This window comes from Mesorhizobium sp. M7A.F.Ca.US.008.03.1.1 (assembly GCF_003997495.1).
Classification (GTDB): domain Bacteria; phylum Pseudomonadota; class Alphaproteobacteria; order Rhizobiales; family Rhizobiaceae; genus Mesorhizobium.
Genome location: NZ_RZRU01000021.1, coordinates 1 through 54,401, shown reverse-complemented (window position 1 = coordinate 54,401; position 54,401 = coordinate 1). Strand labels below are relative to the sequence as shown.

The 54,401-nt window shown below is 63.0% G+C and carries 61 protein-coding genes, 1 tRNA gene and 2 pseudogenes (1 of these 64 running past the window's edge); 23 read left to right on the top strand and 41 right to left on the bottom strand.

Features of this window, described 5'->3' with window-relative positions; genetic code table 11:
• From EOA16_RS24900 to EOA16_RS24835, 14 genes and pseudogenes are all read right to left on the bottom strand, one after another.
• Positions 1-236, bottom strand: partial view of a methyltransferase gene (locus tag EOA16_RS24900; RefSeq protein ID WP_127260562.1) — the 5' end (the start) only. Its footprint begins 751 nt before the window's first position; 236 of the gene's 987 nt are visible here — the first part of the coding sequence; its start codon is at positions 234-236; its stop codon lies beyond the left edge, outside the window.
• A gap of 125 nt (positions 237-361) precedes the next feature.
• Positions 362-592 (bottom strand): hypothetical protein, encoded by a 231-nt coding sequence (locus EOA16_RS24895; protein WP_127260561.1) that lies wholly within the window; start codon positions 590-592, stop codon positions 362-364.
• Between the two features lie 55 nt (positions 593-647).
• Entirely contained in the window at positions 648-1,724 is a 1,077-nt protein-coding gene (locus EOA16_RS24890) for an ImmA/IrrE family metallo-endopeptidase (RefSeq protein WP_127260560.1), read from the bottom strand.
• Positions 1,724-2,383, bottom strand: a complete 660-nt coding sequence (locus EOA16_RS24885; protein WP_127260559.1) for a hypothetical protein — start codon at positions 2,381-2,383, stop codon at positions 1,724-1,726. Before EOA16_RS24885 ends, EOA16_RS24890 begins: the two co-directional genes overlap by 1 nt.
• 201 nt (positions 2,384-2,584) lie before the next feature.
• Positions 2,585-2,743, bottom strand: a pseudogene (locus EOA16_RS24880) (ketopantoate reductase C-terminal domain-containing protein); the annotation flags it as partial.
• 86 nt (positions 2,744-2,829) lie between these two features.
• Positions 2,830-3,063 (bottom strand): hypothetical protein, encoded by a 234-nt coding sequence (locus EOA16_RS24875; RefSeq protein WP_126067124.1) that lies wholly within the window; start codon positions 3,061-3,063, stop codon positions 2,830-2,832.
• 104 nt (positions 3,064-3,167) lie between these two features.
• Positions 3,168-3,551, bottom strand: a complete 384-nt coding sequence (locus EOA16_RS24870) for a VOC family protein (protein ID WP_127260558.1) — start codon at positions 3,549-3,551, stop codon at positions 3,168-3,170.
• Positions 3,552-3,645: 94 nt separating this feature from the next.
• A complete protein-coding gene (locus EOA16_RS24865) occupies positions 3,646-4,626 on the bottom strand; it encodes a 2-dehydropantoate 2-reductase (RefSeq protein WP_127260557.1) in 981 nt (326 codons plus the stop codon).
• A 68-nt stretch (positions 4,627-4,694) separates the two neighbouring features.
• The gene (locus EOA16_RS24860) at positions 4,695-6,221 is read right to left on the bottom strand and encodes an acyl--CoA ligase (RefSeq protein ID WP_127260556.1); all 1,527 of its coding nucleotides are present in this window, start codon (positions 6,219-6,221) and stop codon (positions 4,695-4,697) included.
• A gap of 90 nt (positions 6,222-6,311) precedes the next feature.
• The gene (gene ggt, locus EOA16_RS24855; RefSeq protein ID WP_127260555.1) at positions 6,312-7,898 is read right to left on the bottom strand and encodes a gamma-glutamyltransferase; all 1,587 of its coding nucleotides are present in this window, start codon (positions 7,896-7,898) and stop codon (positions 6,312-6,314) included.
• Positions 7,899-7,962: 64 nt separating this feature from the next.
• Positions 7,963-8,763, bottom strand: coding sequence for an ABC transporter permease (locus EOA16_RS24850; RefSeq protein WP_127260554.1), 801 nt, complete (start codon positions 8,761-8,763; stop codon positions 7,963-7,965).
• Entirely contained in the window at positions 8,760-9,686 is a 927-nt protein-coding gene (locus tag EOA16_RS24845; RefSeq protein ID WP_127260553.1) for an ABC transporter permease, read from the bottom strand. Before EOA16_RS24845 ends, EOA16_RS24850 begins: the two co-directional genes overlap by 4 nt.
• Entirely contained in the window at positions 9,686-10,768 is a 1,083-nt protein-coding gene (locus EOA16_RS24840) for an ABC transporter ATP-binding protein (protein ID WP_127260552.1), read from the bottom strand. Before EOA16_RS24840 ends, EOA16_RS24845 begins: the two co-directional genes overlap by 1 nt.
• Positions 10,769-10,845: 77 nt before the next feature.
• Positions 10,846-11,886 (bottom strand): ABC transporter substrate-binding protein, encoded by a 1,041-nt coding sequence (locus EOA16_RS24835; protein ID WP_127260551.1) that lies wholly within the window; start codon positions 11,884-11,886, stop codon positions 10,846-10,848.
• Between the two features lie 240 nt (positions 11,887-12,126).
• Here EOA16_RS24835 and EOA16_RS24830 point away from each other — a divergent pair, with 240 nt between their 5' ends.
• Positions 12,127-12,828, top strand: coding sequence for a GntR family transcriptional regulator (locus EOA16_RS24830; RefSeq protein ID WP_127260550.1), 702 nt, complete (start codon positions 12,127-12,129; stop codon positions 12,826-12,828).
• Positions 12,829-12,891: 63 nt separating this feature from the next.
• Here the strand turns inward: EOA16_RS24830 and EOA16_RS24825 are convergent, their stop codons facing one another.
• From EOA16_RS24825 to EOA16_RS24815, 3 genes are all read right to left on the bottom strand, one after another.
• On the bottom strand, positions 12,892-13,656 hold the full coding sequence (locus EOA16_RS24825) for an SDR family NAD(P)-dependent oxidoreductase (protein WP_245456016.1): 765 nt from the start codon (positions 13,654-13,656) through the stop codon (positions 12,892-12,894).
• Between the two features lie 83 nt (positions 13,657-13,739).
• A tRNA-Arg gene (locus EOA16_RS24820) sits at positions 13,740-13,816 on the bottom strand.
• Between the two features lie 255 nt (positions 13,817-14,071).
• A complete protein-coding gene (locus EOA16_RS24815) occupies positions 14,072-15,574 on the bottom strand; it encodes a HAMP domain-containing sensor histidine kinase (RefSeq protein ID WP_127260549.1) in 1,503 nt (500 codons plus the stop codon).
• A gap of 278 nt (positions 15,575-15,852) precedes the next feature.
• Here EOA16_RS24815 and rpmH point away from each other — a divergent pair, with 278 nt between their 5' ends.
• The 4 genes from rpmH to EOA16_RS24790 all read left to right on the top strand — a co-directional run bounded on the left by rpmH (position 15,853) and on the right by EOA16_RS24790 (position 18,923).
• Positions 15,853-15,987, top strand: a complete 135-nt coding sequence (gene rpmH / locus EOA16_RS24805; RefSeq protein ID WP_008833937.1) for a 50S ribosomal protein L34 — start codon at positions 15,853-15,855, stop codon at positions 15,985-15,987.
• Between the two features lie 16 nt (positions 15,988-16,003).
• Positions 16,004-16,357, top strand: a complete 354-nt coding sequence (rnpA, locus tag EOA16_RS24800; protein ID WP_027040126.1) for a ribonuclease P protein component — start codon at positions 16,004-16,006, stop codon at positions 16,355-16,357.
• Positions 16,358-16,371: 14 nt separating this feature from the next.
• On the top strand, positions 16,372-18,183 hold the full coding sequence (gene yidC, locus EOA16_RS24795; RefSeq protein WP_127260548.1) for a membrane protein insertase YidC: 1,812 nt from the start codon (positions 16,372-16,374) through the stop codon (positions 18,181-18,183).
• Between the two features lie 179 nt (positions 18,184-18,362).
• Complete coding sequence (locus EOA16_RS24790; protein WP_127260547.1) at positions 18,363-18,923, top strand: fasciclin domain-containing protein; 561 nt, start codon at positions 18,363-18,365, stop codon at positions 18,921-18,923.
• A 188-nt stretch (positions 18,924-19,111) separates the two neighbouring features.
• On the opposite strand, the gene EOA16_RS24785 is transcribed toward EOA16_RS24790, so the two are convergent.
• Genes EOA16_RS24785 through EOA16_RS24775 form a run of 3 tightly spaced genes read right to left on the bottom strand, consistent with a single transcriptional unit; the run spans position 19,112 to position 22,399 of the window.
• Positions 19,112-20,653, bottom strand: a complete 1,542-nt coding sequence (locus tag EOA16_RS24785; protein ID WP_127260546.1) for a DHA2 family efflux MFS transporter permease subunit — start codon at positions 20,651-20,653, stop codon at positions 19,112-19,114.
• Positions 20,650-21,942, bottom strand: coding sequence for an HlyD family secretion protein (locus tag EOA16_RS24780; protein WP_127260545.1), 1,293 nt, complete (start codon positions 21,940-21,942; stop codon positions 20,650-20,652). Before EOA16_RS24780 ends, EOA16_RS24785 begins: the two co-directional genes overlap by 4 nt.
• Complete coding sequence (locus EOA16_RS24775; RefSeq protein WP_127260544.1) at positions 21,935-22,399, bottom strand: MarR family winged helix-turn-helix transcriptional regulator; 465 nt, start codon at positions 22,397-22,399, stop codon at positions 21,935-21,937. Before EOA16_RS24775 ends, EOA16_RS24780 begins: the two co-directional genes overlap by 8 nt.
• A 118-nt stretch (positions 22,400-22,517) precedes the next feature.
• Here EOA16_RS24775 and EOA16_RS24770 point away from each other — a divergent pair, with 118 nt between their 5' ends.
• The 3 genes from EOA16_RS24770 to yihA all read left to right on the top strand — a co-directional run bounded on the left by EOA16_RS24770 (position 22,518) and on the right by yihA (position 24,311).
• Positions 22,518-22,892, top strand: a complete 375-nt coding sequence (locus EOA16_RS24770; protein ID WP_245456015.1) for a hypothetical protein — start codon at positions 22,518-22,520, stop codon at positions 22,890-22,892.
• Positions 22,893-23,016: 124 nt separating this feature from the next.
• Complete coding sequence (locus EOA16_RS24765; RefSeq protein WP_164754377.1) at positions 23,017-23,655, top strand: CatB-related O-acetyltransferase; 639 nt, start codon at positions 23,017-23,019, stop codon at positions 23,653-23,655.
• Positions 23,652-24,311: a ribosome biogenesis GTP-binding protein YihA/YsxC gene (yihA, locus tag EOA16_RS24760; protein ID WP_024502094.1), complete on the top strand. Its 660-nt coding sequence runs from the start codon at positions 23,652-23,654 to the stop codon at positions 24,309-24,311. The genes EOA16_RS24765 and yihA overlap by 4 nt, the downstream gene beginning before the upstream one ends.
• Before the next feature lie 45 nt (positions 24,312-24,356).
• Here the strand turns inward: yihA and EOA16_RS24755 are convergent, their stop codons facing one another.
• A complete protein-coding gene (locus EOA16_RS24755; protein ID WP_127260542.1) occupies positions 24,357-25,091 on the bottom strand; it encodes a TetR/AcrR family transcriptional regulator in 735 nt (244 codons plus the stop codon).
• Between the two features lie 132 nt (positions 25,092-25,223).
• On the opposite strand from EOA16_RS24755, the gene EOA16_RS24750 reads away from it, so the two are divergent.
• Both EOA16_RS24750 and EOA16_RS24745 read left to right on the top strand, forming a co-directional pair.
• On the top strand, positions 25,224-26,420 hold the full coding sequence (locus tag EOA16_RS24750) for an HlyD family secretion protein (protein WP_127260541.1): 1,197 nt from the start codon (positions 25,224-25,226) through the stop codon (positions 26,418-26,420).
• 21 nt (positions 26,421-26,441) lie between these two features.
• On the top strand, positions 26,442-28,034 hold the full coding sequence (locus tag EOA16_RS24745; RefSeq protein ID WP_127260540.1) for a DHA2 family efflux MFS transporter permease subunit: 1,593 nt from the start codon (positions 26,442-26,444) through the stop codon (positions 28,032-28,034).
• Between the two features lie 122 nt (positions 28,035-28,156).
• Here the strand turns inward: EOA16_RS24745 and msrB are convergent, their stop codons facing one another.
• The 4 genes from msrB to EOA16_RS24725 all read right to left on the bottom strand — a co-directional run bounded on the left by msrB (position 28,157) and on the right by EOA16_RS24725 (position 30,936).
• The gene (gene msrB, locus EOA16_RS24740; RefSeq protein WP_127260539.1) at positions 28,157-28,660 is read right to left on the bottom strand and encodes a peptide-methionine (R)-S-oxide reductase MsrB; all 504 of its coding nucleotides are present in this window, start codon (positions 28,658-28,660) and stop codon (positions 28,157-28,159) included.
• Positions 28,661-28,890: 230 nt separating this feature from the next.
• Positions 28,891-29,448 carry a fasciclin domain-containing protein gene (locus EOA16_RS24735; RefSeq protein ID WP_127260538.1) on the bottom strand — a complete coding sequence of 186 codons (558 nt, stop codon included), beginning with the start codon at positions 29,446-29,448 and terminating at the stop codon, positions 28,891-28,893.
• Between the two features lie 223 nt (positions 29,449-29,671).
• Complete coding sequence (locus tag EOA16_RS24730) at positions 29,672-30,400, bottom strand: anti-sigma factor (protein WP_127260537.1); 729 nt, start codon at positions 30,398-30,400, stop codon at positions 29,672-29,674.
• Positions 30,397-30,936: a sigma-70 family RNA polymerase sigma factor gene (locus EOA16_RS24725; RefSeq protein WP_013528490.1), complete on the bottom strand. Its 540-nt coding sequence runs from the start codon at positions 30,934-30,936 to the stop codon at positions 30,397-30,399. Before EOA16_RS24725 ends, EOA16_RS24730 begins: the two co-directional genes overlap by 4 nt.
• Positions 30,937-31,085: 149 nt before the next feature.
• On the opposite strand from EOA16_RS24725, the gene EOA16_RS24720 reads away from it, so the two are divergent.
• Positions 31,086-32,585 carry an amidase gene (locus EOA16_RS24720; protein ID WP_127260536.1) on the top strand — a complete coding sequence of 500 codons (1,500 nt, stop codon included), beginning with the start codon at positions 31,086-31,088 and terminating at the stop codon, positions 32,583-32,585.
• A gap of 103 nt (positions 32,586-32,688) precedes the next feature.
• Complete coding sequence (gene argB, locus EOA16_RS24715) at positions 32,689-33,582, top strand: acetylglutamate kinase (RefSeq protein ID WP_013528489.1); 894 nt, start codon at positions 32,689-32,691, stop codon at positions 33,580-33,582.
• Between the two features lie 232 nt (positions 33,583-33,814).
• Here the strand turns inward: argB and EOA16_RS24710 are convergent.
• Positions 33,815-34,480, bottom strand: a pseudogene (locus EOA16_RS24710) (magnesium-protoporphyrin IX monomethyl ester cyclase); the annotation flags it as partial.
• Between the two features lie 268 nt (positions 34,481-34,748).
• Positions 34,749-35,225 carry an Lrp/AsnC family transcriptional regulator gene (locus EOA16_RS24705; RefSeq protein WP_127260535.1) on the bottom strand — a complete coding sequence of 159 codons (477 nt, stop codon included), beginning with the start codon at positions 35,223-35,225 and terminating at the stop codon, positions 34,749-34,751.
• Positions 35,226-35,354: 129 nt separating this feature from the next.
• On the opposite strand from EOA16_RS24705, the gene phhA reads away from it, so the two are divergent.
• Positions 35,355-36,191: a phenylalanine 4-monooxygenase gene (phhA, locus tag EOA16_RS24700; protein WP_127260534.1), complete on the top strand. Its 837-nt coding sequence runs from the start codon at positions 35,355-35,357 to the stop codon at positions 36,189-36,191.
• Between the two features lie 22 nt (positions 36,192-36,213).
• Here the strand turns inward: phhA and EOA16_RS24695 are convergent, their stop codons facing one another.
• The 3 genes from EOA16_RS24695 to EOA16_RS24685 all read right to left on the bottom strand — a co-directional run bounded on the left by EOA16_RS24695 (position 36,214) and on the right by EOA16_RS24685 (position 38,781).
• Entirely contained in the window at positions 36,214-37,653 is a 1,440-nt protein-coding gene (locus EOA16_RS24695; RefSeq protein ID WP_127260533.1) for a GMC family oxidoreductase, read from the bottom strand.
• Positions 37,650-37,826: a hypothetical protein gene (locus EOA16_RS24690; protein ID WP_127260532.1), complete on the bottom strand. Its 177-nt coding sequence runs from the start codon at positions 37,824-37,826 to the stop codon at positions 37,650-37,652. The genes EOA16_RS24695 and EOA16_RS24690 overlap by 4 nt, the downstream gene beginning before the upstream one ends.
• A 193-nt stretch (positions 37,827-38,019) precedes the next feature.
• A complete protein-coding gene (locus EOA16_RS24685; protein WP_127260531.1) occupies positions 38,020-38,781 on the bottom strand; it encodes a GGDEF domain-containing protein in 762 nt (253 codons plus the stop codon).
• Between the two features lie 160 nt (positions 38,782-38,941).
• Between EOA16_RS24685 and EOA16_RS24680 the strand changes: the two genes are divergently transcribed.
• Positions 38,942-39,664 (top strand): pyrimidine 5'-nucleotidase, encoded by a 723-nt coding sequence (locus tag EOA16_RS24680; RefSeq protein ID WP_127260530.1) that lies wholly within the window; start codon positions 38,942-38,944, stop codon positions 39,662-39,664.
• Positions 39,665-39,763: 99 nt separating this feature from the next.
• Here the strand turns inward: EOA16_RS24680 and EOA16_RS24675 are convergent, their stop codons facing one another.
• Positions 39,764-40,609 (bottom strand): LOG family protein, encoded by an 846-nt coding sequence (locus EOA16_RS24675; protein WP_127260529.1) that lies wholly within the window; start codon positions 40,607-40,609, stop codon positions 39,764-39,766.
• A 227-nt stretch (positions 40,610-40,836) separates the two neighbouring features.
• On the opposite strand from EOA16_RS24675, the gene dapD reads away from it, so the two are divergent.
• The 4 genes from dapD to EOA16_RS24655 all read left to right on the top strand — a co-directional run bounded on the left by dapD (position 40,837) and on the right by EOA16_RS24655 (position 43,283).
• Entirely contained in the window at positions 40,837-41,691 is an 855-nt protein-coding gene (gene dapD, locus EOA16_RS24670; protein ID WP_127260528.1) for a 2,3,4,5-tetrahydropyridine-2,6-dicarboxylate N-succinyltransferase, read from the top strand.
• A 72-nt stretch (positions 41,692-41,763) separates the two neighbouring features.
• Entirely contained in the window at positions 41,764-42,126 is a 363-nt protein-coding gene (locus EOA16_RS24665) for a DUF805 domain-containing protein (RefSeq protein WP_013528479.1), read from the top strand.
• A complete protein-coding gene (locus tag EOA16_RS24660; protein ID WP_024502086.1) occupies positions 42,119-42,496 on the top strand; it encodes a DUF805 domain-containing protein in 378 nt (125 codons plus the stop codon). Before EOA16_RS24665 ends, EOA16_RS24660 begins: the two co-directional genes overlap by 8 nt.
• A gap of 13 nt (positions 42,497-42,509) precedes the next feature.
• Entirely contained in the window at positions 42,510-43,283 is a 774-nt protein-coding gene (locus EOA16_RS24655; protein WP_127260527.1) for a hypothetical protein, read from the top strand.
• On the opposite strand, the gene EOA16_RS24650 is transcribed toward EOA16_RS24655, so the two are convergent.
• Positions 43,186-44,226 (bottom strand): 2-dehydropantoate 2-reductase, encoded by a 1,041-nt coding sequence (locus tag EOA16_RS24650; RefSeq protein ID WP_127260526.1) that lies wholly within the window; start codon positions 44,224-44,226, stop codon positions 43,186-43,188. The two genes, EOA16_RS24655 and EOA16_RS24650, sit on opposite strands and share 98 nt — an antisense overlap.
• A gap of 127 nt (positions 44,227-44,353) precedes the next feature.
• Here EOA16_RS24650 and dapE point away from each other — a divergent pair, with 127 nt between their 5' ends.
• Together dapE and EOA16_RS24640 are read left to right on the top strand one after the other, a co-directional pair.
• Entirely contained in the window at positions 44,354-45,547 is a 1,194-nt protein-coding gene (gene dapE / locus EOA16_RS24645; protein ID WP_127260525.1) for a succinyl-diaminopimelate desuccinylase, read from the top strand.
• A gap of 5 nt (positions 45,548-45,552) precedes the next feature.
• Positions 45,553-46,188 carry a transporter gene (locus tag EOA16_RS24640; protein ID WP_127260524.1) on the top strand — a complete coding sequence of 212 codons (636 nt, stop codon included), beginning with the start codon at positions 45,553-45,555 and terminating at the stop codon, positions 46,186-46,188.
• Here EOA16_RS24640 and truA read toward each other — a convergent pair.
• From truA to EOA16_RS24615, 5 genes are all read right to left on the bottom strand, one after another.
• Entirely contained in the window at positions 46,155-46,925 is a 771-nt protein-coding gene (truA, locus tag EOA16_RS24635) for a tRNA pseudouridine(38-40) synthase TruA (protein ID WP_127260523.1), read from the bottom strand. The genes EOA16_RS24640 and truA overlap by 34 nt on opposite strands.
• A gap of 122 nt (positions 46,926-47,047) precedes the next feature.
• Positions 47,048-47,554, bottom strand: coding sequence for an N-acetyltransferase (locus EOA16_RS24630; protein WP_127260522.1), 507 nt, complete (start codon positions 47,552-47,554; stop codon positions 47,048-47,050).
• On the bottom strand, positions 47,551-48,504 hold the full coding sequence (gene fmt, locus EOA16_RS24625) for a methionyl-tRNA formyltransferase (RefSeq protein WP_127260521.1): 954 nt from the start codon (positions 48,502-48,504) through the stop codon (positions 47,551-47,553). The genes EOA16_RS24630 and fmt overlap by 4 nt, the downstream gene beginning before the upstream one ends.
• 42 nt (positions 48,505-48,546) lie before the next feature.
• Complete coding sequence (locus tag EOA16_RS24620) at positions 48,547-48,972, bottom strand: type II toxin-antitoxin system VapC family toxin (protein WP_127260520.1); 426 nt, start codon at positions 48,970-48,972, stop codon at positions 48,547-48,549.
• The gene (locus EOA16_RS24615) at positions 48,969-49,256 is read right to left on the bottom strand and encodes a plasmid stabilization protein (protein ID WP_164754375.1); all 288 of its coding nucleotides are present in this window, start codon (positions 49,254-49,256) and stop codon (positions 48,969-48,971) included. Before EOA16_RS24615 ends, EOA16_RS24620 begins: the two co-directional genes overlap by 4 nt.
• Positions 49,257-49,409: 153 nt before the next feature.
• On the opposite strand from EOA16_RS24615, the gene EOA16_RS24610 reads away from it, so the two are divergent.
• Positions 49,410-49,670 (top strand): hypothetical protein, encoded by a 261-nt coding sequence (locus tag EOA16_RS24610; protein WP_127260519.1) that lies wholly within the window; start codon positions 49,410-49,412, stop codon positions 49,668-49,670.
• Between the two features lie 3 nt (positions 49,671-49,673).
• On the opposite strand, the gene def is transcribed toward EOA16_RS24610, so the two are convergent.
• The gene (gene def / locus EOA16_RS24605) at positions 49,674-50,204 is read right to left on the bottom strand and encodes a peptide deformylase (protein ID WP_127260518.1); all 531 of its coding nucleotides are present in this window, start codon (positions 50,202-50,204) and stop codon (positions 49,674-49,676) included.
• A gap of 103 nt (positions 50,205-50,307) precedes the next feature.
• Between def and EOA16_RS24600 the strand changes: the two genes are divergently transcribed.
• A complete protein-coding gene (locus tag EOA16_RS24600; RefSeq protein ID WP_127260517.1) occupies positions 50,308-51,579 on the top strand; it encodes a DNA recombination protein RmuC in 1,272 nt (423 codons plus the stop codon).
• A gap of 6 nt (positions 51,580-51,585) precedes the next feature.
• Here EOA16_RS24600 and EOA16_RS24595 read toward each other — a convergent pair whose 3' ends face one another.
• From EOA16_RS24595 to EOA16_RS24585, 3 genes are all read right to left on the bottom strand, one after another.
• Positions 51,586-51,990 (bottom strand): GFA family protein, encoded by a 405-nt coding sequence (locus EOA16_RS24595; protein WP_127260516.1) that lies wholly within the window; start codon positions 51,988-51,990, stop codon positions 51,586-51,588.
• A gap of 61 nt (positions 51,991-52,051) precedes the next feature.
• Complete coding sequence (locus tag EOA16_RS24590) at positions 52,052-53,017, bottom strand: cation diffusion facilitator family transporter (protein ID WP_127260515.1); 966 nt, start codon at positions 53,015-53,017, stop codon at positions 52,052-52,054.
• A 126-nt stretch (positions 53,018-53,143) separates the two neighbouring features.
• Entirely contained in the window at positions 53,144-53,953 is an 810-nt protein-coding gene (locus EOA16_RS24585) for a transglutaminase family protein (protein ID WP_127260514.1), read from the bottom strand.
• 211 nt (positions 53,954-54,164) lie between these two features.
• Here EOA16_RS24585 and EOA16_RS33575 point away from each other — a divergent pair, with 211 nt between their 5' ends.
• Entirely contained in the window at positions 54,165-54,290 is a 126-nt protein-coding gene (locus EOA16_RS33575) for a hypothetical protein (protein WP_013528464.1), read from the top strand.
• Positions 54,291-54,401 lie beyond the last annotated feature (111 nt).

Sequence of the window (54,401 nt, the reverse complement as noted above, 5' to 3'; positions counted from 1 at the left end):
GCTTCGGCTCCGTTGCGAAATTGACCATCGTCGACTTCGAGGAGACCGATGCTGGCGAGCGCGTAGAGGAGCCGCGACAGACGATCGGGTTCGACTTTGAGCGTGGCCTCGAGGCTGTCGGCAGTCACAGCACTTTCACCGAGCCGGGTGAAGATGCCAAGGTCCAATCCGGCGCGAAGCGCCAAGGCGGGGGGCACCGCTGCGATCAGCTTGTCGATCCGGTCGAAATCCACCATGTCACATCCCCTCCGCGATCCAGGGCCGACTTTTGAAACAGCTCCCATACGATTAAAACCTGAGTGCGGCGCATGTCCCGACCGAGAACTGCCAACGGCGCGGTTGAGATCGCTCGCGCGCCGTTCTACTCCGAGAACCTCACGCTCACGCCGCGCTGCCGAAAATAAGCCTGCATCAACTTGCGGCCCGAGCGGTTGTTCTGCGCCAGTTTGGTCGGATCGAACACCGCCTGTTTCATCCCCTCTCGTGTCAGCGCCGCCCTAAGCGCCGCGATATGTGCGTCGATGTCGGCATTGTCCGCCCGGAGCGAGGCATAGATGCTCTCGGTCGCCTCGGCCACGGTCAGTTCGCTCATTGGTGTCGTGCTTTGGTTGGTTTGGGCGGCGGCAAGGTGGTCGTTGATGACTCAGTCAGCCTACCAACTTGAGGTTAGTGTGCGGAGGCGGAGTGGTCGGGGTTTTTGCGGCAAGCCCAAAGAGCAGATACTCAATTTCGTCCCAAGGCAAATTGAGTTCCTTCGCGATGTCGCGCTTGGTAATGCCCTTGGTCCACAACGTGGAGAGCACCTTCGCTAGCACAGTGGAGACTTCACGCTCTACGCCAAGAGGTTCGCCCGATCGATAGCCTTGGTTTCCCAGTTCGATAATGATCGACCTATAGTTCCATTCAGTCAGCATCCCTACTTGATGCAGCCGGTTTGCCAACGCCATTGCGGAGACCTTCCAGCGAACCTTCGCCCTGATGACCTGGGACGAGCTGTAGACATAGGTGATAACACTTTTGACATCCGCTTCCGGCATAAGGAAAGCGGATGCAAACCGGTTGGCTTCCCGTTCGGCGTCATCTTCCGGCGCGGACTCCGCCTGAGCGTGAAAGTGCAGAACAAGGTGGCCCAGTTCGTGAGCGGCATCGAAATTGGAGCGCTCGGCCGTCTTCTTTTGGTTCAAGAAAACATAAGGGTGGTCGTCATGCCAGAACGAATACGCATCAACATTTTTCGTGTTCTCCGAGAGAGACAGTATCCGAATGCCCTTCGATTCAAACAGCTTTAGGATATTGCCGACAGGTCGATCCCCAATTCCCCAGTGCTGGCGTAAGAGACGGGCTGCAACTTCAGGCCTCCCATGTTCCTTGCTCAAGTCTATTAGATCAGGTCCGGGCAGCTTAAATCGCTTGTCGAGCCACTGGTAGAAAGCTATCCCGTGAGAACCGGCGGCCAGCGAAGCATCTCGCTCGGCCGCCTTCATTTTCTTCAGGCTCCGAAACGATACTGCGCGGGTTTCAAGGACCTCGGGCTTGTCCATGAAAAAATAGTCCCGAGGGTACCCCAAGGCGGCCACAAGCTTGTTTATCGTAGTCTCGTCGGGTTGATGGCCATTTTCCGCTTTGGACACTGTGACATCTGTGAGACCTGCAGCAGCTGCCAACTCCTTCCCAGATAGCTTTTTTCGATGGCGGGCTACCTTTAATCGCTCAGCGGAGAACATCACGCGTTGTCTTTGAAGATTACAGGAACATCGAAATCCTCAACCGGACCCATCTCAGGGTCCATGATCTCGCCCCAGTCGTCACTTGGGTTGTCCACAAATATGCGCTCAACGAACTGGTCGTATTTCTTATTTGCGATAATGGGCCGTGACAGCTCCACGCTTCCATCCTCACCAACCATAACAAAGTAGGTAACGACCTGATCTCCCAGCGGGTCTTGGAGCTCATCGCTAGGCAAGCGATCAGCATCGGATTCCAATTCCACTCCGAAATGCTCGAAAAGCGGCAGCCTGCATAGACGCGCTGTCCCGTTGCCTCGCTCTGAGCGTGGCATTGGGGGGAAAACTACGTCACAGGCCCGGTCCACGTTCTGATAGCCGATGCGCAACCCCAGCCGATGGTTAATCACAGCCTCAACACCAAGTGTCCGGTCAATGACCCATTCGCCATCAAGAAGTTGGCCACGGAGTGCGCCTACGCCATGAATATATCCCAGCGTGCCAGGTGCGTTCAGAGGCATCAAGGGGCTTGCGTTGTCCGCTGCTGCTCGCGCCGAGTCTCTGACCGCAAGAAATTGTTCAGCAGCAAGCCCCCAATCTGCGAGCCTACGCTCGGCATCCTGTGGACTATCAATGATGGCAGTTCGGAAGGAGGGCATAGGGACCTCTGCTGAGAGCGAATCGCCTCCTCATTAGGCGGGAAAAATCTTAAACGCACAAGCCCTCCGATCCGCGAAAGGCAAGGACTCCAAAATCCGGCTGAACTCCCCTCAGATTGCTATGAATTTTCCCTGCTCGGACAGCCATGCAGCTGGATCCTAGAGGGATCAAGTAAAGGCCGCGATCAACCCTGCCACCCTTCACTCATAACACCCGCGCTCCACCGCCAGCCGCCGCACCACCGCCAGCACGGCATCGATGGTGGGGGTTGGCTTCTCCGTTAGCCGGCCAAATTCCTGCACCGCGCTCACCAGCGCATCGATTTCCATCGGCCGGCCGCGCTCTAGGTCCTGCAGCATCAACATGCGACGCAGTCCCGACGTCCAGATGGCGACGGACCAGCCGAAAAAACTCCCAACGGCGCGGTTGAGATCGTCCGCGCGGTTTACTGGTCCGAGAACCTCACGCTCACGCCGCGCTGCCGAAAATAAGCCTGCATCAACTTGCGGCCCGAGCGGTTGTTCTGCGCCAGTTTGGTCGGATCGAACACCGCCTGTTTTATCCCCTCTCGTGTCAGGGCCGCCTTAAGCGTCGCGATATGTGCGTCGATGTCGGCATTGTCCGCCCGGAGCGAGGCATAGATGCTCTCGGTCGCCTCGGCCACGGTCAGTTCGCTCATTGGTGTCGTCCTTTGGTTGGTTGGGCGGCGCTTAGCACAGATTCGCGGTCCGCCGATACCGAGACCGTCAGTACACAGCGCCCGTCGTGAAAGCGAACCGTTCCTTATGGGGCTTCGTAGAGTTCCAGCGGCAATCCATCCGGGTCTCTGAAAAAGGTAAACCGTTGGTCTGTGTATGGGTCGACCCGGATTGGCTCAACGGCAACGCCTGAGGCTTCCAGGCGCATAATTACGGGATCAAGATTAGCCACCGCAAAAGCCAGATGTCTCAGGCCTGTCGCCTCTGGATGGGACGGCCGCATCGCCGGTGCAGGGAAGGAGAACAACTCCAGTTGGACCGACCCGATCCGCAGATCCGCCTTCCATGACTGCCGCTCCTCCCGATAGACCTCCCGGATCAGATCGAGGCCGAGGAGTTCGACGTAGAACCGTCGCGACCGGTCGTAGTCGGTGCAGATCAGCGCGACGTGGTGAATGGCGTTCAGCATGCTGCTAACTCCAGTCAAGCTGGGATATGAGGTCAAGGTGCCTCAAGGCCTGGATCGTCGCGCGCTTATGCCACGGCTCTGATTTCGTTCCACCTCACCCATAACACCCGCGCTCCACCGCCAGCCGCCGCACCAGCGCCAGCACGGCATCGATGGTCGGGGTCGGCTTGTCCGTCAGGCGGCCGAGTTCCTGCACCGCGCTCACCAGCGCGTCGATCTCCATCGGCCGGCCGCGCTCGAGATCCTGCAGCATCGAGGTCTTGTGTTCGCCGACATCGCCGGCGCCCTTGATGCGCCTGTCGACCGCTATGGGAAAACGCACGCCTAGGCTTTCGCCGATCGCCTGCGCCTCCAGCATCATGGTGCGGGCGAGCGCGCGAGTGCCCTCGTCGGCGACGATCGCGGCCAGCGTGCTGCCGGTCAGCGCCGAGATTGGGTTGAAGGAGAGATTGCCCCACAGTTTTACCCAGATCTCGCTGCGGATGTCATCGCGCACCGGCGCCTGCAAGCCGGCCTTGACCATCTCCTCGGCCAGAAGCGTGACCCGTTCGCTGCGCTCGCCGGAGGGTTCGCCGAGCGAGAAGCGCTTGCCCTCGACATGGCGGATGAGGCCCGGCGCATCGACCTCGACGGCGGGATAGACGACCGAGCCGATGACGCGCTCCGGTCCGATCCGCTGCCAGATCGCGCCGCCGGGATCGACCGCGCTCAGCCTTGTGCCTTCGAGCGGCCCACTGAGGCCGTGGAAATACCACCAAGGCACGCCGTTCTGCATGGTGACGACGGCAGTCTGGTCCCCGAGCAGCGGCGCGATCTGGTCCAGGGCCGGGGTGAGGGAATGGGCCTTCAGCGCCAGCACCACATAATCCTGGATGCCAAGTTCCTCGGCTTTCGCGGCGGCCCGGACAGGGACGGACGTCTCCTGGCCATCCTCGATCAGGCGCAGGCCATCTGCCTTGATCGCTTCCAGATGGGCGCCGCGCGCGACGATCGAAAGATCAGTCCGCCCAGTGATCGCCAGCTTGGCCGCGAGATAGCCGCCGATCGCGCCGGCGCCGAAGATGGTGATCTTCATCGGTAGTCAGCCTTTGATTTTATGCATGTCGTTATCTCGGAACCGAGGACACTTCCAAGCGACATGCACTAGAGCCCGAGTTTGGTGGCAAGGCCGATGCGTTGCAGCTTGCCGGTCGCGCCCTTGGGGATCTCGTCCAGGATCAGGATCTTGCGCGGCACCTTGAAGTCGGCAAGCCGCGTCGCGGCATAGGTGCGGATGTCGCCCTCGGTGGCGCTGATGCCTTCACGCAGCACAACCGCCGCCGCCACCTCCTCGCCCAGCTTGTCATGCGGCATGGCGAAAGTGACGACCTGCGCCACCGCCGGATGATCCATCAGCACATCGTCGACCTCGAGCGGCGAGATCTTTTCGCCACCGCGATTGATGATCTCCTTGAGCCGTCCGGTGACCCTGAGATAGCCGTCCTCGTCCAGCACGCCCTGATCGCCGGTGTGGAACCAACCATGCGCGAAGGCGGTGGCATTGGCATCCGGGTTCTTCTCGTAACCCGCCGTGACGTTGGGTCCGCGGATGACGATCTCGCCGGTCTCGCCGGGCTCGAGCAGCCGCCCGTCGGGCGCCATGACAGCCACCTCCGGGCCGGCGGAGGCACCGACGCTGCCGGGCTTGCGCTGGCCCGGCGGCAGCCGGTTCGACGCCATCTGGTGGGCGGCCTCGGTCATCCCGTAGGATTCGATCACCGGGCAGCCGAAGGTCGCTTCCAGTTCGGCCATCACTTGCGCCGGCAGCGACGCCGAGGATGAACGGATGAAGCGCAGACGCGCTGCCGCCAGCGCCTCGGTGTTGCGCGCCGCCCTGGGCAGGATCGCCTGATGCATGGTCGGCACTGCCGTGTACCAGCTTGGTTGCGCCTCGCTCAGCCACTGGAAGAAGCGCAGCGCGTTGAAACCCGGCGTGCAATAGATGCTGCCGCCGGCAGCCAGTGACGACAGCACGGCCGCGATCAGGCCGTGAATGTGGAACAGCGGCATAATGTTGAGACAACGGTCATCGGCCGTTAGCTGAAGCGTCGCGCCGATATGGGCTGATGAGGCCGCGATGTTGGCATGACTGAGCGGCACCAGCTTTGGACGCGATGTCGTGCCGGAGGTGTGCAGCAACAGTGCGATGTCGCTGTCTTGCGCCATGTCGGGCGCTGCCTGCGGTCCGATCGCCGCACCCTCGATCGTGAAGCTGCCGGCCGGTGTGTCCGGCTGCACGACCAACCGCAGCACGCCGATGCCGAGCCGCTCGGCCACCGTCACCGCCGGTCCGCTCTCGCCCTCCGCGACAAGGATCGCCTTGGCACCGATGTCGGTCAGGTAGAAATCGAGCTCGTCGGCCCGGTAGGCGGGGTTGAGCAGCGCCGTCGAGGCGGCGGCCGCCACGGCGACGAAGGCGGTGGCCATCTCTGGCCCGTTCGGCAGCACGATCGCCACCCTGTCGCCCCGGCCGATGCCGCGCGCATGCAGCGCGGCCGCCGTGGTGGCGATCAGCGCGCGCAAGCCGCCATGGCTGAGCGTCGCCCTGTCGGGTGCCGAAATCGCCGGCGCATCATCGGCGCCGGCGGCGAGACGGCGGGAAAGGTCTGCGTGGGTTTCGGTTTGGGTCATGGTCACCGGCTGGATTTCGAACGACTATTGGCGGGAGCCCTGCTGACGGGCTTGCCTCGATATGGATACGCCATTGGACAATGGATCGCCTCAATATCCAAGCGCCAAACCATCCTTGCGCGGATCGGAGGCGCCGGTCAGCGTCCCTTTCTCCCAGTCGATCAGCACCACCTGCCCGCCGCCCAGCGGGTGATGCGGCTCGGCTATGCGGTGGCCGCGCCGGCGCAGGCCCTCGATCGCATCAGTGGGAACGCCACGCTCGGCCTCCACCGTGTCGTCATTGTAAAACACCCTCGGCGCATCCAGCGCCTGCTGCGGGTCCATGCCGAAGTCGATCATGTTGGTCAGCAGATGAACATGCCCGAACGGCTGGTAGCCGCCGCCCATGACGCCGAACGGCATCACGACGCGGCCATTCTTCGTCGCCATGCCGGGCATGATCGTGTGCATCGGCCGCTTGCCGGGCGCAATTGCGTTCGGGTGCGCAGGCTCAAGGCGAAAGCTCGAGCCGCGGTTCTGCAGCACGATACCGGTCTTCGGGCCGACGACGCCGCTGCCGAACGAATAGTACGTCGAGTTGATGAAGGAGACGGCGTTGCGGTCGCGGTCGACGATGGAGATGTAGACCGTGTCGCTGCCGGGCAGCTCCACGCGCGGCAGATGCGTCATGGCGCGGTCGCGGTCGATCTCGGCGCGCAGCCGGTCGGCATAGGCGCCGGACAGGAGCTGCTTGACCGGCACCAGGATCTGGTCCTGGTCGCCGACGTAACGGTCGCGGTCACGATAGGCCAGCCGTCCCGCCTCGATCTCCAGATGCAGGCGCTCGGCGCCATTGGGATCGAGCCCGCCAAGCTCGAAGCCCGACAGCAAATTGAGCATCAAAAGCGCCGTCAGCCCCTGATTGTTCGGTGGCATCTGATGGATCTCATGGCCGCCATAGGAGGTGCTGACCGGCGTAACGTAATCGCCTCTGGTCGCGGCGAAATCCTCGGCCGAATGAAGTCCGCCCAATTCGTTGAGCCGGCTCACCATATCGTTGGCGACCGCACCTTCGTAGAAACCGGCCCGGCCGTGTTTGGCGATGATGCGCAAGGTCGCCGCCAGTTCCGGCTGCCTGTGGACGTCACCCGCCTTTGGCGCCTTGCCGCCGGGCAGGAAGATGCGCGCGGCATGCTCGTCGGCCGACAGGTCGGTCTCCGGCTCGGCCCAGTCGAAGGCGACGCGGTCATGCACGACATAGCCGTTTTCGGCATAGTGGATGGCCGGCGCCAGCGCCTCGGCAAAGCCCTTGCGGCCATGGTCCTCCAGCAGGCGGCTCCAGGCGTCGACGGCGCCCGGCACGGTGACAGCATGCGGGCCCTGCAACGGGATGCGATCGAAGCCTTTTTCGCGGTACCAGTCGACCGTCGCCCCGGCAGGCGCGCGGCCGGAGCCGTTGAAGGCCAGCACATTGCCCTGGCCTCCGGGAGAATAGAGCACGAAGCAGTCGCCGCCGATGCCGGTCGATTGCGGCTCGACCACGCCCTGCACGGCGGCGGCGCAGACCGCGGCATCCATGGCGTTGCCGCCGGAGCGCAGCATCTCGATGGCCGCAAGCGTTGCGAGCGGATGCGAGGTTGCGGCAACCGCCTCGGTGGCACGAACCGGCGAGCGGCCGGGAAACTGGAAATCACGCATTCTGTCTGGATATCCCCTGGTCACTTCTGCAAATTGGTCACTTCTGCGAATTGGTCTGGTGAAATCAATGCCGCCGGCCGAAGATCTGCGCAACCGACAACAGCACGACCGAGAGCACGATCAGGCAGGTCGAGATGGCGGCGATCGTCGGGTCGATCTGGTCGCGCAGCGCGTTGAACATGCGGCGGGTCAATGTTGTCGTCTCGCCGCCCGAGATGAACAGCGAAACCACCACTTCGTCGAAGGAGGTGATGAAGGCGAACAGCGCGCCCGAGACGATCGAGAAGCGGATCTGCGGCATCGTCACCTGCCAGAAGGCAGCGACGCGGCCGGCGCCGAGGCTGCGTGCCACCCGCTCCTGGTTCATGTCGTAGGAGCGCAGGCCCGACAGCACGGTCAGCGCCACCAGCGGCAGCGCCTGCACCGTATGCGCGATGACCAGCCCGGTCAGCGTGTTGTTGAGCCCGATCCGCGCATAGAGGAAGAAGGTGCCGATGCCGATCAGGATCACCGGCACGATCAGCGACGCCGTCAGCAGTGCGTTGATGGTGCCGTTGAAGCGCAGCGTGCCCCGGTTGATGGCATAGGCTGCAGCGGTGCCGAGCGGCGTCGCCACCAGCACGGTCATGACAGCCACCTTGACCGAGACGATCGTCGCGTCGCGCCACTCCAGCGATCCGAAATAGGCCTGGTACCAGCGCAGCGACCATTGCTGCGGCGGGAATTGCAGCAGCGTCGAATCCGAAAACGACATGATGACGATGATGATCGACGGCGCGATCAGGAACAACAGCACGAGGCCGCCGAGGCAGTAGAGCCACAGACGTTGCCGGTGCGAGATCGGCAGGCCGAAATCCTCGCTCATCGTGAACTCCACACACCCGTGGCGCGCGCGCCGAGCAGCCACTGGAACAGGCCGAGAAGTGCCAGCGTGACCACCAGCAGCACCACGCCAAGTGCGGCACCCGCACCCCAGTTGGAATAGAGGCTGGTGGTCTGTTCCATGCGCATCGCCCACATGATCACCTTGCCGCCGCCCATCAGAGCCGGCGTGACGAAGAAGCCCAGGCACAGCACGAAGACGATGACCACGCCCGAGGCGAGGCCGGGAAGCGACAGCGGAAAGAAGATCTGCCGGAAGGTGGCGGCCGGACCGGCGCCGAGGTTCATGCCGGCGCGCAGGCAGTCGGTGTCGATGGTCTTCATCGAGGCGTAGAGCGGCAGCACCAGGAACGGCAGCAAGATATGCGTCATGCCGATGACGACGCCGGAAAAATTGTTGGCGAGCGACAGCGGCTGGCTGATGACGCCGAGGTCGATCAGCCAGCTGTTGATCAGGCCCTTGCGCTGCAGGATTACCAGCCAGGCATAGGTGCGCACCAGAACCGATGTCCAGAAGGGCAGGATGACGAAGATCAGGCAGATCGACGCCGCCCGGCGCGGCAGTTGCGACAGCATATAGGCCAGGGGATAGCCGAGCAGGACGCAGGCGCCGGTGACGATGAAGGCGACCTTGAAGGTGGTGATGAAGGTCTTGATGTAGGAGGCCTGCTCGAAGAAGCGCGCATAGTTGGCGGCGCTCAGCGCGCCGGCTTCGTCGAACAGCGACAGCCAGAACAGCCAGCCGATCGGCACGATGATGATGGCGAAGACCAGCAACAGGCTCGGCGACAGCAGCGCCAGCAGCCGCAACGACTCGCGCCGAGCGTCCATGTGCAGCGCCTGCGTGTTCAGATCCGGGCCCGGGCGGCCGGCTTTCTGCTGCATGAGGGCGGTCTGCGCGCTCATCAGTCTGCCGCCACCAGGATCGTGTCCTGCGCATCGAGACCGAACGAGACTGGCTGGCCGGGCGCCGGCATTTTGGCCAGCACATCGCTGCGGCAATAGTCGCGCAAAGTCAGCTGCCGGCCGTCGCGCAACGCCGCATAGCAGACGAAGCTGTCGCCCTGATAAATGATGTCGCTGACTTTCGCCTCGAGCACATTGACGCCGCTTGCCGGTTCGGCATTTGCCAGGAGCTGCAGCTTTTCCGGCCGCACCACCATCAGGTGCCGGCCTGCCGCCGGCGTCGGCGCCGCCGTATGGATTCTCCGGTCCTCGTACCAGACGGAGCCGTTGCGGCACTCGACCGGAATGAAATTCGATTCGCCGATGAAGCCGGCTACAAACCGCGTTTGCGGCCTGGCGTAGAGGGTTTCGGGCTTGTCGAGCTGTTCGATGCGGCCGGCGTTCATCACCGCGATGCGGTCCGACATGGTGATGGCTTCGCGCTGGTCGTGCGTGACATAGACGGTGGTCATGCCGAGCCGGCGATGCAGGGCGCGCAGCTCGATCTGCATATGCTCGCGCAGGCCCTTGTCGAGCGCCGACAAGGGTTCGTCCATCAGCACGATGCGCGGCTCGAAGACGATGGCGCGCGCCAGCGCCACGCGCTGGCGCTGGCCGCCGGAGAGCTGGTCGACCCGGCGTTCGCCCAGGCCCTGCAGCTTCACCAGATCGAGCGCCTTCTCGACACGTTCGGCCGTTTCGGCGGCGGCGACGCCGCGCTGCTTCAGTGGAAAGGCGATGTTGTGAAAGACGTTCATATGCGGAAACAGCGCGTAGTTCTGGAACACCATGCCGATGTTGCGCTTGTGCGGCGGCGTGGTGATGATCTCGTCGCCGCCGACCCTGATCGAGCCGGCATTGGCCCGCACGAAACCGGCCAGGATCATCAGCAGCGTTGTCTTGCCGGAACCGGAAGGCCCCAGCAGCGTCAGGAATTCACCAGCCTCGACATCGAGGTTGAGGTCGCGCAAGACCGCAACGCTGCCAAATCGTTTCTCGATCCCGCGCATGCCGATCGGCAACGCGGATGGCGCAATGGACAAGATTCTTCTCTCCCAGGGCTGAGGCGGCGAAAGCAGGGCGAAGCGTCGCCCTGCCGTGGTTGAGTTGCGGCCGCAGCCTATTGCTGGATCAGATTGTTGAACTTTTCCGTCGCCTCGACCAGATTGTCGCGCCAGAATTCTGCATCCTGCAACACCTGCTTCTTGACGTTTTCGGGCGCCGAATTGATGTCCTTGAGCCTGTCCTGCGGGATCTTGCCGGTTTCGAAAGCCTTCTCGTTGACCGGGCCATTGTCGACATAGAGCGGCAGATTGGCCTGCAATTGCGGGCTGACGAACATCGCCAGCGCCTTCATCGCCGCTTCCTTGTTCTTGGCGCCCTTCGGGATGACCATGCAGTCGGCGGTCAGCACGCCCTGGTCGAAGGAGAAGCTGACCGGCGCGCCTTCCTTCTTCAAGGTGCCGGCACGGCCGTTCCAGATGCTCGCCATGTCGACCTCGCCGTCCTTGACCAGCTGCATGGCCTGGGCGCCGGAGGTCCACCAGGCGTCGATATGGCCACGGATCTTGTCGACGGACTTCAACGCGCCGTCAATATCGACCGGATAGACCTTGTCGATCGGAATGCCCTCGGCCAGTGCCGCGACGCTCAGCGTTTCCGTCGCCTGGCTGCCGCTCAGCGCACGCCGTCCCGGAAATTTTTCCACGTTCCAGAAGTCGGCCCAGGTCTTCGGGCCTTTGTCGCCGAAAACGTCGGTGCGGTAGATGAGCACGACCGACGTGTAGGAAATGCCGACCCAGTCGTCATGGACAAGCTTCGGGTTGATGCCGCTCTTGTCGATGATGCCGTAGTCGAGCTTCTCGAACAGCCCTTCCTTCGAGCCGCGCGCGCATTCGTCGGCGCCAAGTTCTGTGATGTCCCATTTCACCGCATTGCCGGTCACCTGCAGCCGCACGTCGTCGAGGCCGTTGGTGGTGTCTTCCTTGATGGTGATGCCGAGCGCATCGGCGGTCGGCTTGAAGAACGCCTTGGTCTGCGCCTCCTGATAGGTGCCGCCCCATGAGGCGACGGTGATGGTGTCGCCCGCCATGGCGGGGGCCGCGAGCGAAGCCATGAGGCCCGCCATCGCAACGATACTAGCGCTTCTGGTTCTGTTCATTTTTCGGCTCTCCAACCGGTGTTCCCATTGTTTTTGATTTGGCATGCTATTTTGTATACAATTTTGAGTGTAGCCTAGCGATCGATGTTGTCAACACCGCCGGCGCGCTCGAAATTTACGCGCTTCGTGCCGGACCAGCTTGGTGAATGACGGCGCCGCCGGGGGCGTGGCAAATTATGCCGACTGCGGCTACAGCTATGCGTGTTCCGGCTGAAAAGCCGGAGAAGTGGGAAGGGAAGCTTGGCCAAGGAAACCAAAAATACGTTGCGCGACTCGGTCTACTCCGCGCTCAAGGCGATGATCGTGACCGGCCAGATTCAGCCGGGCTCACGCGTCACCGAAAACGACATCGCCGCGAAGCTGACTGTCAGCCGGACCCCGGTGCGCGAGGCCTTCAATCGCCTCGAGCGCGACGGACTGGTCACCGGCCGGCCGCGCCAAGGCTATGTCGTCACCGAGTTTGACATCACCATGTTCCGTGAAGCCTTCGAGATACGCGAACTGCTCGACGGCCATGCGACGGAACTTGCGGCAGCGGCCGCGACGGAACAGGACAAGGCGCGGCTGCGCGCCATGCTGGCCGAATGCGAGCGGCTGGCTGCCATTCCGGAACGCACCAATCGGGAAAAATTCCAGGAACTGGAAGTCGGCATCGACCTGCACCGCGTCATCGCAGAAATCAGCGGCAATGTCATGCTGCACAACATGCTGTGCGGCATCCTCGACAAGTGCCAGCACTATGTCTGGACCGAGCTGCTCTGGCTGGACGAATGGAAGATCGCCCGCGACGAGCACGCCGAGATCGTCGACGCCATCTGCGCCGGCGACGCTGCCAGAGCCGGCACCCTGGCGCGCGCCCATGTGCGGGGCTCACGCGACAACGTGCTGCGCCTGCTGCAGGCGAAGTCGGACTATCGCAATTTTCTGGCAAAGGCGTCTTGAGGGGCGAGGAGCTTGGGCGAGGTGTGCCCGCCGCCGACCCGGACGACAAGCACCTTTGAGCCTTCAGCCCTTGCGCTCCTGAAGGCTGTTGCCGCCGTCGACCACCAGCAGGGCGCCATTGATATAGCTGGGACCTTCCGAGGCCAGGAACACCACCGCGGCGGCCACCTCATCCGGCCGCCCGGCCCGCGCCGGCGGCGTGTGCAGGGCCGCTATCCGCTCCATCTCGCTCGACGATCCCGTTTCGATCCAGCCGGGGGCCACGGCATTGGCCGTGATACCGTGTCTCGCCACTTCCAGCGCCAGCGTACGCGTCAGGCCGACCATGCCGGCCTTGGCGGCGGAATAGGCTGATGTGCCCTCGAAAGACACCAGTGGTCCGGTGACCGACGCCACATTGACGATGCGCCCGTAGCCCGCTTCGATCATCGCCGGCAAGAACGCCTTCGTGACGAGGAATGCCGTCTTCAGGCTGACGTCGATCCCCTGATCCCAGTCGGCCTCGGTCATGGCGAGAAACGCCTTGTCGGCCGAGGGCGATGCCAGCGAGCTCATGCCGGCATTGTTGACCAGGATATCGACCGCGCCGACCTCGGCCCGCAGCCGCGCGACATCGTCAGCGATGGTGAGATCGGCGACCACGGCTTTGGCATCGATGTCTTCGGCGCACAACTCGGCGGCGCGATCGAGCACACGCGCACTGGCACCGGTGAGGAAAACGGCATGACCGGCATGGCCCAGCTGCCGGGCAATGGCAAAGCCGATGCCGTCGGCCGCTCCCGCGCCGGTGATGAGGGCGCGCTTGATGCTGGTAGAGGACAGGGTCAAGTCAGGCTCCGCTGGTTTCCGCCTCGTCTGCGCCGTCGAGCAGCAGCGGTCTCAATCAACGAACCATAGTTCATGGATGGTTTTGGCGCGCCCGAAGAGATTCGAACTCCTGACCCCCAGATTCGTAGTCTGGTGCTCTATCCAGCTGAGCTACGGGCGCGCAACAGGCCATGCTTTCCATGACCCCGCGATCCGATCGTGAACGACCGGCCGCGACGAGACGTGTTCCCTAGCGACTGAATTTCGGAAAAGCAAGCCGATCCGGCAAAAGTTTTGTCACAAGGGCCTCGGCTCGCGATGACGGCCCGGATTCCGGCGCTTGGAAACGGTCCGAAGCCGAGGCCCGTTTCCTCCTCGGCAGGAAGAAGCACCTGCCCAGAGAGGCACGAGCGTCGGGCAGACAGTGCTTAAAGGATCAGGCCGGGCGGCGCAGGCCGTTGCGGGCCTGGTCGAGCCGGACCGGCTGGTCGGGGATGGTGACGGCGAATGTGGTGCGCCCGCCAATGCTCTCGACCAGCTCCACCGTGCCGCCATGCGCACGGATCAGTTCGTGCGCGATCGCCAGGCCAAGGCCGGTGCCGCCGCTGCGGGCCGAGCCACGAAACGCCGCGAACAGGTTTTCGCGCGCCTTGGGCGGCAGGCCGGGGCCGGTGTCGCTGACGGCAATGCGGCTGACGCTGCCCAGGCGCACGGCCGACACTGCCAGGCGGCGCACCAGGGCGCTTTCGCTGTCGGCCGCCATCGCCTGCACCGAGTTGCGGCACAGATTGGTGAGCACGCGGAACAGCTGATCGGAATCGGCGTCGACCTCGAAGGCCGGCTCGACGGAGTTGACGAACTCGATGCCTTGCTCGATGTCGAGCAGGCCGTGCACGTCCTCGACCAGCTGGCGCAGCCTCAAGCGTCGGCGCGCCGGCGGCGGCTCCTGGGTGCGGCCGTAATGAAGCACGCCTTCGGAATAGGACACGGCGCGGTCGAGCGCGCGCAGCAGTTTCGGCGCGAAGGCCTGCACCGTCGGATCCTTGACCTGGCGCAGGCGGTCCGACATCAGCTGCGCCGAGGCCAGGATGTTGCGCATGTCATGGTTGATCTTGGAGACCGCGAGGCCGAGGTCGGCAAGGTGCTTCTGCTCGGAGAGCATTTTTTGCAACCGCTCCTGCATCTGCGACAACTCGCGCTCGGCAACGCCGATCTCGTCGGCGCGGGCAGCCGGATGGATGATCCGTCCGGGATCGTCGGGCGCCTCGGAGAAGGACAGCATCGAGCGCGTCATCGTCCGGATCGGCCCGATCATGATCAGGTCGATGGCGGCATAGACCAGCATGGCGGTGAACAGCGAGATCAGTAGCGAGACGAAGGCGACATTGCGCGAATAGCGCAGCATCGCATTGCGCAGGCTGTTGTCCGGCATGATCAGTTCGAACTCCTTATCCGAGTCGCCGACCGGGCCGAAGACGCGCAGCATCCGGTCGCCGCCGAAAAACAGCGTGTCGAGCGCACCGGTCATGCCCTTGATCATGCCGATCGATGCGATATCGATGTGCTCGTCGACCTTCGGCGGCATTTCGGCCACCACCAGCAGCCGCGAGACGCCGCCGTCGCGCACCGCGATCGCCTTGGCGCCGATCGCCATCAGAACGTCGTTCTGGGCCGTGCGCGACAGCGAGGTGGATTCGCCTTGCACCAGCACGATCGACACCGCCGCCGCCGTGCTCAGCCGTTCCTTCAGCCAGTTCAGCCGGTAGCTCGCGATCCAGGGCAGGAAGATCAGCACTTCGGCCAACAGCACGAAGACGATGGTCAGCAGCAGCAGCTTGGTCGACAGGCCGCGCGACAGCGGAACCGTGCGCACGGTGGCTGGCGCCTCGGTGGACCCCGCCGTGCCGATCCCTTCCTGTGCCTGTATGGTTTCGCTCATGCGGCTAATGTCTTCACGATCACTTGATCAACGCAGATTAGGCGATTACGGCTTTTTTGCCAATTTCATCCTTGGTCGCAAACATAAACCGGCCTGAACGGAGCCGGATTGCGCCCGACGACTCCGGATTGACTTCCAAAAGCCTTCTTTCTATAAGCCCGCACACGCTCGGGCCATTCGTCCCGGCGCGGTTTCGATCGCGCCAAAGCCGGCCCGGCAAAGCTCCTGTTACACAGTGACAGAATCAAGAAGGGCCGCACCCCGCGGTATTAAAACAAATGAAGCGTACCTACCAACCGTCTAAACTCGTCCGCAAACGTCGGCACGGCTTCCGTGCCCGCATGGCCACCAAGGGTGGTCGCGGCGTCGTCGCAGCTCGCCGCAACCGCGGTCGCAAGCGGCTCAGCGCCTGAACGGAAGACGAGATCGTTGCCCGCAACCGGCAAGCCAGTGGGACCAAATCCCAAGCGGCTTCTGAAGCGCGCTGAATTCCTGGCCGTCCGTCGTGGTGAAAAGCGACGCGGGCGGCTTTTTCTCGTTGAGGTTCTCGACCGCGGCGACGGCCTGTCGCCGCGCGTCGGCTACACCGTCACCAAGAAGGTCGGCAATGCGGTTGTCCGCAACCGCGTCCGGCGGCGGCTGAGAGAAGCCGTCCGCACGCATGCTGCAAGTGACATGGCGCCTGGCAATGACTATGTCATCGTCGGGCGCGAAGACGTGCTTACCACTCCGTTCGGCCAGTTGAAGGCCGAACTCTCCCGCCGACTGCGCGGAACACGATAGGCCAAGGGCTTTCGATGGAAAACAACCGGAACTTCTTCATCACCATCGCGCTGTCGGTGCTGATCCTGGCGGTATGGCAATATTTCTACGTGTTGCCGCGCAGCGAAGCGCAGCGCGAAGCCGCCCGCGTCGAACAGCAGCGCGTCGAGGAGCAGAAGAAGGCCGCCGGCACCAATCCCGGTACCGACACCGAAACGCCCGCCGCCCCTGGCGCCATTCCGAATGCACCGGGAACAGACGCCGTGACGCCGGCCGGCCGCGAACAGGCACTCGCCACGACGACCCGCGCCAGGATCGACACGCCGAGCCTCGAGGGTTCGATCAACCTGACCGGCGCCCGTCTCGACGACCTCAAGCTCAAGCACTACACCGAGACGGTCGACAAGAACTCACCCGAGATCAGCCTGCTCAACCCGGCGGCACTGCCCAATGGCTACTATGCCGAGATCGGCTTCGTCGGCAACGACAAGACCGGCGCGGTGCCCGGTCCCGAGACTGTGTGGGCCGTCGACGGCAATGCGACGCTGACGCCGACGACCCCGGTCACGCTGACCTATTCGAACGACAAGGGCCTGACCTTCAAGCGCACCTTTTCCGTCGACACCAACTACATGTTTACGGTGTCCGACACGGTGCAGAATGCGGGCACGGCCGCCGTCTCGCTGTCCAATTACGGCCGCGTCACCCGCTTCGACAAGCCGCTCGTTGCCAGCACCTATGTGCTGCATGAGGGCCTGATCGGCTTCACCGGCACCGAAGGCCTTCAGGAGCACAAATACGCGTCTATCGAGAAGGACAAGCAGTTCACGCCGGGCAAGTCGACCGACGGATGGCTCGGCATTACCGACAAATACTGGGCGGTGACGCTGGTCCCGACCGAGAAGCAGCCGTTCCAGCCGCGCTACGCCTATTTCGAGGACGGCCGCCATCGCTACCAGTCCGATTTCCTCACCGACCCGATCACCGTCGATGCCGGCCAGTCGGCGACGGTGGAGAGCGAAATCTTCGCCGGCGCCAAGGAAGTCGGCAAGATCAACGCCTATGCGGAGGACCGTCATATCAAGCGGTTTGATCTCCTGATCGACTGGGGCTGGTTCCACTTCATCACCAAGCCGATGTTCTGGCTGATCGACACGCTCTACAAATTCTTCGGTAATTTCGGCCTGGCCATCCTCGCCACCACCGTCATCGTCAAGGCCATCTTCTACCCCCTCGCCAACAAGTCCTACGCGTCGATGGCGAACATGAAGAAGGTGCAGCCGAAGATGCTCGAGATCCGCGAGAAATACGCGGACGACAAGATGAAGCAGCAGCAGGCGATGATGGAGCTGTACAAGACCGAGAAGATCAACCCGCTTGCCGGCTGCTGGCCGGTGGCGCTGCAGATCCCGGTCTTCTTCTCGCTCTACAAGGTGCTCTACATCACCATCGAGATGCGGCACGCGCCGTTCTTCGGCTGGATCCAGGATCTGGCCGCACCCGACCCGACGTCGCTGTTCAACCTCTTCGGCCTGATCCCGGTCACCCTGCCGCACATGCTGATGATCGGCGTCTGGCCGCTGATCATGGGCGTCACCATGTTCCTGCAGATGCGCATGAACCCGACGCCACCGGATCCGACGCAGGCGGCGATCTTCACCTGGATGCCTGTCATCTTCACCTTCATGATGGCGGGTTTCCCGGCCGGCCTGGTCATCTACTGGGCGTGGAATAACACGCTGTCGATCCTCCAGCAGGGCATCATCATGAAGCGCCAAGGCGCCAAGATCGAGCTGTGGGACAATCTGGTCGCGCTGTTCCGAAAGAAACCATCACCGGCCGAATAGAAGGCGCAGTGCTTTCTCCAGCTTTCAAAGCCCCGCCTCGCGCGGGGCTTTTTTCGTTCAAGCAGCTCCGGCATCACGTTCCCGTGATCGGCGAAACTTGCGCCCCGCCGGCGGCGTGACTGCCTGTGCGTTTCCAAAGGCTATCAATTCCGATTAGCCCTCACCCGGAGGAAGACCACATGCGCTTGCCGTCATTCAGGACCATCGCCCTTTCCGCGCTCGTCGCCAGCGTGGCGATTGCCGCGCCTGCCTATGCCAAAAACCCGAATGTCGGCGGCGCGCCGATGTACACCACCAAGAACATCGTCGAGAACGCCGTCAATTCGAAGGACCACACGACGCTGGTCGCCGCGGTCAAGGCCGCCGGCCTGGTCGACACGCTGCAGGGCGCCGGCCCGTTCACAGTCTTTGCCCCGACCAATGCAGCGTTTGCGAAATTGCCCAAAGGCACCGTCGACACGCTGCTGAAGCCGGAGAACAAGGACAAGCTCACCAAGGTGCTGACCGCGCATGTCGTGGCCGGCAAGATTTCGGGCGCCGAGATGATGAAGAAGGCCAAGGCGATGGGCGGCAAGTACGAGATGAAGACCGTCTCCGGTGACACGCTGACCGCCGAAGTCAAGAAGGGCAAGCTCTACATCATGGATGAGTCAGGCGGCGAAGCGCGAGTGATGATCGCCGACGTCAACCAGTCGAACGGCGTCATCCACGTCGTCAACAAGGTGCTGTTGCCGAAGTAACGGCTTCCGGCGAAGGGGATCAAGGCAGATCCGTTGGGGCTTTCTCGGGTCTGCCGTCCCCACTTCGTGACGAGGTGCCATGTTTCTTGGGAAGTCGTATCGGCATCCGCCGGGGTCCTGTAGTCCCTCACAGGACCCCCGTTTCTTTTTGGCTGTTGCTTGTCCTGCCAGATGAGCCTCGACCGTCGTCACTCCATCACGGCGCTGTGGTCGATCTTGGCCGGAGCCGCCGGCTTGCGCAGCAACAGAACCAGCGGGATGGCGGCCAGCGACAGGATCATCATCAACTTGAAGTCGTTCATGTAGCTGATGATTGTCGCCTGCAGCGTCACCACGCCGTCGAGCGCGGCCCGGCCGGCGGCGCTGTATGGGTTCATCGCCTGGAAGATCACCGGATTGCCGAACGCCTGGTTGTAAGGCGTCACATAGGTGGCGATGTTGGCGTGGTTGATCTGCACGTTCTGCGTCAACAGCGCGGTGACGACGGATATGCCGACGCTGGAGCCGATGTTTCGCGACAGATTGTAAAGGCCTGTACCTTCCGCGCGCCGCTCCGGCGCCAGCGTGGCGAAGGTGATGGTGGTCAGCGGCACGAACAGGAAGCCCAGGCCCCCGCCCTGGATGAAGCCGGTGCTGATGATCGTCCATTGCGAGACATCAGGCGTCCAGCCGGTCATGTCATACATCGCCCAGGCGGTGACCAGCAGGCCGGTTAGAAGCAGCCAGCGCGTGTCCACCTTGCCGATCAGCCTGCCGACCAGGAACATGCAAGCCATGGTGCCAAGACCGCGCGGCCCCATGACGATGCCGGCCGTCACCACCGGATAGCCCATCAGCGTCTGCAGATAGGGCGTCATCAGGGCCAGCGAGGCCAGATAGGTGATGCCGATGATGAAGATGAAGATCATGCCGACGGCAAAGTTGCGGTCGAGGAAAAGCCTCGGATTCACGAACGTGTTGCGGGCGGTGAAAGTGTGGACGAGGAAGATGTAGAAGGCCGACGCGCAGATCAGTGCCTCGACGATGATTTCGGACGATGAGAACCAGTTGAGCTGCTCGCCGCGATCGAGGAACATCTGCAGCGATGCGATGGTGACGCTGAGCATGCCGAAGCCCAGCCAGTCCAGCCTCGCCTTGAGGTCCGTCTTGGCTTCCTGGACGAACATCGACACGCCGGCGAAGGCCAGGGCGCCGATCGGGACGTTGATGTAGAACACCCAGCGCCAGCTGACATTCTCGGTCAGCCAGCCGCCGATGACCGGTCCGAGCACCGGTCCGACCATCACTGAAACGCCGAACAGCGCCATCGCCGAGCCGCGCTCCTCGACGCTGTAGATGTCGAGCAGGATGCTCTGCGCCAGCGGCACCAGGGCCGCGCCGAACAGGCCTTGCAACAGGCGGAATCCGACGATCTGCGGCAGCGACTGCGCAAAGCCGCACAGTACCGACGCGACGACGAAGCCGGTGATGGATATCAAAAGGATGCGCTTGCGGCCGAAACGGTTGGCAAGATAGCCCGAAGGCGGCGTCATGACGGCGGCCGCCACGATGTAGGACGTCAGCACCCAGTTTATCTGGTCGGCGCTCGCCGAAACGCTGCCCTGGATATAGGGCAGCGCCACATTGGCGATGGTCGTGTCCAGCGCCTGCATGATCACGGCCAGGATCACGCAGGCGGTGATGGCGCCGCGATTGGCGACCACGCCACCTGTCGCGGACGCGCCGGTCATGACTTTTGTCCGAACCGGCCGAGGACGTCCGTCACGAAGTCCGGCAGGCCGCGCGCATGGCCGGTATCGATGCCGACCACGACGCTCATCCCGCCACGCAGTGGCGGCTTGCCCTGGAGATCGTCCACCGTCACGCGCATCGGAATGCGCTGCACGACCTTGACCCAGTTGCCGGTGGTGTTCTGCGCCGGAAGCAGCGAGAAGCTCGACGATGACGCCGGGCTGATCGAGGCGACCGTGCCGTGCCAGACGGCACCGGGGTAGCTGTCGACGCTGATCGTCGCTGTCTGTCCCGGCCGCACATAGGTCAGTTCGGTTTCCTTCGGCTCCGCAGCGATCCACAGATCGGTCGCCGAAATCAGGCTGAACGCCGGCTGCGAAGCCGGCAGGTACTTGCCGACCTGAAGCGCGTCGACATTGGTGACGATGCCGTCGAACGGCGCCTTGACGATGGAATCGGTAAGGTTGCGCTGGGCGTCGTCGACCGCCGACTGCGCCTGAAGGTAGAACGGGTTCTTCTCCAGCGGCTGGCTGGCGTCGCCGCCGAGCTGGGCAAGCGTCGCCTGTGCCTGCGCTTGGGCAACGGACACTTTCTGGCGGGCGGCGACGAGGTCGTGCTGGGCGCTGTCGAAGGTCGCCTTGGAAGAGGTGGAGGTCTTGAGCAGATCCTGCTGGCGCTGGAAAGCGGCCTCATAATAGGGAATGTCGGCCTGCGCCTCCTCGATCAGCGCCTGCGACTGCTGGTAGCTCGCCTGCAGGGTCAGCACCTGATTGCGCACCGTGCCGAGCTGCGCCTGGGCGGCGGCAAGAGCAGTTTCGAAAGAGGCCGGCCGCAGCCGGAAAAGCACCTGGTCCTTCTTCACCGCCTCGTTCTCGTGCACGTCGATCTCGGACACAGTGCCGGAGACATCGGTGGAAACGCCGAGCGACTGCGCCTGGATGTAGGCATTGTCGGATGTCATGACCTGACCGCCGATGACGTAGTAATAGCCGCCGACGACCAGCGCGACCGGAAGCAGGGCAAACAGGATCGGCCGTGCCCGGCCGCGCTTGGGCTTGACCGGCGCCGGAGGCGCCTCCGCAACCCCGGCCTGGCGTGGCTCCTTGGACGGAGCCTCGAGCGCCGCCGGCTCCAGGGCGACCGGTGCTTCGAGCTCGCCATTGTCGATGACGGTGCTGGCTCGCCTTTGCTCGCGTTCGCTGTCCAGTCGGATGACCTGGTCGCGCGCCCGGTCGGCGGCGGATCCGTCTTCTTCGACAGGCTTCTTTGGTGAGGTTGATTCAGCCATGTGTTTTCTCCCGGTCGGCGGCAGGTTGGGCGCAAGCCGCGAGCAGATTGGATTTGATGAGGGATGGGGTTTGCAGCAGATGCGGTTGCGCATCCGTGGGAAGGCCGACGAAGGCCTCGTCACGCGTCTTCTGCCCATTGCTGCGCATGATTTCGATGAGCGGATGGGCATGCGGCTTCAGGTAGAGCAGCCATGCCCGGGGGTCAGCGGGATTGGGCCGGCGCTCGATGAAGCCGCTTGCCTCCATCTTGTCGAGCAGCCGGGCGAGCGTGATCGGCGTGATCTCGATAAGATCGGCCAGCTTGCTCTGGTGGATGCCTTCATGCAGGCAGAGATAGGCCAGCACCTGCCACTGGGCGCGGGCCAGCCCCGATGCCCGCGACCTCTGCTCGAACCGCTTTCGAAGCAGGCGCGCGACATCGTGCAGCACGAAGCTGATGTTGGGTGACGATGGCATGGGAGGTACTGGGGTTGTTCGGCGAGACTTTTTAGTGAGCATGCTTATTATCATCATGCACATAATCCCGCTGGACGCGGTGCGCAAGACGGATTAAGCCCGCCTGGAAAAATGACATATGGGCTGCGACCCACAAAAAGGCTCAGGTAGCAGGCCGTTGCCGGGGCGAGGATACGAGGATGAATTGGCTGAAGATCGCGACCGTGGCGGCCATTGCGGGATGGCCGGCATTGCGCTCGCAAAGGACGCCGTCAGCTGCGGCGGCGCCGCCATGCTGGGTGGCGCGCAATTGAACTGCAGCCACGTCGAACCCCAGGCGTCGCCTCGGTTTTGCACCTATAGCTGGGCTCTCCACATGCCGGCCGGCGAACAGAAAATCCTCGAAGGCAGCTTCATGCTGCCGCCCGGCGCCGCGAATGTCGCCGTCTATCAGGGCAGCGATTTCGACAGTGCGCTGTCTGATCCGATCGTGATTTGCCGCGGCAGCAAATGAGCAAGGCCGTCAAGGAAAGCTCGCTCGTCGCCCGATTGGTGCTATAGGGCGGATCACGCTATTTTGAACGGGCGCGTTCGAGTTTCGGATGCGCCTGGCGGCCATTTCTCTGACGGATTTCGACATGGACGGACCCAACCCAGACATCAAGCACCCGATCCCGATGCATACCCGCGTCGGCTTCCTCAAGGGGCTGGTGAACGCGCCGAACATCGAGATCGGCGACTTCACCTACTATGACGATCCGGACGGGCCGGACAAATTCGCCGAGAAATGCGTCCTGCATCATTATCCGTTCATAGGCGACAAGCTGATCATCGGCAGGTTCTGCGCCATCGCCGAGGGCGCGCGCTTCGTCATGAACGGCGCCAACCACGCCATGTCCGGCTTTTCGACCTACCCGTTCAATATTTTCGGCCATGGTTGGGAAAAGGGCTTTGACCCGGCGACATGGTCCAGGGAAGTGCGCGGCGACACAATCGTGGGCAACGACGTCTGGATCGGCATGGAGGCGGTGATCCTGCCCGGCGTGGAAATCGGCCACGGCGCCATCATCGCTGCGAAGTCGGTGGTGACACATGACGTGCCGCCCTATGCGATTGTCGCCGGCAACGCGGCCAAGGTGGTAAAGATGCGTTTCGACGACCGGACAATCAGGCGGCTGCTGGCGGTGGCGTGGTGGGACTGGCCGGTGGACAAGGTCAGCCGCAACCTCGATGCTATCCGGGGTGCCAATATCTCTCTTCTGGAGGCAGCAGCTTGAACGCTCTGAACAGCAGCATAATCGGCACCGAACTGTTCACGCGCGGGTGGATCTTCATCCGCGGCGTGCCGGCCATGAAATTCCTGCCGCCGGAAGGGCCGCCGGAAATCGCCTTTGCCGGCCGCTCGAATGTCGGCAAGTCGTCGCTGATCAACGCGCTGGTCAACCAGAAGGGGCTGGCGCGCACCTCCAACACGCCGGGGCGCACGCAGGAGCTCAACTATTTCGTGCCGGACGGATTTTCGGGTGAGGGCGCCGACCTGCCGCCCTTGGCGCTGGTCGACATGCCGGGCTACGGCTACGCCACCGCGCCGAAGGAGAAAGTCGACGAGTGGACCAAGCTGGTCTTCGACTATCTCAAGGGCCGCGTCACGCTGAAGCGTGTCTATGTGCTGATCGACGCCCGCCACGGCATCAAGGCCAAGGACGATGAAGTGCTGTCGTTGCTCGACAAGGCGGCGGTGTCCTACCAGATCGTGCTGACCAAGACCGACAAGATCAAGACCGCCGGCGTGCCGCGGCTGATCGAGGAGACGCTGGCAAAGATCAAGAAGCGGCCGGCGGCGTTCCCATTCGTGCTGGCCACCTCTTCTGAAAAGGCCGAGGGCCTTCAGGAATTGCAGGCCGCGATCGTGCTCGCGGCGAATGGCGGCTAAAGCATCCACACCTTAGAGCACGGTCTAGCTAGGGCAGAGCATGGCCTAGGGCTTGGCCTCGACAGCAATCGTCTGATGGCCTTCTTCCGCCACAAGCCTTTCGGTGCCGTATGCCTTCAGGAACATGCTGACGCCTGACCTGACGATGCGGTCGATCTCGTCCTGGGTCGGGGCTTTCGTGCGATAGGCGAAGATGCACTGGCGGAACAGACCGGCCAGGCACAGTTCGGTGAACTGATAGGCGGCAAGATCGACGTCGTCGATGCGCAGCAGGTCGCGCTCGATGGCGGCATTGAGAAACGCCGCGACCTTGTCGTGGCCACGCTTGGGACCGCGTTCGTAAAACCGCGCGCCCATGTCGGGTATCCGGTCGGATGCGCCGATCACCGTGCGCTGCGCCTGGATCACCTTGGCCGACGTGATCTTGAGGGCCAGCACCTTGCCGAACTTCACCAGCGTCTCGCGCAGGTTGTCGGATTTGTCCAGCACGTCATACATGTTCTTGAAGATGGTGCCGCGCTCTTCCTCGATCAGCGCTTCGAACAGCTCTTCCTTGTTGGCGAAGTAGACGTAGATCGTACCCTTGGAGACACCGGCCTCGCGGGTGATGTCGTTCATCGAGGCGGCTTCGAAGCCCTTGTCGATGAAGACACGACGGGCGCCGTCGATGATCTGGCTGCGCTTGACCGGATCCTGCCCCGCGGCCGGGCGGCCACGGCGCAAGCTTTCCAACAGGTCGTCGCACGACTCGTTTTCTACATTGGGCGGAGTCTCGGCCATGAAAGTCACACCTCGGAAATAATTCGAACCAAGCGGTTCGATTGCCCTTGATATGGTCCTCTTTACGCGCTATGTCAACGGCCGGATCGAACCGAACGGTTCAGTATCATATTATAACTTTAGAGAGATGTCATGTCCTCGAACGCGCCGACCACAGCTGAAGTCCGTCCCTTCCCAAACGCCAAGGTCGCGCCCGCGACGGAAGCGCCGGATATGCCTGTCCAGCCCGTCTCGTCGCCGCCGGCAGAGGCTCCGGTCAAGAAGAAGCGCTCGGTGCGCTCCTTTCTGCTGCCGATTATCGGCGTTGCCTTGCTGGGCGCCGGCGCCTGGTATGGTTACGATTACTGGACCACGGGCCGCTTCATGATCTCGACGGACGACGCCTATGTCCAGGCCGACATGGCGTTCATCTCGCCCAAGATTTCCGGCTATGTCGATCAGGTCAAGGTCAGCGAGAACCAGTCGGTCAAGGCCGGCGATCCGCTGCTCGTCGTCGATGACGGCGATTACAAGATTGCCGTGGCCCAGGCCGAGGCGCAGATCGCCACCTTGAGCAAGACGCTCGACCGTATCGACGCCCAGACCGACGCAGCCCGCGCCTCGCTGCAGCAGGCCCAGGCGCAGAAGGTCGCCGACCAGGCCGCGGCCGACAATGCAGCCAAGGTCGAGGCGCGCGCCTCGCAGCTGCTCAAGACGCATGTCGGCACGCAGGCGCAGCTGGACGACGCCCAGACCGCGGTCCAGCAGGCCGATGCCGCCCTTGTCGGCGCCGACGCACAGATTGCCGCCGCGCAGGCCAATATCGGCGTGCTGCAGGCGCAACGCGCGGAATCGGCGAGCACGCTGGCGTCCCTGCAGCTCAGCCATGACAAGGCGCTGCGCGATCTTTCCTTCACCGTGCTCAAGGCGCCTTATGACGGTATCGTCGGCAACCGCTCGGTCGAACAGGGCGACCTCGTCAGCCCCGGCCAGAAGCTCGCCGTCATCGTGCCGATGGACAAGCTCTACATCATCGCCAACTTCAAGGAGACGCAGCTTGCCCGGCTGGTTCCCGGCGAGAAGGTCAAGATCTCGGTCGATGCGACCGACGGCCAGGACTTCGAGGGAACCGTCTCGTCGCTGGCGCCGGCTTCGGGTGCCGTGTTCTCGCTGCTGCCGCCCGAAAATGCTACCGGCAACTTCACCAAGGTCGTGCAGCGCGTTCCGGTCCGCATCGATGTGCCGGCAGATGTGCTGAAGAGCGGCAAGCTGCGCGCCGGCCTGAGCGTCATCGTCGCCGTCGACAGCCGCACCGCCCCATCCGGGTCGGGCTCAGTGGCCGCGAACTGAGCGGCGGCCGGGAGCAATGCCATGGCAACCGCAACCCTGACAGCAGGAGCACCGCCGGCGAGGCCGGCTGTGCCTGACACCATCTCGACGCGGCGCGTCATCGCCTTCCTGGCGATGGTGTTCGGCATGTTCATGGCCATCCTGGACATCCAGATCGTCTCCGCCTCGCTGGCCGAGATACAGGCCGGCCTGAGCGCCAGCTCCGACGAAATCCCGTGGGTGCAGACCGCCTATCTGATCGCCGAAGTGGTGATGATCCCGCTGTCGGGCTTCCTCAGCCGGATGCTGTCGACGCGCGTGCTGTTCACGATCTCGGCGGCAGGCTTCACCGCGGCCAGTGCGCTGGCGGCGACCGCCACCAACATCGACCAGATGATCGTCTACCGCGCCGTCCAGGGCTTCATCGGCGGCGGCATGATACCGAGCGTCTTTGCCGCTGCCTTCACCATCTTCCCGCCCTCGCGCCGCGCCGTCGTCTCGCCTATGATCGGCCTGGTGGCGACGCTGGCGCCGACCATCGGCCCGACCGTCGGCGGCTATATCAGCCATGCCATGTCGTGGCATTGGCTGTTCCTGGTCAATGTCGTGCCCGGCATCCTGGTGACAACGGCGGCCTGGACGCTGATCGACTTCGACAAGCCCAACCTCAAGCTGTTCAGCAAGTTCGACTGGTGGGGCCTCGCCGGCATGGCGGCTTTCCTGGGCTGCATGGAATATGTGCTGGAGGAAGGCCCCAACAATGACTGGCTGCAGGACCAGGGCGTCTTCATCTGCGCCATCGTCATGACCATCGGCGCGGTGCTGTTCTTCTGGCGCGTGTTCACCGCCGAGGAGCCGATCGTCGACCTGAAGGCCTTCACCAACATCAACTTTGCCTTCGGCTCGCTGTTTTCCTTCGTCATCGGCATCGGCCTCTACGGCCTGACCTATCTCTATCCGGTGTTCCTCGGGCGCATCCGCGGCTACGATTCGATGATGATCGGCGAGGCGCTGTTCGTCAGCGGCCTGGCCATGTTCTTCACTGCGCCGATTTCGGGCATCCTGTCGAACAAGATGGACCCGCGCCTGATGATGATGGTCGGCTTCTTCGGTTTCGCCACCGGCACCTGGTGGATGACGCATCTGACCGCCGACTGGGATTTCTACGAGCTGCTCATCCCGCAGATCCTGCGCGGCTGTTCGATGATGCTGTGCATGGTTCCGATCAACAACATCGCGCTCGGCACGCTGCCGCCCGAGCGGCTGAAGAATGCGTCCGGCCTGTTCAACCTCACCCGCAACCTTGGCGGTGCCGTCGGCCTCGCCCTGATCAACACCGTGCTGATCGACCGCAATGCCTTCCACTACGCAAGGCTCTCCGAGCATGTGCAGTGGGGCAGTGAAGCCGCGCAGACCAAGCTGCAGAACATGACGCTCAATTTCGAGCAGACCCCCGGCCTCGACGCGACAAGCGCTGCGATCTCCAAGCTGTCTGGCATGGTGCAGCAGCAGGCGGCGTTGCTGTCCTTCATGGACGTGTTCTTCATGCTGACGGTGCTGTTTGCGACGCTTGGCCTGTTCACCATGCTGATCCGCAAGCCGGCCGCGGCCGGTGGTGGTGGCGGCGGGCATTAAACAAGAGATCCGTAAGCGGCAGCTGTTTCGGGAAGCTCCTCCAGTCCAAGCCCGAAAAGCTCTGACCGCGCAAAAAACTCCGGGCCGCAAGCCCGGAGTTTTTTGCATTCCAGTTTATGGTCTCAAGCCGTGGCGGGTTTGAAGGTCAGTGCCACGCCGTTGATGCAGTGGCGCAGGCCGGTCGGCGCCGGGCCGTCGTCGAAGACGTGACCGAGATGGCCGCCGCAGCGGCGGCAATGTGCCTCTGTGCGCGTCATGCCGAGCGACCGGTCCACGGTCGTGCCGATCGCCTTGGGGATCTCTTGCCAGAAGCTGGGCCAGCCGGTGCCGGAATCGAATTTCGTCTCGGACGAATAGACCGGCAGGTCGCAGCCGGCACAGGCGAAAATGCCCTTGCGATGTTCGTTGAGCAGCGGGCTGGTGCCGGGATACTCAGTGCCTTCCTTGCGCAGCACGTCGAAAGCGGCCGGCGACAGGATGGCTTTCCACTCGGCGTCGGTCTTGGCGATCTCGAACGTCTCGGCCGCTTGTGCTGCCTGCGGATCGCCCATGCGCAGTATCGTTGCCGCGGCCCCGATCACGCCGATGGCGGCGGCACCGCTCAAAAGAAAATCGCGACGGTTCATGACCAGTTCCTCCTGATGTCCTCTTGCCAAACTATACCGCCGCGCGGAAATCAAAACCCGGTGACGGTGACCCCCGAACGAACACTCCGCGCCGTCCCACATCTGCACGTGGACGACGCGGAGTGCGCGGGTCAATTGCGGATCACGGGAGCGGGATCATGCAATCGACGGAGGGTCCTTGCCGTCAGTTCGCCGGCAGCAAGCCCCTTGTTACATCTTGGCCCCCCTTTTTACATTTTAGGGAGCAGAACCTTGTCGATGACGTGGATGACGCCATTGGACTGTTCGACATCGGCGATCGTCACATTGGCGACATTGCCGTTCTCGTCGGTGACCGTGACCTTGCCGCCGTCGGCCTTGAGCGAAAGCTCGCAGCCGCCGACCGTCTTGACCTTGTGGGTGCCGCCGTCAGCCTTGGCCATCGCGGCCACATCCGCTCCCATCGCCTTGGCGCCGATGACATGGCAAGTCAGGATCTTGGTGAGCTTGTCCTTGTTTTCGGGCTTGAGCAGCGTCTCGACCGTGCCGGCCGGAAGGGCTGCGAAGGCCTCGTTGGTCGGCGCGAACACGGTGAACGGACCGGCGCCCTGCAGCGTCTCGACAAGGCCGGCGGCCTTCACGGCGGCGACCAGCGTGGTGTGATCCTTCGAGTTCACGGCGTTCTCGACGATGTTCTTGTCGGCAAACATCGCGGCGCCGCCAACCATCGGGTTTTCGGCATAGGCGGCGGTGGCAAGAGCGGAAACGGCGATCGTGCCGGCGAGCAAAAGGGTGGCGTATCTACGCATGATGTCAAACTCCTCGGGTTTTTCTCTTCCCATCTTTGGGGACGCGAGGAGATACGGAACAAAATCGCCCGAGTTTCAGAAATATTGTGATTTTGATTTTATCCATGGCGCCAGAGGGATTTTTCCGAACATTAGGTCGCCGGCCGACATGCTGTCTATCGGCGTGCTCAGCGAAAGATAGACTTATGATAGTCTGTTGTGATTTTTCAGGCGCGCAGAGCGGTCAGATACTCTTCAGGTCGCCGGCTGCGACCACCGGTCCGGTCGGCTGTCCGGTCGGCGAACCGCCTGACGGCTCGAGGCTGACGGCAAGCACCGCGCCTTGGGCAAGCTTCTGCTGGGCCGCCGGCGAGACGACGATGTGCGCCGTCGACCCGACCGGAATGACGCCCATCGAGACCGGCGGGTTCTTGCCCTCGATCATCCACAGCTCGAAGTCCTTGCCGGAAGCGCGCTCACCGGAGACATGCGACAGGCCGACTTCGTGATGCGCGGCGTCGTAGACCGCAAGATATTTGACATCGCTGCCATCCGCGGCCAGCGAAGCGACGAGGCGCGCCTGCGGCTGCTCGACCGGCGGGTTGAGGACTGGCACGGCGATGTAAATCGCCAGTGCCGCAACCGCGGCTGCGGCAAGTCCGCGCCAGAAGGCGAGGCTGGACCACAGGCCGCCGCGCGATTCGGCGGGCGTGGTCACGGAAGCGGCGGACGCGAACAGGCGGCGATCGATCGCAGGCTTGATCGAAGCCGGCGGCTCGATCTCCAGATAGGCGGCAGCCAGCGGTGAAAAATTGACCTCCCATCCCTCGACAAGACGGGCGAAAACCGTATCCGCATCGATGCGGCGGGAGACGATCTGGCGTCCGTCGGCATCGAGCACGCCGAGAACGTATTCGGCGGCAAGCAGGTCGTCGCCTCCCCGTTCCGGTCCTGTGTCTTCTGCCAGCGTCATCTTTCCAGACATTCTCTGAGTTTCAACAGGCTGCGGCGCAGCCATGTACGCATCGTGTTCAGCGGCACGCCATGGCGCTCCGCCAGTTCGGCATAGCTCTCGCCCTTGAGATAGGCACCCCGGACGGCGGCTGCCCGGTCCTTCTCCAATTCATCGAGACAATGGTGGATACGTTCGGATTCGTCGCCCGCCACCGCCATCGCTTCAGGCCCCGGCGCCGGATCGGCCACGTCGAGCGCGGCATCGATATCGGCGGCGGGTTTGCGCCGCGCTCTGATGCGATCGATCGCATGATTGCGCGCGATTGCCACCAGCCAGGAGATCGGGCTTAGATCGGAAACAGCAAAACGGTCAGCCTTCGTCCATATCTTGACGAAGACCTCTTGCAGCGCTTCTTCCGCATCTCCCCGGTCGTTCAATACACGAAGGCAGACGCCAAAAAGTTTCGCGCTGGTCTGCCGGTAAAGCAGATCGAATGCGGCCCGATCCTTCATCGAAGTCCGAACGATCAGCTTGGTGATGTCCTGCGGCGTCATCTGCGGCAAGTTAGGCGATTGCAATGTATTTGCAACGGAGGAAATAACCTTGTGCACGCCCAAGCCTTGCGTGTCGCCAACCCGGGCCTATCCCTCGATTGCCAATGAAGTCGCCACTGGCTAGCTTGCTGGCGGTGCTGGGGGCGCGCATGTCGGTTGAACATACACTGTGGGCGCAAGACGCGACAGGCCTCGCCAATCTGGTCCGCAAGGGCGAGGTTTCGGCCGTCGAGCTGACCGACGCCGCGATTGCCCGCGCCGAGGCCACCCGGCCCGACATCAACGCCACGGCCGAGCCGCTCTACGATGCCGCGCGGGCGCGTGCGAAGGCCGTCGACCGCTCGCTGCCGCTGGCCGGCGTTCCCTTCGCCATCAAGGATCTCGGCATCGCCATCAAGGACGTGCCGACGCATGGCGGCAGCCGCATTCCGGCATGGCTGGCCGATGTCAATTCGGTGCTGACCGACCGCTATCTCGCTGCCGGGCTTATCCCGATCGTCACCTCGACATCGCCGGAGCACGGGCTTCGATTGATGACCGAATCCAGGGCCTTCGGCATCACCCGCAATCCGTGGAACACCGGTCACACCAGCGGCGGCTCGTCCGGAGGTGCGGCTGCACTGGTCGCCGCCGGCGTCGTGCCGGTGGCGCATGCCTCCGATGGCGGCGGCTCGATCCGCGTGCCTGCCGCCTGCACCGGGCTTGTCGGTCTGAAGACGTCGCGCGGCCGCACCCCGCTGACGCCCCTGGTGAGCGAAAGCTGGTACGGCATGGTCGTCGATCATGCGCTCACCCGTTCGGTGCGCGATTGCGCGCTGCTGCTCGACCTCACCCATGGGCCCGACCTCCTGTCGCCCTATGCCGCGCCGTCGCCGAAGGGCACGTTCGCGGCCGCTGCCGCGCGCGATCCCGGCAAGCTCAGCCTGGCCGTGTATCGCAAATCGCCGCTTGGCCTGCCGATCTCGGACGAGACGCTCAAGGCGCTCGACACGGCGGTGGCGCTTGCTCGCGAGGGCGGCCATACGGTCGAGGAGATCGACCTACCCTTTATCGGCCGCGATTTCTTCGCCGATTTCTGCAGGACGGTTGCCTCCGCCGTCGCCGGCACGATGCGTGCGCAAGCGCTGCGTGTCGGCCGTTCCGTTTCGGGCGACATCGAGCGGGCGACGCGCGTGCTCGCCCGCTTCGGCGAATTGGTGTCGGCCGGCGAAACCTATGCCGACCTGCAGCGGCTGCATGCCGCCTCGCGACGCCTGATTTCGGAAACCGCGCGGTATGACGCCGTGCTGATGCCGGTCATTGCCCACCCGCCGCTTGCCTGCGGCGCCATGGATCCGAAAGGCGCCGACGAACTCATCGAGAACCTGCTCGACAAGCTTCATCTGACGCCCTTGCTGAAGCTGAAGCCGTTCTTCGGCCAGTTGATGGACAAGAGCCTCTGGTTCACCCATTGGCCTGCGATCCAGAATGTCAGCGGCCAGCCGTCGATAGCCCTGCCGGTCCATGTCACCGACGCCGGCCTGCCGATCGGCATCCAGGCTGCGGGCCGTCCGGGCGACGAGGAGACGCTTTTGTCGCTCGCCGCGCAGATGGAGAAGATCTCGGGTTGGTTGGGCCGCAGGGCGCCGCTGATGGTGCCGACACGATGACGAGGTCGTGAAGCGCTCGAATATGACAGCAAAGCCATTTGCGGGCGGCGCCAATTCCCGCTAAGACGCCGCCGTCCTTACCGATCTCCAGGGAACCAAGCCGATGACGGAAATAACCGCCACCGCCGAAATGCAGGCAGCCCTGTTGTCGCGGGCGCTGCCCTACATGCAGCGCTACGAGCACAAGACGGTCGTGGTGAAATATGGCGGCCACGCTATGGGCGATATCGAACTCGGCAAGGCCTTCGCCCGCGACATCGCGCTCCTCAAGCAATCCGGCGTCAACCCGATCGTCGTCCATGGCGGCGGCCCGCAGATCGGCGCCATGCTGGCCAAGATGGGCATCGAATCCAAGTTCGAGGGCGGCCTGCGCGTCACCGACCAGAAGACGGTCGAGATCGTCGAAATGGTGCTGGCCGGTTCGATCAACAAGGAGATCGTCGCGCTGATCAACGCCGAGGGCGAATGGGCGATCGGCCTATGCGGCAAGGACGGCAACATGGTGTTTGCCGAAAAGGCCCGCAAGACCATGATCGATCCGGACTCCAACATCGAGCGCGTGCTCGATCTCGGCTTCGTCGGCGAGCCGGTCGAGGTCGACCGAACCTTGCTCGATCTTCTGGCACGCTCCGAAATGATCCCGGTGCTGGCGCCGGTGGCGCCAGGCCGCGACGGCCACACCTACAACATCAATGCCGACACCTTCGCCGGCGCCATTGCCGGCGCCTGCCAGGCGACGCGCCTGCTGTTCCTGACGGACGTGCCGGGCGTGCTCGACAAGAACAAGAAGCTGATCGACGAGCTGACCGTGGCCGAGGCCAAGGCGCTGATCAAGGACGGCACGGTGTCGGGCGGCATGATCCCCAAGGTCGAGACCTGCATCGAAGCGATCGAGCGCGGCGTCGAAGGTGTCGTCATCCTCAACGGCAAGACGCCGCATGCGGTGCTGCTGGAACTGTTCACCGAACACGGTGCCGGCACGCTGATCGTGCCCTAGGGTGTATCGAGATTCAGGTGATGCCGGCCTGCAAACGGTAGCTTCCTGCGCTTCCGGTGCTCACGTACAAAAGTACGCTCCGCTCCGGCTCTCGGAATCCACCGTTTTCGGCTCGTCCTGACCTGAATCTCGATACACCCTGAGCGACCGGTGGCTCATTCCACCGGCAGCCCCGTTGGGCGTGCCATACGCTGCGTCGGAAATTCTGGTGGTTTTCGTGTGGATGGTGAGTAAGCATCGATTCCTCCTCGGCGTCCTGCGGCTCGCCCCAGAATTCCGCCAGCGTCGGGCCGTCTTTTACCCTGATGTCGCGGACCAGAAAGCCCCAGACCTCGCGGAACCAGACGCGGCGGCCCATCTGTGTGTACCAGCGCATCGAATGGCGCTGCTCGGGATCCTCGTAGAACAGGATGCGGGCCAGCGCCTTCGGCCGTGATTGCACCGCCAGCTCGATCAGCTTGACGCTGAAGAACAGCATCCAAGGTTTCAGCCGCGTCATCTGCAGCACCTGGTGCTTGTAGTCCCACAGGCGCGCATCCTGCTGGATCACCTTGCGATCCCGCGCGATGCGGAAGAACGGCGTCCAGCGATGCGGCGTCACATACAGCGCCTGGATCTGGTCCGGGTCGTAGGCGATCAGTTGACGAAAGCCGCGCCACAGGTCGCGAAATCCTTCGTCCTCGAAGCCGGCCACCCAGGTTGCCATGGACAGGATGCCGTTGAGGCGCAGCAGCCTTATCGCTTCGCGGTCGGATGAGGTGCTGCCGCCCTTGCGGATCAGTTGAAGCGTCCGTTCGTCCGTGTTTTCCATGCCGAGCAGCCAGCGGATGACGCCGGCCTCGCGGTAAAGATGCAGGATGTCGGCGTCGCGTACGATGTCGTCGGCGCGAGTCGAACCATCGGCCCGAACTCGGCGTCGACGAGTCGTACTTCGTGCCCGGCATCGATCAGCGGCCCGCCGATCGCCAGCAGGTCGAGCGGCGGCAGGTGATCGTCGGGCACGCGGCTGCCGATTGCGGTGTGCGGCGGATTGATCAGGACGATTTTCATGGCGGACCTCTTGGGCAGTTGATCCGCGCAAGCTGGCCGGCGATATCGACGCGTGCTTGGCCCGTTTCAGCAGTTTGCGTGCAGCTTTTCCCCAAGGAGTGCGAAGGGAGGCATTGTCATCGCCTGAGATGCCCGAGCGGCACATGGCCCGGCCCCTTGATGTTCTGCAGCACCAACTGCGTGTGGACGTCGCGCACGCCGTCGAGCCGCATCAGCCGGTGCATGACGAAGGCGTTGAGTTCGTCGACCGACGGCACCATGACATGCAGCAGAAAGTCATGGTCGCCGGTCATCGTCCAGCACGAGGACACCTCGTCCATGCGCTGCACGGCGGCGATGAAGCTTTCCGGCGAGCCGTCGCTGTGGCTGACGAGGCGAACCTGGATGAACACCTCGACCATCAGGCCGACCGCGCGACGGCTGATCACCGCGGCAAATCCCCCAATGATGCCGGTCTCCTGCAGCGCCTCGAAGCGCCGCGCGCACGGCGTCGTCGACAGGCCGATCTCTTGCGCCAGCTCGGAAACCGGCTTGCGCCCGTCGCGCTGCAGGACATCGAGCATCTTGATCTCGAAATCGTCGAATTGAGGCATTTTCACTCCTTGTTGGGAATTTCTGAGTGAATATTATCCCGATTTCTGAACTCCAGCCATCATCAAAACCGATTTGCCTCCGCAAATCCGCTTAGCCTTCAGCCATTCATGATTTGCGAGGAGAAAAACATGACGACGATGAGCGTTGCCGAATATGCCCGCGACTGCGCGGCGCAAGGATTGCGCGGCGACTACTCGGTCTGCCGTGCCGATTTCACCGTGTCGCAGGGTTACGATTACAGCGAAGAAGAGCAGGCGGTGTGGCGCACGCTGTGCGACCGCCAGACCAAGCTGACGCGCAAGCTCGCCCACCATTCCTATCTCGACGGCGTCGAAAAACTTGGCCTGCTCGACCGTATTCCCGATTTCGACGAGGTCAGCGCCAAGTTGCGCAAACTGACCGGTTGGCAGATCGTCGCGGTGCCGGGGCTCATTCCCGCGGCCCCGTTTTTCGATCATCTCGCCGATCGCCGCTTCCCGGTCACCAACTGGCTGCGGACCAGGCAGGAACTCGACTACATTGTCGAGCCCGACATGTTCCATGACTTCTTCGGCCACGTGCCGGCGCTGTCGCAACCGGTGTTCGCCGATTTCATGCAGATGTATGGCGAGAAGGCCGGCAACATCATCGCGCTGGGCGGCGACGAGATGATTTCCCGGCTCTACTGGTACACGGCCGAATACGGCCTGATGCAGGAGGCCGGCCAGCCGCTAAAGGCCTTTGGCGCCGGCCTGATGTCGTCGTTTACCGAGCTGCAGTTCGCGGTCGAAGGCAAGGACGCCCACCACGTGCCCTTCGACCTGGAAACGGTGATGCGCACCGGCTACGAGATCGACAAATTCCAGCGAGCCTATTTCGTGCTGCCGTCCTTCGACGCCTTGCGCGATGCCTTCCGGACCGCCGATTTCGAGGCGATCGTCGCCCGCCGCAAGGACCAGCCGGCGCTTGACCCGGCGACGCTCTAGGCAGCACGTTGCCCTGTAGCCGTCAGGCGGTGACCACTTTGCTCAGATGCTCGCCCAGCCGGCAGGCCAGCGCGGTGATTGTCGTCGTCGGGTTGCATTGACCCGACGTGCAGAACACCGAGGAGCCGCCGACATAGAGATTGTCCATGCCGTGCACCTTGCAGTTGGCGTCGACCACGCTCTTGCTGATGTCGGTGCCCATGCGCGTGCCGCCCATATGGTGATGGCCCGCCGTTTCGTCATCGGTCGGATAGTCCTGACCATTGCTGATCCAGTCGGCAATGCGCACGCGGCCGAGATCCTTCTCGATCAGCGTCTTGCCGAACAGTCTGAGCCCTTCGAGAAGGGTGCGATGTTCCAGTTCGGATTTCTTCCAGTGCAGCTCGATGCGCGGCACGCCGGCATGGTCGACATCTGTCTTCGACAGCTCGATCTGGTTGGAGGCCAGCGGCGCCTGTTCCCAGGCGACATAGAGCTGGGCAGCGCAGCGCAGTCTCTGGCTGAGCTTGGAGGACATCCACTCGGCCATGTCGGGCGCCGTGCAGGCGAGGTCGGCGATAAGGCTCTTGACGCCGGGATATGGCGTCTCGATCAGCCGGATGCCGAAATTCATGATCTGCAGCCGCTCCATGGCGGTAAGTGTCGGCGAGAAGAAGGCCTCGTTGACGGCATCGACCTCGAACGCGTTGTAGTTGGCCAGGATGGCATTGCCGCCCTCGAAGGTCGGATGTTCCATCCAGTAGCGGCCAAGCGCCATCGCATTCGGCACGACGCCGCCGTTCGAGCGCTGGTTCGACCACAGAAGCAGCCGCGAATTCTCCAGCCCGCCGGTGCAGACGATGAAATAGTCGGCACTGAAGGAGCCGGCATCCTGCCCGTTCGACCACAGTCTGGCGCCCGTCACACGTTTGCCGTCGCCGGCAAGTTCGGTGGCACAAGTGTTGAGCACCACCGCAATGTTCGTGGCTTTGTCGAGTTCATCGCCGAACTTCTCGGCGAAGCGCACGGCCGGGCTCTTGATCAGCTGCACCCAGCGAATGTCGTCCGAGATCGGCATATCGGGCCGGAGGGCCGGAAGGTCGAGAATGTCGCGCACTTCCGGCAGATAGGGTTCGATGTCGGTGCGGCGGATCGGCCAGCCCGTATCGGGTACCCAGGCCCTCGGCTCGAAATCCTGCTTGTCGAGCACACGACACCAGCCTGCCCAGTGGTTGGAACTGCCGCCCATGAACCGCAGCCGGGTTATGTCGAGATCGAAATAGAAATCCCCGACCGTGCTGCCCCGGTAAAAGTCCTGCGACTCGTCGCTGAATTCGCGCGGACCGGCCTCCATCACCACCACCGGAATGCCGGCCGCGCCCAACTTGCGGGCAATGGTCGTGCCGGCCGGACCGGAGCCGAGGATGCAGACCTTCGGGCTGAAATTCGCGGCGCGATACGCCTCGTAGCTGTCGAAGATCATGCCAGGTCGCTCCGTTTCAGGATCCAGCCATTGACCTCGACGATCTCGTTCGGGTCGGGCTTTGGACCGGCGGCATCGGCATCAGGCAGCTTGCGGAACAAAGACAGAGCAGGCAATGCGATCAGCGCCTGCACGAGCGCGCGGCGTGACATTTTTTTGATGAAGAAACTCATGGCTGTCTCTCGGCTGGGCTTCGGCACTGCATGGCGTTCCCAGAACGGCAATTCCCGGAACGACACATGCATCACCGTGGAAGCCAGTATCGTGCCAAGTCTGGCCGCAAAGCAGTGAAAACCCGGCTAAACGGCGCAACCGAGTGCAAACAGCGTTAGAATTTCCTTAACGGGCGGGTTGTGGCGGATCGGATCACGCCGCCGCGGAGATATCCGTATCTAGGATCGTCAGGTTTCGGCCCTGATGCTTGGCCTGGTAGAGGCGCCGGTCGGCGGCGCGCATCAGCTCCGACACACTGGCTTCCTCGCCGCAGATGGTGCCGCCGATGCTGACCGTGAGCGGAATGGTCCGCTCGTCGACGGGCCGGAAGCGGATCAGCTCGACTTCGCGGCGAATGCGCTCGGCGACGCGCTTGGCCTCCTGCTCGGTGGCGCCGATAAGGAAGGCGCCGAACTCCTCGCCGCCGATGCGGCCGAGCACATCGCCGCTGCGCACGCCGCGCTGGATCGCGCTGGCGATCAGAAGCAGCGCGTCATCGCCGGTCAGGTGGCCAAAATTATCGTTGATCTTCTTGAAGTGGTCGGCGTCGATGATCAGCAGCGCGCCGCGATCGGACTTGCGGCGCGAAGCGTCGAGCGCGGCAAAGAAGCTTTCCCGGTTGAGCATGCCGGTCATGTCGTCGCGGCTTGCCTTTTCCGCCAGGCGGCGATGCGCGGCAGCGAGCTGGGCATGGGCGCGGGCGAGGTCGCGATGCGCGTTTTTCAGCCTGTCGCTTTGCCAGAAAGTGCTTGCGCTGGCGACCCATGCCAGCACCAGCGGACAGAGCGTGGAGGTCAGCCAGATCGTGCGGTTGACCGGAAATCCCATCGCCGGAACGATGATCAGGGTCAGCAGGAGAGAGGCCGCGACAGAGGCGAAAGCAACGGCGGCGGATCTCAGTATTATGCTGTTCATCGCTTGCTCCCACAAGACTGCCTCTCTGCCAGCAAGCCCTGAAGGCCACCTTTCCCGGATGCATAAAATTTTAATCGTGACGCGATTTACGCAACCTCAGCGAGCAGAAGTTGTGGATAAAGTCTCTTTCAGGCGGCCCGTTTCATGCCATAAGGATCGCATGACCACGCTCCCTGACCCCGCCCGCTTCGCCCATGTCACCGATTGGGTGTTCGACCTCGACAACACGCTTTATCCGCATCATTCGAACCTGTTCTCGCAGATCGACGTCAAGATGACCGCCTATGTCGGCGAACTTCTGGCGCTGCCGCGCGACGACGCGCGCAAGCTGCAGAAGGAACTCTACCGCGAATATGGCACGACACTGAACGGTCTGATGACACGCCATGGCATCGACCCCGACGATTTCCTCGAGAAGGTCCACGACATCGACTATTCATGGCTGGTGCCAGATCCCGTTCTCGGCACCGCCATCCGGCAGCTTCCGGGCCGCAAATTCATCTTCACCAATGGCGACCGCAGGCACGCCGAGCGCACCGCGCGCCAGCTCGGCATCCTCGACCATTTCGACGACATCTTCGACATCGTCGCCGCCGGGCTCAATCCCAAGCCGGCGCGCCAGACCTACGAGAAGTTCGCCGAACTCCACGCCGTCACCGGCCACAATGCGGTGATGTTCGAAGACCTTGCCCGTAACCTCTCGGTGCCGAAGTCGCTCGGCATGACCACTGTGCTTATCGTGCCGCGCAATTTCGAGCCGACCTTTTCCGAGATCTGGGAGCGCGACCCGGCCAATGAGGATGATGTCGATTTCGTCACCGACGATCTGGCGGGGTTTCTGACGGCGATTGTGGAGGAGGGGGGAGGGGAATTGGGGAATTGAAGAAATGAAGAAATGAAGAACTGACGAATTGGGGATCGATCCGAACGCAGAGCCGCAATCCCCTCATTCTTCAATTCTTCAATTCCCCGACTCCCAGCCCTACTCCCCTAACTTGTAGAACCGGCTGATGATCTCCCAGGCTTCGTCGGCGGTGTCGACGAAGTCGATGATGTCCTGGTCACCGGGGCTGATCGTGCCTTGCTCGGCGAGGAAATCGAGATCGATCGCCCGCTTCCAGAAGGATTTGCCGAACAGGATCACCGGCACGCGCTCCATGCGCCCTGTCTGGATCAGGGTGAGCGTCTCGAAGAATTCGTCCATCGTGCCGAAGCCGCCCGGAAACACCGCGACCGCCTTGGCGCGCATGACGAAATGCATCTTGCGGATAGCGAAATAATGGAAGTTGAAGCAGAGCTCCGGCGTCACATAGATGTTCGGCGCCTGCTCGTGCGGCAGGACGATGTTGAGGCCGATCGACGGCGCGCCGACATCGTCGGCGCCGCGGTTTCCCGCTTCCATCACGCCGGGCCCGCCGCCGGTCACCACGACATATTCGCGGTAATAGGAGGTAGCCGACTGCTGCGAGCAGAGGCGGGCGAATTTGCGGGCTTCCTCGTAGTATTTGCTGTTCTCCTCGAGGTTCTTCTTCTGCGTCTCGTTCTTGGCTGCCCAGGCCTCGCCGCCGGGTTCCGGCAGGCGCGCGCCGCCGAACAGGATCACCGTCGAGCGAATGCCGCGTTCGGCCAGGATCATTTCCGGTTTCAGGAGTTCGAGCTGCAGCCTGACCGCGCGCAACTCGCGCCGCGTCATGAAGTCAGGATCGTTCCAGGCGAGCCGGTAGGTTTCGGCACGTGTCTGCGGCGTGTCCGGTACGCTCTTCGACCGCTCCAGATCCTCGTCCGAATGCGGCAGCGGCGTCCACCCCGCCTTTTCCATAGGAGTCATCAGATTACCCGTCCAAATTCCCTTGACTGCGTCGTCCCATGACGCAGGCGCGATTGACCCCCATTGAGCCTTAACATAAGCAGGTTCCGCAAAAGTGTCCGGCGGTTTTGCGACAAGAACCTGCTACATGCAAAGACCCAGGCAGGCAAAGCCTGCCAAGAGGTCCGCGCGACTTTCAAAACAGGTTAAGGCGCAGCCTCTTAACAGCTTGGTAATGGAGCGAATTCATGTCGAAGCCCGATCTGGCGAGCCTCGAAAAGACCATCGAGAAGGCCTTCGAGGAACGCGACGCGATTTCGACTGAGACGCGCGGCGAAACGCGCGATGCCATCCAGTCGGCGCTCGACCTGCTCGACCGCGGCGCCGTCCGCGTCGCCGAGCGGCAGGCCGACGGCAAGTGGCATGTCAACCAGTGGCTGAAGAAGGCCGTGCTGTTGTCCTTCCGGCTCAACCCGATGGAGATCATCAAGGGTGGTCCCGGCGAAGCGGTGTGGTGGGACAAGGTGCCGTCGAAGTTCGACGGCTGGGGCGCTGTCGATTTCGAAAAGGCGGGCTTTCGTGCCGTGCCGGGGTCGATCGTGCGTCGCTCGGCCTATATCGCGCCGGGCGCCGTGCTGATGCCTTCCTTCGTCAATGTCGGCGCCTATGTCGATACAGGCACCATGATCGACACTTGGGTCGGGGTAGGCTCCTGTGCCCAGATCGGCAAGAACGTGCATCTTTCCGGCGGCGTCGGCATCGGCGGGGTGCTGGAGCCGATGCAGGCCGGCCCGACCATCATAGAGGACAATTGCTTTATCGGCGCGCGCTCGGAAGTGGTCGAGGGCTGCATCGTGCGCGAAGGCTCGGTGCTCGGCATGGGTGTCTTCATCGGCCAGTCTACCAAGATCGTCGACCGCGCCACCGGCGAGATTTTCTACGGCGAAGTGCCGCCGAATTCGGTGGTTGTCGCCGGTTCGCTGCCGGGCAAGCCTTTTCCGAACAACGAGCCTGGCCCCAATCTCTACTGCGCCGTCATCGTCAAGCGCGTCGATGCCAGGACCAGGTCCAAGACCTCGATCAACGAATTGCTGCGCGATTGATCTTTGCGCAAAGCGAGCGCACCTTCCGCCGGCGCGACAATCGGTCGCGCTGGTTCAATATGGAGGGGTGACATGGACTGGAAATATCTGCTCACAAGCTTTGATGGCCGCATCAACCGTGGCAAGTTCTGGGCCGCGATTGGCGTTTTCATCGTCATTGGCATAGTTGCCTTCATTCTCGATGCGATCCTCGGTACACGTATCACCACCGCCAGTGGCGCCCAGATCGGCATCATCGGCATTCTCATCGCTCTGGCCTCGATTTATTTCGCACTCGCAGTCTACGCCAAGCGCTGGCATGATCGCGGCAAGTCGGGCTGGTGGAGCCTGATCATGCTGGTGCCATTGATCGGCCCGATCTGGTTTCTGGTGGAATGCGGCATTCTCGAAGGCGCCAGGGGCGCCAATCAATATGGACCGGACCCGCTTGCCTGACAGATCAGATCTCACCTGGCTTTTCTTCAAAACCTCGGGCCGCGTCAGTCGCGCGGCCTATTTTCTTGGCGGATTGCTCGTCGCCATCATCCAGGCCTTCCCGCTCTACCGCTTCACGCTGGTGCCGGAAGGTTCGGCCGAGAGCAACATGTGGTCGTTCATCTTCTTCGTCGCCTTCATCGCCTCGCTGTGGTCGAACATCGCCTTGGCGGTGAAGCGGCTGCACGATTTGGACAAGCCTGGCATTGCCGCGCTGATCCTGTTCGTGCCGGTGGTCTCGATCGTAGCCTTCCTTGTCTTGTGCCTGTTTCCGGGGCAGCCTGGACCCAACCGCTATGGCCGGCGCACCAACGAGCCGGCACAACCCTGAGGTTCGATCGGACATGCGCTACCGTACGCTTGATCCGAAGCTGATCATCGAGACGGCAGAACTGCTGGAGACGCGCGTTGCGGAGCGCTTTCCCGATGCCGGCCTGCGCGGCGTTGCCGCCGAACTGGTCTCGCTGTCGCGCGATCTGGCACAGGGCGCCAAGGCCCTGGAAGCGCCGATCTGGTGGCTGCGCGGCCTCATCGTCGCCGCTGTCGTTGCCGGCGCATTGATGTTCATCTTCGTCGGCACCGTCCTGCCATTCGACCGCATTTCCAAACCCGGTGATGCCGTCCAGTCGGTGCAAGGCATCGAAGCTTCGCTCAACATGTTCATCCTCGCCATTGTCGGATTTCTCGCCTTGACCCGCTCCGAGGAGCGCATCAAGCGCAAGCGGGTCTTTCGCCAGCTGCATGGCCTGCGCTCGCTGATCCACGTCATCGACATGCACCAGCTGACCAAGGATCCGGCGGCGCTGTCGGCCGATTTCAAGCCGACGTCGCATTCGCCAGCCCGCATTACCAATGCCGCCGACCTGGCCCGTTACCTCGACTATTGCTCCGAAATGCTGTCGATCACCGGCAAGATCGCCGCATTGTTCGCACAGTCAGTCAATGACGACGTGGTCATCGACGGCGTCAACGACATAGAGAACCTGGCGTCCAACCTGTCGCGGAAAATCTGGCAGAAGATCACGTTGATCGACGGCCGACCGGTGCAACAATCTGCTCCGGCGCCAGGCCCGGCGAGCCAAGCCGCTCCGCTTCCGCCGCGCGCACCAAGGCGGTGATCCGCTGAACCGTGGGCACCGGCGTGCCGGCTTTTTCCGCCAGCCGCAGGATGGCGCCCTGCAAGTCGTCGATCTCCGTCGGCCGGCCGCGCTGCAAATCGTCCCACATTGATGAGCGCGCCTGCGGGTCGATCGCCAGCATGCGCCGAGCCAGCAGTCTGAACAGCCAGTCCGGCAGCCCGAGCACTTTCGGCAGCAGCGCCGGCCGCAGGCCGGCGATCCGCGCCGGCTCGATGCCGGTCGCTTTCATCGCTCTCAGCGCCTCGTCGATCTGGCTGGCCAGGATCAGCCGCCAGCGCCGATCGGCCAGTTCGGTCGCCAGCGGCAGGTCGGAAAGCGCCACCAGCGCGTTGTTCAAATTCATCAGCAGCTTGCCCCACAGCACAGCCTTCATGTCGCGATGGGTTTCGATCGCAAACCCTTGGACGCCAAGCAGGTCGGCCAGGCCCGCGACGCCATCTTCGACCATTACCGTGCCGGCGCTGGCGCGGTGCACGCGCAGCGGCAGCTCGCCATCCGGGGACTGCACCACATTGAACGGCACCATGCCGGCCAGCACCGTACGTCCGGCAAGTCCAGCGCGCAGCCTGTCGGCATTGTCGACACCGTTCTGCAGGCTGACCACCAGCGCCTCGGGAGGGGCATGGGCTTTGATGAGATCCGCCATATCCTGCGTCGCGCCGCTCTTGACCGTGACCAGAATCACTCCCGCCTGCGGCAGGGCGGCGGCCGGATCTGCAGTGACGACAAGTGCCTCCGGCTTGATCGAGCGGTCGCGGCCCTCAAGGTCGCTGACCCGCAATCCGTCCTGCCGCAACGCTGCCTCAATGCGCGGCCGGGCCAGCAGAATGACCTCTCGGCCGGCAAGCGCCAGGCAGCCGCCGGCATAGAAGCCTATGCTGCCGGCACCGGCTATGACGATCCGTTTGTCCTTGTCTGCCATCCTGTCGCCCGCGCCGGGTCGCAACTATACGACATGAAAACCATAATATCGGCGGTATCGCCAGCCATGAGGCTGGCCTCCATGTCTGGCCGTGACAGGCCCTGCGCTTTCGACTATCGCTTTTGCCATGACGCTGCCGACCGATCCTGCCGAAAACCTCGCCGCCCTTATCCGTTGCGCTTCGGTGACGCCCGCTGAGGGCGGCGCGCTGACCGCGCTGGAGACGATGCTGAAGCCGCTCGGCTTCCTGGTCGACCGGCCGGTGTTTTCCGAAGACGGCACGCCCAACATCGAGAACCTCTATGCGCGACGGTCCGGCAACGGCCCGCATCTGATGTTTGCCGGCCACACCGACGTGGTGCCTGTCGGCGACGAAGCCGCCTGGACGCATCCGCCCTTCGCCGCCGAGATCGCCAATGGCGAGATGTATGGCCGCGGCGCCGTCGACATGAAGGGCGGCATTGCCTGTTTCATCGCCGCCGTGGCGCGCCATGTCGAGGCCAATGGCGGTCCGAAAGGCTCGGTCTCGCTGCTGATCACCGGCGACGAGGAAGGCCCCGCGATCAACGGCACGGTCAAGCTGCTCGAATGGGCGGCTTCCAGGGGCGAGAAATGGGATGCCTCCCTCGTCGGCGAGCCGACCAATCCGGACGCGCTCGGCGACATGATCAAGATCGGCCGCCGCGGCTCGATGTCCGGCGCCGTCACCGTCAATGGCCGCCAGGGCCATGTCGCCTATCCGCAGTTGGCCGACAATCCGGTGCGCGGGCTGATGAGCCTGGTCGATGCCTTGCTGCATCCGGTTTTCGACAAGGGAACCAGGGATTTCCAGCCAACCAATCTGGAGATCACCTCCATCGATGTCGGCAACCCGGCCACCAATGTCATCCCGGCCAAAGCGACCGCGACCTTCAACATTCGCTTCAACGACACCTGGACGGACGAGACCTTGCAGGCCGAAATCCACAACCGGCTCGACCAGGCAGCCAGGCGCAAGAAGTACCGGCAGGGCAAGAAGACGCCGGTCGACTACGAGCTCGTCTGGCGCGACCGGCCGAGCCATGTCTTCCTGACCCATGACGACAGGCTGATCGAAACGCTGCGCGGCTCGATCAAGTCGGCGGTCGGCAAGGAGCCGACCCTGTCGACCTCCGGTGGCACGTCCGACGCACGTTTCATCAAGGACTATTGCCCGGTGGTCGAGTTCGGGCTGGTCGGCAAGACCATGCACATGGTCGACGAGCGCGTCGCCATTGCCGACCTCGAGACGCTGACGCAAATCTACCAGCGCTTCATAGAAGACTGGTTCGGACAGGGCTGAGCAGCATGCTTTCGGCGGACGAAACCCAAGCTTCGCTGACGGGCGCCTGGCGATTGATGCTCGGCAAGGCCGACGGCCTGCGCCTGCTCGACCTGTCGGCCGACGGCTTCTGGAATTCCTTCTTCGCCATTGTCGTTGCAGCACCGGCGCTGATCGTCGGCTGGGTCGGCATCGCCAACGAAATCGGCGATCCCGACGCCTTCGCGGGGCGCTTCAGCATGCTGGTGCGCCTGGCGACGGTCGACATCGGCTCCTGGGTGCTGCCGCTGGTTGCGCTCGCTTTGATCGCGCCGCGCGCCGGCATAGGCGGCCGCTTCGTCCACTACGTCGTTGCCAGCAACTGGGCTTCGGCCATCACCGCCTGGCTGATGCTGCCCTCGGCGCTGATCCGGCTTTTCCTGTCGTCCGCAAGCCAGGTTTCGAGCCTTGTGTCACTGTTCCTCTTTGCCCTTTCTATGGTGCTGACCTGGCGCATGACAAATGCCACCATAGGCAAGGGCGCAGCGGTCGGCACCGCCGTTTTCGTCGGCATGTTCATCGCGTCGCTGCTGGTGCTGTTCGGCCTGCAGACGCTGCTCGGCATCACGGTGCCGGACGATGTCGGAGTTCAGAGCCTTTCCGGGCTCGTCTCGACTGGATAATCGACACCGGTGAGAAACAGCCCGTCGGGCGGCGCCACTTGGCCGCAGGCGGCGCGGTCGTGCGACTCGAGCGCTGTTTTAAGGTCGGCCGCGCTCCAGCCGCCGTCGCCGACACGCTTGAGCGAGCCAACCATCGAACGCACCTGGTTGTGCAGGAACGAGCGCGCCGAAGCCCTGACCTCGATCATGTCGCCTTGTCGGCTCACATCGAGCCGTTCAAGCGTCCTGATCGGGCTGTTGGCCTGGCACTGGGTCGAGCGGAAGGTGGTGAAGTCATGCCGTCCGAGCAGAACTTTCGCCGCTTCGTGCATGGCGCCGGCGTCGAGCCGCTTCGGCACCCACCACACCTTGCCCTTGTCGAGCGCGGCCGGCGCACGGCGATTTAGGATGCGGTAGAGATAGTGGCGGCCGATGGCCGAGAAGCGGGCGTCGAAGCTGTCGGAGACGACCGTCGCTTTCAAGATGGCGATGCGCGCCCCGGCCGCCTGCAAATGGGCGTTGACGGCATCGCGCACCTTGTCGCCCGGCCACGCCTTGACGAGATCGACATGCGCCACCTGCGCTGTCGCATGCACGCCGGCATCGGTGCGGCCGGCGGCGCGCAGCCTGATCGCTTCGCCGCAGAATTTTTCGATCGCATGCTCGATCGCCTGTTGCACCGAAGGCTGATCCGCCTGGTGCTGCCAGCCGGCAAACAGGCTGCCGTCATATTCGATGTCGAGGCGAAAACGCGGCATTTGCGGCTAGAGCTCTCGCCTCGAGCAATTCCAGGAAAAGTGCGAAGCGGTTTTCCGTCCGGAATTGCGTTAAAACAAAAGACGTAGGGCAGTTCGCCGTTTTGGTGAAACGGTGGACTGCTCTACGCGGCGAGTGCGGTGAAGGCGGAAGCGTAGACCAACTTACCGGCTTCGGGAGCGTCGCCCCAGGCCAATGCCTGCAGCGCTTCGCCCTGGTATTCGCTTTCGAACTTTTCGGCGCGGGCATGGCTGTAGCCGAAACGGCCGTAATAGGCCGGATCGCCCAGCACCACGGCCAGCGTTTCGCCGCCATCCTTGAGGCGGATATGCGCCTCGCGGATCAGCGCGCCGCCGATGCCGCTGCCATGGAACGAGGGCTCCACCGCCAGCGGCGCGAGCGCCACGGCAGCGAAGGTCTTGCCGCCATTCTGGACGAACAGCCGCGAAAACAGGATGTGGCCGACCACCTGGCCGTCCTCTTCCGCAACCAGTTCGGCAACCGCGTCGCCGCCGGTCACCAGCGCGTCGACCAGCCCGGCCTCCGCCTGCTGGCCGAAAGCGTGTTCCTCGACGAGGCGGATGGCCTCGCGATCCCGCGGCGTTGCCGCGCGTATCGACATCATGCTCATGAGAATTTCAGTCCTTTTTCGATCTTGGCCCCGCGCAGGAATTCCGACGCGGCAGCGGGCTTTCCGCCCGCCCGTTGAACTTCGACCAGCCTGATCGCGCCTGCCCCGCAGGCGACCGTCAGCCGATCATCGAGAATTCCTCCCGACTCGCCCAAATCTTCCGAAGGCAACAGGCCTTGCGACAGCGTCGAGCGAAGCAGTTTCAGCCGCTCCTGGCGGCCGCCAATTCCTATCTCCGACCAAGCGCCGGGAAAGGGCGACAGGCCGCGAATATGATTGTGGACCTCACTTGCTGAGCGAGTCCAGTCCACGCGAGTCTCGGATTTATCGATTTTCTTGGCGTAGGTCACCCCATCCACAGCTTGTGTGGTGAATGTCAGGGTGTTCCCTTCCAATCGCGCCAGCGCTTCCACCATCAAGGCAGCACCGACACTCATCAACCGATCATGCAGATCGCCGGCTGTCATATCGGGTTCGATGGCGCATTTTTCAACCAGCCCGACCGGACCGGTGTCCAGCCCCTCTTCCATGCGCATCACCATCATGCCGCTTTCCAGGTCACCGGCCATGATGGCGCGCTGGATCGGCGCGGCACCGCGCCAGCGCGGCAGAAGCGACGCATGGCCGTTGATGCAGCCGAGCCGGGTCGCCTCCAGAACCGCCTTCGGCAGCAGCAAGCCGTAGGCGACGACCACGGCGACATCGGCCTGCAAGGCACGGAAGGCGGTCTGTTCGGCCTCCCCTTTGAGCGAAACCGGCGTCCGCACCTCGATGCCCAGTCGCTCCGCCTCGCGCTGCACCGGCGACGGTGTCAGCTCCAGCCCGCGCCGTCCGGCGGCGCGCGGCGGCTGGGTATAGACGGCGGCGATGTCATGGCCGGCCTCGGCGATCGCGCGCAGCGTCGGCACCGAAAACTCCGGCGTGCCCATGAAGATGACGCGAAGCGGCATTTTTCTTCCGATATCCTGTTTCTGCTCACGACGTGCGCCGGCTCAGGCATCCGCTTCAAACGGGTTTATGATCTTCAGGTCAAGGCCGTCGAAGTCGCGAACGTTGCGCGTGGCGAGCGTGGCGTCATGGGCCAGACAAATCGCGGCAATCATGGCGTCAGAAAGGCTGATCGGGCGCTCGATCTTTTCCCGCGTTGCCCGCAGCTTGCCGGCAAGTCGAGGAATAGAACCGGAAAATTGCACGACACGACCGGCGAATTGCTGCGAAATCAGCTGATCGAGCACGCGAACATACCGGTCTGATCCCGTCTTGTTCAAAAACCGTTCGGCCCCGAAAGACTGCTCCATGACAACCGGCCCGCACATATAGAGTGCGAGAAGATCCTGTTTGCGGAACCAGGCGGAAACATTCGAATCTGGCACAGGCTTGCTGGCTTCGGAAACTATATTGGTGTCGAGGACGATCACTCGAAATCCTCGACCGGATGACCGAAGTCACGTTTCCCCTCTGCTTCGATCTCGTCCATTATCTCGGAAAATTCATCACCGATTGCATCCTCAGCAGCGAACGCCGAACGAATGGCATCCCACGCGGAAAGTCCCGGCTCCGGTTTGGCTTCTTTCTCCGCGACCATGCCTTTACGCAAGAGATCGATCGCCTTGCCCGACAGGCTCTGGCCGCCCTTGCGCGCCGCGTGTTCGATTTCGCGCTTCAAGGGTTCAGGAATGTCTCTGATCAGCATGTCGCCCATAGCCACCTCTATGCATGATATCAAGGATATCATCGTCAAAGCCTTTGATCAACAAGAGCTCCAATCATTCACCCCTGCCACCGAGAGAGTTCGTTAACTCTACACCTATAATTTGGGCATATAATTTCGAGCACCTATCCCTAGGAGCCTCATATGCAGCCCGATCAAAAGCCTTTTGGGAAACGCAATCCACCCTTTGCCGAACTCAAGAAGGTTGAAGAGCAATACGAGAAAGGCAAATTGTCGAGGCGAACGGAAAGTAATGTCGTCGTCTACGTCAAGCCTCTGGTAGCAGGGGCGATCGTCATGGTTTTGTTTTTCTCACCGGAATCTCGTGCGCTCGCAATCGAAATCGGCGCGAAGGGAATCGAGATAGGTAAAGAATGGGTTCTGCGCGGGTTACTACTGGGGTAGATCCTATCCCGCCAGCTTGCCCGGCGCCTTGTCCCTGGCGAGCTTCTTGAATTTCTTCACCACCATGTCGCGCTTCAGCTTCGAGATGTGGTCGATGAACAGGACGCCGTTGAGGTGGTCGATCTCATGCTGCAGGCAGGTCGCCATCAGGCCCTCGGCCTCCATCTCCTGCAATTTGCCGTCGCGGTCGAGATATTTGACCCGCACGGAGGCCGGGCGTTCGACCTCGGCGTAATAGTCCGGGATCGACAGGCAGCCTTCCTCGTAGACGGAGCGCGCGTCGGCGCTTTCGAGGATTTCCGGATTGATGAAGACATGCGGCGCCGGCGTCTCGTCTTCCTTGGCGAGATCGATCACCAGCATGCGCAGCGGCTCGCCGATCTGGATTGCCGCCAAACCGATGCCCGGTGCGTCATACATGGTCGCCAGCATGTCGTCGGCTAATCCGCGCAATGGCGCGTCGACACGCTCCACCGGCTTGGAAACCTGGCGCAGGATGGGGTCGGGAAGGATGATGAGCGGCTTGATCAGCATGGCGTTCCACCTAAGACCTCCAGCGAAAAGCGTCAACCATTGGGCTTGAGGCTCGTTCACGTTTTGATCTGTGCTATCGCGACGAATCGTCTATGCTGTCCACATGAATGATTTGAGCACCATCCTTTCGGAGCCTGTTGCCCGGCTTGGCGCCACAACCATCACGCTCGGCCACGCGCTGGCCTTCGGCGCTTTGCTGTTTCTGACCCTGTTCGTGGCGCTGGTCATTGCGTTGTGGCGGTCGGCGAAGGCGCGCGCCGTGGCGGCCGCGGAAGCCGCCGATCATGCCCGCGATGCCGAGGCGCGGATGGCCGGCATTCTGCAAAGCCAGGCCGAGATGCAGGGCCGCATGGGCGCTATCGCGGAAGTGTTCGGCGCACGCCAAGCGGAGCTGACGCAATCGATCGGCCAGCGCCTCGACGCCATGACCGGCCGCCTCGGCCAGACCATGACCGAGCAGACGAAATCGACGCATGAGAGCCTGGCCAAGTTGCAGGAGCGGCTGGCGATCATCGATGTCGCGCAGGGCAACATCCAGTCGCTCGCCGGCCAGGTCGTGCAGTTGCAGGCGATCCTCTCCAACAAGCAGACGCGCGGTGCTTTCGGCCAGTCGCGCATGGAGGCGATCGTTGCCGACGGCCTGCCGCACGGCGCCTATGAATTCCAGGCGACGCTGTCCAACGGCAGCCGTCCCGACTGCCTGGTGAAGATGCCGAACGGCGCACCGTCGCTGGCCATCGACGCCAAGTTTCCGCTCGAAGCCTGGAACGCCATCCGCGCCGCCGACGGCGCCGACCTGCAGAAGGCCGCCTCGCAGGCCTTTCGCCGCGACATCGAGATCCATGTCCGCGATATCTCGGAAAAATACCTGATCCAGGGCGAGACGCAGGACACCGCCTTCATGTTCGTGCCCTCGGAATCGGTATTCGCCGAGATCCACGAGAATTTCGAGGCGATCGTGCACAAGGCGCACCGTGCCCGCATCGTCATCGTCTCGCCGTCATTGCTGATGCTGTCGATCCAGGTCATCCAGGCGATCCTCAAGGATGCCCGCATGCGCGAACAGGCGCACCTGATCCAAGGCGAGGTCATCCGGCTGATGGAGGATGTTGCGCGTGTCGACGAGCGGGTGCGCAAGCTGCAGGTGCATTTCGGCCAGTCGGCCAAGGACATCGACGACATCCTGGTTTCGACGTCGAAGGTCACCAAGCGCGGCCAGAAGATCGAGGCGCTGGAATTCGGCGCGCAGCCCGACGGCGATGCCGCCGCGGACGCCGCGTCACGGGCTCCGGTGGCGAAGGTCGAACCCGGCCCGCGCGTTGCCGAGTCGAAAACCGGACAGCTCAGGCTGAGGGTTGTCGAAGGCGACGACTGAACAGCACTACTGCTCCTCTATGGTGGTCATGCCCTGAAATTCAGGCAGCCAGTGCAGCGCCGAGCGGTGCCACTTCTGCTGTGTCGGGATCAGATCCTGGCGCTGCCGCGCGGTCCCGACGCGAATTCCATAGACCTTCGGACCATCTCCGACAGACGTGGCGTAAAGATGCGAACCGCAGTCGGCGCAAAAGGCCTGGGTGCGCTTGGCGCCGCTTGCCACGATCTTGATGTAGATTTTAGGCGTGCCCTTGGTGATGCGGTAGTTGCTTTCGGGCGCCGGAACCGTCAGGCGAAAAGCCGTGCCGGTCAGTTGCTGGCAATCCGTGCAGTGGCAGATCGTGGTCTTTTCCGGATCGACCTCCGCCTCGTAGGTGATGGCGCCACAATGACAGCCGCCGTCTATTCTCATCTTCGTTCCTCCAAAGTCCCGTCAATCTAGCGGGCCAAGGCCGTGAGGCAATGGGGCGGCGCTAGTCCAGGGTAGGATCGGATGCGGAATCGATCAGCCTGCGCCGCTGCTCCCAGGTGCCTGACGTCTGCGGCTTGACGAACAGCCGAGTGATCTCCGGCATCTCCTTCTTCAGCTGCGCTTCCAGCCGCTCGACGCAAGCTTCGATCTCGGGCGCCGTCAGATGATCCTCGAACTCGATGCTGAGCCCGGCGACGATCTCTGTCGGCCCCATATGGACGGTCAGGACGCCGTTCGCCCGCTGCACCGCCGGATCCTGCTGGGCGATCGCCAGCACCTTCATCTGCACCTCGGGCGATGCCGGCTCGCCGATCAGCAGGCCCTTGCTTTCGCGGGCCAGGAAGATCGCCGTCGCGCCGAGGATCAGCGCGATGCCGATCGAGGCGGCGCCGTCGAGCTCCGGCATCTCTAGCAGTTCCGCCGCCAGGATGCCGGCGAACGCGACGATCAGGCCGAGAAGTGCTGCGCTGTCCTCGAACAGCACGGTGTAGACACTCGGGTCCTTGCTCGATTGCACGGCCCGCAGCCAGCCCTGCTTGCCCTTCTGCTTGCGGAACTCCCTCAGCGCGACCAGCCAGGAGCTGCCCTCGAACAGAAAGGACAGGCCAAGAACGATGTAGTTGACCTTGCCGTTGGCGACAGGCTCCGGCGCCATGATGTGGATAACACCTTCGTAGAACGACACGCCGGCCCCCAGCGCGAAAACCAGAAGCGCGACGATGAAACTCCAGAAATAGAGCTCTCGGCCGTGACCGAGCGGATGTGTCCGGTCAGCCGGGCGGGCAGCGCGATGCATGCCGTAGAGCAGCAGGCCGCCATTGCCGGTATCGACCAGCGAGTGCACGCCTTCCGACAGCATCGCCGAACTGCCGGTGAAGAAGGCGGCGGCGAACTTGGTCACCGCGATGGCCAGATTGCCGGCCAGTGCCGCGTAGATGACCGTTTTTGAGCCGCCATGCCCGGCCATGGTGAGTTGTCCCCGTTCGATGCGCACCCAGTCTAACGGCCAGACGGCAGAAGCTCCACAGGCATCACAACGCGCGAACCGTCGTTAAAGTGCTCGGTCCAAAGACCGGCGGACAGAAGACGGCGGCTAGTCGACGATCTCGCTGGTCCACACCTTGAAGCCGGCAAGCGTGCCCGGCCCGAAAATATGGGTCAGCGGCACGTCGGCGGCGTCGCGGCCGGAGGCGATCAGGATGCGGCCGATGCGCGGCGCGTTGTTGCGCGGGTCGAAGACATGCCAGCGGCCGCCGAGATAGACTTCCATCCAGGCGCAGAAATCCATGCTCGCCCATGGCTTCGGCATGCCGATGTCGCTGATGTAGCCGGTGCAATAGCGCGTCGGGATGTTGAGCGCCCGGCAGAAGGTGACGGCGAGATGCGCATAGTCGCGGCAGACGCCGCTCTGTTCGCGATAGGCTTCCGCCGCGGTGCGCGTCGGCCGCGCATTGCCGTAGTTGAAAACGATGTGGTTGTGGACGAAGTCGCAGACGGCCTGTACGCGGGGAATGCCTAGCGGCGTGTTGCCGAACAGCCGCCACGCCTCATCAGCCAGAAGGTCGCTCTCGCAAAACCGGCTGGGCAGCAGGAACAGCAGCGTGTCCGCGGGCAGGTCGCGCACCTCGTGCTGCCAGGCCATCAGGTCGCCCATCTCGAAAGTGCCGGGATCGCGGATCACCGCGTCGGTGCCGAAGGTGAAACGCCCGGGCGGCGCGACGAACCGGTTGCACCAATTGCCGAAACTGTCGCGATAGCTTTCGATCGGCACCGGCGGATTGGAGATCAGGAAATCCGGCCGCTCGAGATCGGAGGCACGCGAATAGTGGACATTCAGCATCGCGATGAGCGGCGTTTCCTGAGGAAAGTCGAAGCTCATCTCGCAGCCGATGTGAATTCGCATTGTCGTCCTGACGGCCTGCCTGACGATCACCCGGCGAAGGCACGGGTTGATGCTGCAGTGCGAAAATGACCATGGCATGGACCGCCATGGTTTACGAGCAAATTAGAAACCGGTTGAAAGCGATCCGCCGATGGCGGCAGCCGTCGCTAACCCCTTGCGGTCGGGCGGTTCTCTTGTTTCACTTGGCTTCCCACATCAGGAGGAACGAATCATGGCTAAAGGTGCGATGAAGGCAGGCAAGGAAGCCCGCAAGCCAAAGAAGGACGCCAAGAAGCCCGCTCCGGCTCCCGCGCTGAAGGCGCCGCCGGTCAAGGCGATGAAGCTCAAGGACAAGTAGGTCCGGCGATCCATTTCGCAATAAGATTACGGCCGGCGACACTGTTGCCGGTCGCTGTTGATCGCGCGCCCGAAATTCCTATATTGGCGTGGCGGGGGTGAGCTCTCCGTT

Coding starts and splice junctions, on each gene's coding strand:
- msrB (WP_127260539.1), bottom strand. CDS start 28,660: ATGAACCGTCGCGATTTTCTTTTGAGCGGTGCCGCCGCCATCGGCGTG.
- EOA16_RS24685 (WP_127260531.1), bottom strand. CDS start 38,781: ATGAACAGCATAATACTGAGATCCGCCGCCGTTGCTTTCGCCTCTGTC.
- phhA (WP_127260534.1), top strand. CDS start 35,355: ATGACGACGATGAGCGTTGCCGAATATGCCCGCGACTGCGCGGCGCAA.
- EOA16_RS24585 (WP_127260514.1), bottom strand. CDS start 53,953: ATGCGAATTCACATCGGCTGCGAGATGAGCTTCGACTTTCCTCAGGAA.
- ggt (WP_127260555.1), bottom strand. CDS start 7,898: ATGCGTGATTTCCAGTTTCCCGGCCGCTCGCCGGTTCGTGCCACCGAG.
- EOA16_RS24890 (WP_127260560.1), bottom strand. CDS start 1,724: ATGTTCTCCGCTGAGCGATTAAAGGTAGCCCGCCATCGAAAAAAGCTA.
- EOA16_RS24690 (WP_127260532.1), bottom strand. CDS start 37,826: ATGAGTTTCTTCATCAAAAAAATGTCACGCCGCGCGCTCGTGCAGGCG.
- EOA16_RS24590 (WP_127260515.1), bottom strand. CDS start 53,017: ATGGCCGGGCATGGCGGCTCAAAAACGGTCATCTACGCGGCACTGGCC.
- dapE (WP_127260525.1), top strand. CDS start 44,354: ATGACGCTGCCGACCGATCCTGCCGAAAACCTCGCCGCCCTTATCCGT.
- EOA16_RS24675 (WP_127260529.1), bottom strand. CDS start 40,609: ATGACTCCTATGGAAAAGGCGGGGTGGACGCCGCTGCCGCATTCGGAC.
- EOA16_RS24680 (WP_127260530.1), top strand. CDS start 38,942: ATGACCACGCTCCCTGACCCCGCCCGCTTCGCCCATGTCACCGATTGG.
- argB (WP_013528489.1), top strand. CDS start 32,689: ATGACGGAAATAACCGCCACCGCCGAAATGCAGGCAGCCCTGTTGTCG.
- EOA16_RS24785 (WP_127260546.1), bottom strand. CDS start 20,653: ATGACCGGCGCGTCCGCGACAGGTGGCGTGGTCGCCAATCGCGGCGCC.
- truA (WP_127260523.1), bottom strand. CDS start 46,925: ATGCCGCGTTTTCGCCTCGACATCGAATATGACGGCAGCCTGTTTGCC.
- EOA16_RS24865 (WP_127260557.1), bottom strand. CDS start 4,626: ATGAAGATCACCATCTTCGGCGCCGGCGCGATCGGCGGCTATCTCGCG.
- EOA16_RS24665 (WP_013528479.1), top strand. CDS start 41,764: ATGGACTGGAAATATCTGCTCACAAGCTTTGATGGCCGCATCAACCGT.
- EOA16_RS24775 (WP_127260544.1), bottom strand. CDS start 22,399: ATGCCATCGTCACCCAACATCAGCTTCGTGCTGCACGATGTCGCGCGC.
- EOA16_RS24815 (WP_127260549.1), bottom strand. CDS start 15,574: ATGAGCGAAACCATACAGGCACAGGAAGGGATCGGCACGGCGGGGTCC.
- EOA16_RS24850 (WP_127260554.1), bottom strand. CDS start 8,763: ATGAGCGAGGATTTCGGCCTGCCGATCTCGCACCGGCAACGTCTGTGG.
- EOA16_RS24870 (WP_127260558.1), bottom strand. CDS start 3,551: ATGCTGAACGCCATTCACCACGTCGCGCTGATCTGCACCGACTACGAC.
- dapD (WP_127260528.1), top strand. CDS start 40,837: ATGTCGAAGCCCGATCTGGCGAGCCTCGAAAAGACCATCGAGAAGGCC.
- EOA16_RS24640 (WP_127260524.1), top strand. CDS start 45,553: ATGCTTTCGGCGGACGAAACCCAAGCTTCGCTGACGGGCGCCTGGCGA.
- EOA16_RS24885 (WP_127260559.1), bottom strand. CDS start 2,383: ATGCCCTCCTTCCGAACTGCCATCATTGATAGTCCACAGGATGCCGAG.
- EOA16_RS33575 (WP_013528464.1), top strand. CDS start 54,165: ATGGCTAAAGGTGCGATGAAGGCAGGCAAGGAAGCCCGCAAGCCAAAG.
- EOA16_RS24770 (WP_245456015.1), top strand. CDS start 22,518: ATGGGCTGCGACCCACAAAAAGGCTCAGGTAGCAGGCCGTTGCCGGGG.
- EOA16_RS24610 (WP_127260519.1), top strand. CDS start 49,410: ATGCAGCCCGATCAAAAGCCTTTTGGGAAACGCAATCCACCCTTTGCC.
- EOA16_RS24765 (WP_164754377.1), top strand. CDS start 23,017: ATGGACGGACCCAACCCAGACATCAAGCACCCGATCCCGATGCATACC.
- EOA16_RS24790 (WP_127260547.1), top strand. CDS start 18,363: ATGCGCTTGCCGTCATTCAGGACCATCGCCCTTTCCGCGCTCGTCGCC.
- EOA16_RS24735 (WP_127260538.1), bottom strand. CDS start 29,448: ATGCGTAGATACGCCACCCTTTTGCTCGCCGGCACGATCGCCGTTTCC.
- EOA16_RS24750 (WP_127260541.1), top strand. CDS start 25,224: ATGTCCTCGAACGCGCCGACCACAGCTGAAGTCCGTCCCTTCCCAAAC.
- EOA16_RS24780 (WP_127260545.1), bottom strand. CDS start 21,942: ATGGCTGAATCAACCTCACCAAAGAAGCCTGTCGAAGAAGACGGATCC.
- rpmH (WP_008833937.1), top strand. CDS start 15,853: ATGAAGCGTACCTACCAACCGTCTAAACTCGTCCGCAAACGTCGGCAC.
- EOA16_RS24755 (WP_127260542.1), bottom strand. CDS start 25,091: ATGGCCGAGACTCCGCCCAATGTAGAAAACGAGTCGTGCGACGACCTG.
- EOA16_RS24600 (WP_127260517.1), top strand. CDS start 50,308: ATGAATGATTTGAGCACCATCCTTTCGGAGCCTGTTGCCCGGCTTGGC.
- EOA16_RS24630 (WP_127260522.1), bottom strand. CDS start 47,554: ATGAGCATGATGTCGATACGCGCGGCAACGCCGCGGGATCGCGAGGCC.
- EOA16_RS24835 (WP_127260551.1), bottom strand. CDS start 11,886: ATGAACAGAACCAGAAGCGCTAGTATCGTTGCGATGGCGGGCCTCATG.
- yidC (WP_127260548.1), top strand. CDS start 16,372: ATGGAAAACAACCGGAACTTCTTCATCACCATCGCGCTGTCGGTGCTG.
- EOA16_RS24705 (WP_127260535.1), bottom strand. CDS start 35,225: ATGCCTCAATTCGACGATTTCGAGATCAAGATGCTCGATGTCCTGCAG.
- EOA16_RS24650 (WP_127260526.1), bottom strand. CDS start 44,226: ATGGCAGACAAGGACAAACGGATCGTCATAGCCGGTGCCGGCAGCATA.
- def (WP_127260518.1), bottom strand. CDS start 50,204: ATGCTGATCAAGCCGCTCATCATCCTTCCCGACCCCATCCTGCGCCAG.
- EOA16_RS24895 (WP_127260561.1), bottom strand. CDS start 592: ATGAGCGAACTGACCGTGGCCGAGGCGACCGAGAGCATCTATGCCTCG.
- EOA16_RS24745 (WP_127260540.1), top strand. CDS start 26,442: ATGGCAACCGCAACCCTGACAGCAGGAGCACCGCCGGCGAGGCCGGCT.
- EOA16_RS24725 (WP_013528490.1), bottom strand. CDS start 30,936: ATGACGCCGCAGGACATCACCAAGCTGATCGTTCGGACTTCGATGAAG.
- fmt (WP_127260521.1), bottom strand. CDS start 48,504: ATGCCGCTTCGCGTCATCTTCATGGGCACGCCGGAGTTTTCGGTGCCG.
- EOA16_RS24730 (WP_127260537.1), bottom strand. CDS start 30,400: ATGACGCTGGCAGAAGACACAGGACCGGAACGGGGAGGCGACGACCTG.
- EOA16_RS24860 (WP_127260556.1), bottom strand. CDS start 6,221: ATGACCCAAACCGAAACCCACGCAGACCTTTCCCGCCGTCTCGCCGCC.
- EOA16_RS24845 (WP_127260553.1), bottom strand. CDS start 9,686: ATGAGCGCGCAGACCGCCCTCATGCAGCAGAAAGCCGGCCGCCCGGGC.
- EOA16_RS24595 (WP_127260516.1), bottom strand. CDS start 51,990: ATGAGAATAGACGGCGGCTGTCATTGTGGCGCCATCACCTACGAGGCG.
- EOA16_RS24720 (WP_127260536.1), top strand. CDS start 31,086: ATGTCGGTTGAACATACACTGTGGGCGCAAGACGCGACAGGCCTCGCC.
- EOA16_RS24695 (WP_127260533.1), bottom strand. CDS start 37,653: ATGATCTTCGACAGCTACGAGGCGTATCGCGCCGCGAATTTCAGCCCG.
- EOA16_RS24615 (WP_164754375.1), bottom strand. CDS start 49,256: ATGGGCGACATGCTGATCAGAGACATTCCTGAACCCTTGAAGCGCGAA.
- EOA16_RS24875 (WP_126067124.1), bottom strand. CDS start 3,063: ATGAGCGAACTGACCGTGGCCGAGGCGACCGAGAGCATCTATGCCTCG.
- EOA16_RS24655 (WP_127260527.1), top strand. CDS start 42,510: ATGCGCTACCGTACGCTTGATCCGAAGCTGATCATCGAGACGGCAGAA.